Source organism: Paenarthrobacter nitroguajacolicus, assembly GCF_029952445.1.
GTDB lineage: Bacteria > Actinomycetota > Actinomycetes > Actinomycetales > Micrococcaceae > Arthrobacter > Arthrobacter nitroguajacolicus_B.
In genome coordinates this window covers 1-56,518 of the sequence record NZ_JAQPPK010000012.1, presented here as the reverse complement: position 1 = coordinate 56,518, position 56,518 = coordinate 1, and the positions used below count along the sequence as shown (strand labels likewise).

The following is a 56,518-nucleotide window of genomic DNA, read 5'->3' as shown; positions in this document are numbered from 1 at the left end:
GGAGGCCTGGTCCTGGCGTTGCTGGTCATCGCAGTCCGCGCCGCCGCCGGTCAGTTCAATCCCGCAGTGTCCTTCGTTTCAGTTCTCGGAGGCACCCTCAGCGGCTATGTGCTCCGTGATTACGTGCTGGGACAACAAATAAGACGACGTGAGAGGAGAATGCTGTCCGAGTTTCCGAGCCTTGCAGAGCTGATGGCCTTGGCCGTCGCAGCAGGGGAAAGCGCGCTGGGAGCAATGGACCGTGTGAGCCGCAGTTCCCAAGGGGAGCTCTCCAACGAGTTCGCACTGATCCTCGCGGATGCCCGGTCCGGCAGGCCGCTGCCCGAAGCCCTTCAGGCCTTCTCCACTCGTTCGGAGCTACCTCCACTTGTCAGGTTCTTCGATGGTTTGGTGGTTGCCGTAGAACGCGGAACACCACTGGCAGAGGTCCTTCGGGCGCAGGCCGCTGACGTCCGGGACGCCGCCAAACGGGAATTGATGGAATCCGCGGGACGAAAGGAGATAGCCATGATGGTTCCACTCGTTTTTGGGGTGTTGCCCCTGACGGTTCTCTTCGCCGCTTTTCCTGCCGTCGCGGCCCTTCAGATGAGCCTCTGAAGCCGGTCCCGTCTGCCCTCGCCCTCGAGGCCGCGGCATCAACGGCCCAGCCCGCGGCATCACGCCGCGTCACCTTTCACAACATCGCATCAAGATATCGGGGAGAACCATGAAAACAATTGCCATCAAGTGGTCCAATGTGTCAGTACGTGCGCTTGCGTGCCAGAAGGTGCTCATGGAGGGCACGCGCAGGGCAACGCCTCGGCCAGGGGAACAAGAACGCGGTGACGTGCCTGGTTGGGTAATGATCACATTAATGTCCGCGGTCCTCGTAGCAGGACTTCTCGCTCTGGCGACCCCTGCCTTGAACGACTTGTTCAATCAGGCCATGGCCAAGGTGGGCAAGTAGGAGGGATGCCGGGATGGTCCGTATCCTCTGATCTCCTTCACCCGTCGGCAACCGGACGAACCCCCAGGGAAGAAGGGGCGGCTGTGGTCGACTTCGTGATGGTCGGAGCCCTCCTGACGTTGCTTTGTATGTCAATCATCCAGCTCATGCTCGTCGTTCACGTGCGTAATACGCTCATTGACGCGGCGGCCTCGGGAGCACGGTACGGCGCTCTGGCGGATCGAACGTCCTCGGATGCCGAAGCCAGGACGGCAGAGCTGATCAGTACCGCATTGAACGCCGGTTTCGCCCGGGACATCACCACGAGCGAAGTGGAAGTCGATGGCATCCGCACATTGGAGGTCTCCGTCAAGGCGCCCATGCCGGTTCTCGGGTTGGTTGGACCTGACGGACTGATGGAGGTGCACGGCCATGCTGCGCTGCCTGGTTGATTGGGTGCGATCGTCGGCGAAAACGCTTGGGGCGAGGTGCCGCATCGTCGTGTGCTCACCCGAAGTGACGGCGGAAGGTCAGCCCGGCTCCCGAACGCTCCACGGACAAAGGGGGAGCGCCGTTGTCGAGTTCACCTTCCTGGCCGTCTTGCTGATGGTGCCACTGATTTACTTTGTGGTGACTATTGGGCAAATTCAGGGCGCATCGTTTGGCGTGGTCGGGGCGGCTGACCAGGCCGCCAAGGTTTTCGTGGATCAGGGCGATCCTGCAAGCGCGAGGATTGCAGCCGAGCAGTCCGTTGTTGTGGCGTTGGCTGACTATGGGCACACCCCTGATCAGGCGACCGTGAAGATTTCCTGCGATCGCGAAAACTGCCTGGCGGCTGGGGCAAGTGTGACCGTAACCGTGCTTCTTGATGTTCCGCTTCCCTTGGTGCCATTTGGAGACAGCCTCCACCTGAGCGCCAGCAGGCTGACTGCCTCGGCAACACAGATAGTGGGAAGATACCGATGACCACGGCAGGAACCGTAAACCCGGACCGCCCGGGCCAGCCACACCGGGATGATGGGCAAATAACTGTGCTCTTTCTCGGATACGTGGTGTTGGCACTTCTCCTGGCCACGGTTGTCATGGCCGCCTCCGCGATGTACTTGGAGCACAAGAAACTCTTGTCCCTGGCGGACGGAGCTGCGCTCGCTGCTGCGGACTCCTACTTGGTCGATGACCTGCAGGGTGGGACCGTGCCTGCGGTGTCGCTCGTGGATGAACGCGTGCAGGCGGCAACGGAGTCCTATCTTGGAAAAAGCGCGGCCTTCGGTAGCTACGACCATTTGGAGGTCGGGGAGGGAACCGGAAGCGAACCGGGCGGTACGGCGGTTGTGGTCCTCAGGGCCATCGCGCACCCGCCGGTGGTCAGTTTCCTGATACCCGATGGGATCGTTATCGAGGCACGGGCAACCGCGAGGTCGAGGCTTACCCAATAATCTCAAGGCTTACCCAGTAATGAGGGCAGGAACAGATGGCGGACAGACAAGGGAGCCCGATGCATAGCGTACGCTGGGATAACCATGGCTGAAATAGATTTTCCCGCAGAAATCCGCGCACTTCGAGCAACCTACGGCTCCATCGAGAACGTCACTGACGTCGATGCCCTCAAAGCTGAAATCGCTGAATTGAGCGAGCAAGCCGGAGCGCCGGACCTCTGGGATGACCCCGCCTCTGCGCAGGTGGTGACGTCCCGCTTGTCCCACCGGCAATCGGAAGTCGAACGCCTCGAGAAGCTCGCATCAAGGATCGACGACCTCGAAGTCCTGGTGGAACTGGGCCAGGACGAGGGCGACGAAGCCTCGATGGCTGAGGCCGCCAAGGAACTGGCTTCCATCCGCAAGGCGCTCGCTGAGCTTGAAGTCGTTACGTTGCTCTCTGGAGAGTACGACGAACGTGAGGCCGTAGTGACCATCCGGGCTGGAGCGGGAGGTGTGGACGCCGCCGACTTCGCGGAAATGCTGATGCGGATGTATTTGCGATGGGCGGAACGCCATGGCTACCCAACCACAGTGATGGACACGTCCTACGCCGAAGAAGCCGGCTTGAAATCGGCAACATTCGAAGTCAAAGCCCCATATGCCTTCGGCACTTTGAGCGTGGAAGCCGGCACCCACCGCCTTGTCCGCATCAGCCCGTTCGATAACCAGGGGCGCCGGCAGACATCATTTGCTGCTGTCGAGGTCATTCCGTTGATCGAGCAGACAGATTCCATTGAAATTCCCGACAACGAGATCCGGGTCGACGTCTTCCGGTCTTCCGGTCCGGGCGGACAGTCGGTCAACACCACTGACTCGGCAGTGCGGTTGACGCACATTCCCACGGGCATCGTCGTTTCCATGCAGAACGAAAAGTCGCAGCTCCAGAACCGGGCCGCCGCAATGAGGGTGCTGCAGTCCCGATTGCTGCTGGTTAAGAAGGAACAGCAGGACGCCGAGAAAAAGGCCTTGGCCGGGGACGTCAAGGCATCATGGGGCGACCAGATGCGTTCGTACGTTCTCAACCCGTACCAAATGGTCAAGGACCTGCGGACCGAACACGAAGTGGGCAACACCTCGGCAGTGCTTGACGGCGACATCGATGACTTCATCGATGCCGGAATCCGTTGGCGCACAGGTAACCGCAACGCAGCCGCCAGCTCATAAGTAGGGGCCCGTCAGGGGGCTCCCAGACTGGTCCTTTATTCCGCGACACGCCCCTGAAAGCCGCAGAATACTGGCCTTCCCGTGCGTATAGTCGAGTGGCCGGTGCTCTCACTTCCCCCATCGAAAGCCCGCGCTCCGGCTGTTGGACTGGGCGACTAATGTCATGTCCGGCGGGGTACTAAGGGCCATGATCAGATTTGAGAATGTCACCAAGGTCTACGAGCAGAATGCCCGACCGGCGCTCGATTCTGTCAGCCTTGAGATCAACCGCGGCGAATTCACGTTCCTTGTGGGCGCCTCGGGCTCGGGCAAATCCACTTTCCTGCGGCTGATCCTCAAGGAAGACAAAGCCTCCGCCGGATCCGTCTATGTTGCCGGCCAGAACGTTGCCAATATTTCCAGCTGGCGTGTTCCCAAGCTGCGGCGCGGGATTGGGGTGGTGTTCCAGGATTTCCGCCTCCTGCCGCAAAAAAACGTCTTCGCCAACGTAGCCTTCGCAATGCAGGTCATTGGCAAGAGCCGTTCCATCATTCGCGAAACCGTTCCCGAGGTCTTGAAGACCGTCGGCCTTGAAGGCAAGGAACGGCGTATGCCCCATGAACTCTCCGGTGGTGAGCAGCAGCGTGTGGCGATCGCCCGCGCCGTCGTAAATCGTCCCGGGATCCTTCTCGCTGACGAACCGACCGGAAACCTGGACCCCATTACTTCGATGGGGATCATGGGCGTCCTGGACAAGATCAACCAGAATGGCACCACTGTGGTCATGGCCACCCACGACGACGACATCGTGAACGAAATGCGACGCCGCGTGGTGGAACTCAAGAATGGAAAAGTCATTCGCGACGAAGCAAAGGCCCTGTACACGTCCATGATTCCGGTGGTGGGCGAGTCGCGCCGTCTCCGGGACGCCAGTGGCGAGGAACTCGACCGCGCGCAGGGGGCACAGCTGTGAGGCTCCTTTTCATCCTTGGGGAAATCGGCAGTGGCCTGCGCCGAAACTTGTCCATGGTGATTTCCGTCGTCCTGGTGACCTTTGTTTCGCTGACCTTCGTTGGCGCTGCCGGAATGCTGCAGATGCAGATCAACCAGATGAAGGGCTACTGGTACGACAAAGTCCAGGTAGCCGTATTCCTCTGCAATGACGGCTCGACGGCGGTCGGCTGCGCTTCCGGCCCGGCGACGAAGGAACAGCAGGAAAACCTCCAGTCCATGCTTGAGTCACCTGCGGTCAAGCAGTACATCAACGACTTCCAATTTGAATCCCAGGCTGAAGCGTACAAACACTTCAAGGAACAGTTCTCCAATTCCCCAATCGTTGATTCGGTGTCCGAGGACCAGTTGCCCGCCTCTTTCCGCATCAACATGAAGAACCCCGAGAAGTACCAAATCATCAGCGAGACGTTCTCCTCCCAGCCCGGAGTCGAGACCGTCAGTGACCAGAGACAGGTTCTGGAGCGCATCTTCTCCTGGATGAACGGGGCGTCGGTGGCGGCGGTGGGTGTAGCTGCGGTGATGATTTTCTGTGCGGTACTCCTTATCACCACCACCATCCGGTTATCGGCCTTCAGCCGGCGCCGGGAAACCGGAATCATGCGGCTGGTGGGGGCGTCCAAGACCGTCATCCAACTGCCGTTCATCCTCGAAGGCGTCATAGCCGCCGTCGTTGGAGCCGTTTTGGCCTCTGTTACGCTTTGGCTGATGGCCCACTTCTGGCTCAACGGCGACCTCTCAAAGCAATTCCTGAATACTCCCTTTATCTCCTCGACGCAGGTCCTGGTGATTGCGCCAGTGTTGATCGCACTGGGTGCGGGCTTGGCGGGGATCTCATCGCTGTTGACCCTCCGGCGATACCTGAAGGTTTAGCCATGAAGAGCCGGCCCCTCGGATTTACCACTGCTGCAAGCGAAAAGGATTCCTGATGACCACGTTGGACCCGAACTCCCTGCGTCGGCGCTTTGCGTCCGGCCAGGCGCGGATGCTCGGTGCTGTCCTCGCCGTCGGGCTGGCCGTCAGTCTCCTCTCGGGAGCGCCCGCAGCGCATGCGGACAACCTCGAGGACCAGCAAGCGGCGCTGGAAGCAGAAGCTGCCCGCGTTCAGGCTTCCTTGGAATTCGTTGATTCCAATATTGCCAAGGCAGCAGGGGACCTGGTGATCTACCAAGGCCGCCTCCCCGGCGCCCAGCAGGCATTGCTGGAGGCACAGGGCCGGGTTGCCAGTGCCGTCAAGGAAGTCGAGGCCCTGGCAGCCAGGGTCGAACTCGCCCAGCAGAACAAAGCCAAGATCACTGAGCAGCTGGAAAACGACAAGCAGAAAATCACCGATACCAAGAAACTGATTGGGCAGATCGCGTCACAGGCTTATAAGTCCGGTGGTGTGCCGACGAATGTCGCCCTTTTGTTCGGGTCCAGCGAGTCCGGCAACCTGACCGAGTCCATGGATCTTGCCGATCAGGCCATGCGAAGCCAAAACGCGGCCATGACCAAACTGACCCAGCAGAACGCCACCAACGTGAACTCGCAAGCAAGGCTTGTTGCGGTGGAGGAAGAAATCCAGGACCTGAAGGCCAAGGCGGACGCTGCGCTTGAGCGGGAGAAAGCCGCGAGGGACGAGGCCGCCAGCAAGAAGGCCGAAGTGGACAAGCTGATCGAGGACACCACGCGCCTGAACGCACAGCTGCAGGCAGCAAAGCCGGGGATTGAAGCAAACCTCTCCCGGGTGAAGGCAGAGCAGGACACCGTTGCGGCCGAGATCGTGGAGCGTGACCGGAAACTGCGCGAAGCCTGGGAAGCAGAACAGCGCCGGCTCGCCGCGGAGGCAGAAGCCGCAGCCGCTGCAGCAGCAGCTGCCGCCGGAAAGCCGGCCCCTCCTGAAACGCCTTATGTCCCGCCGGCTGCCGGCTCGCCGTCGGCGTTTGGCTTGCGCCATCCCTTCGCCAGTTACGTTCCGATCACCTCTGGTTTCGGATGGCGTGCGACGCCGCCCGGTACCATCGATTTCTACGGAACCGGCGGCTACATGCACACCGGTATCGACTTCGGCGCCGCCTGTGGAACGCCTGTCTACGCGGCCGCGGCGGGCGAGGTCTTCAACTCAGGTTGGAACTCGGCCGACGGCGGCGGGTGGCGCGTCAAGCTTTCGCATGGAGTGGTGCAGGGCAACTCACTGACCACCATTTACTACCACAACAGCAGCATTGTGGTGGCGAACGGGCAGAGGGTCGCGCAAGGCCAGCTCATTGCGTATTCGGGCAGCACCGGTAACTCCACGGGTTGCCACGCCCACTTCGAAACATGGCTGAACGGTACTGCAGTGGATCCCATGACCCTGCTCTAGGGTCCGGCGATGTGCCCGCGCTGGCGTACACTGGTTCAAATCCGCATCTAACAAGGAGTTCTACCGTGCCCAAGGAAAGTGGCCGTAAGGTAGTGGCCACCAATCGGAAGGCCCGGCACAACTACCTCGTCCTTGACACCTACGAAGCCGGCATCGCGCTCATGGGGACAGAAGTGAAGTCCCTTCGCGAAGGTCATGCATCGATGGTTGATGGGTTCTGCACCTTCTACAACGACGAGTTGTGGATGGAAGGTATCCATATTCCCGAGTACAACCAGGGGAGCTGGACCAACCATGCCGCGCGCCGGCGTCGCAAGCTGTTGCTGCACCGTGAAGAACTGGACAAGATTTCGCAGAAGATCCGCGAGTCCGGTTTCACAGTGGTTCCGCTGCAGTTGTATTTCCTGGACGGACGGGCCAAGGTGGAAATCGCCATCGCCCGCGGTAAGAAGGATTACGACAAACGGCAGACCCTGCGCGAGCAGCAGGACAAGCGTGAATCCTTGCGTGAGCTGCGCGAACGCAACCGCCGGTAGGAAAACGCCCGGCGGTAGCGGGAATGACATGGCTGCTGAATGCGTTATGATAGGTAGTCCGACACGAGCTCGAAAAGCCCTTGTCGGGTTTGGTAACAAAATACGGGGATGATCGGTTTCGACGATGTTAGTCGCGACAGGTGAAGCGGGCCGAGGATGCAGAATTATCTCGTAAACGCTGTCTGCAAACCAATAAGTGCCGAATCTAAGCGCACTGACTTCGCTCTCGCTGCCTAAGCAGTAAGACAGTCCGTCAGCCCGGGGTTGCTATCGCCCCGGTTCCTGGCGTCATTTAGATAGCCACTGCTGTTTGCCTTCGTCATCGAGGTAAACGGGACTCTTAGATGACTGGGCCCGGATCAGCTACCTGTTTGCAGGATGGCTGGGGCCGAGAAAATCCGACGCAAACTGCGCCCGGAGAAGCCCTGACAACACGACATCGGACGGGGGTTCAATTCCCCCCATCTCCACCCCATGGAATGGCCCCTGGACCCTCGCGGTCCGGGGGCTTTTCTGTGCCCCGAAGACGATCCGAAGACGATCCGTTCACCGTAGGCGTACTGCGCCAAGGACTACCTGTGCGGCGTCCGCCGTTGAAGTGGGTAGGCGCATTGCCGCATGGACGGCCACAACGCGCTTGTGAGGCAGCGGGAGGCACAAAATGAGCATTGAGCCGGAATTCGTGATGCAGGATCCGGAGGAGGGGCAAGCGCTGGATGCCTACTCGCAGGTGGTTATCCGGGTAGCTGAGTCAGTGACACCGCATGTTGCCGCCATCGAAATGATGAGTACGGGCCGCCGGGGACAGGTCCGCGTTGGCAGTGGCTCGGCGGTGGTTTTCACCGGGGACGGCTACATGTTGACGAACGCCCACGTGGTGGCCGGTCTCCAGTCCGGGCGGGCGGTCTTCGCCGATGGGAAACAGACAGACGTGGAGCTGGTGGGTGCGGATCCACTGTCTGACCTCGCAGTCGTACGAGGCCTTAAATCCACCCCGCCCCCGGCACTGCTGGGCGACGCCGATACCTTGCGCGTAGGCCAACTGGTAATTGCCGTCGGCAATCCGTTGGGACTCGCAGGCTCCGTCACAGCTGGCGTGGTGAGTGGCTTGGGAAGATCCATTCCTGTCCGGGCGGGTGAGCACCGGAGGGTTATCGAGGACGTCATCCAGACCGACGCAGCGTTGAACCCGGGCAACTCGGGAGGCGCACTGGCCGATACCAAGGGCCGCATCGTGGGGATCAATACCGCCGTTGCAGGACTGGGACTGGGACTGGCGGTGCCCATCAATACAACAACGCAACGAATCATCGCGTCCTTGCTGAGGGATGGCCGGGTGCGTCGCGCCTATCTGGGGCTGGTCAGCACGCCAATTCCGCTTGACGCCAGCGCCGTGGTGCGGACAGGCCAGAAGGAAGGACTACGGGTAGTGGAGGTCATCGCGAATTCCCCTGCCGAACAGTCCGGTCTGCAGTCAGGGGACCTGGTGCTCCGCGCGCAGGGCAGGGCGGTGTCCAGCGCGGAAAGCCTGCAGAAGTTGCTGTTCGAGGGGGCCATCGGCCAGCCTTTCCCGCTGACGGTCCTGCGCGAGGGGAAGACCGTTCAGCTTACGGCCTTTCCGTCGGAGATGAGCCAGCAGTGATGCAGGCTAGGCCTGGTTTTCCGGGACGTCCACGACGCCGACAAAGCGGCTGCCCACGCCCTCGTACTCGCTCCTGACCTCGCCAAGGAACAGCTTGGGCAGTTCACTGTTCCGGTGGGATCCGCAGTAGACAAACGAAAACTCCGGCCACCATTTCTTGGGACGGACGGCCTCGGAATAGCCGCACACGGCACATGTAAGGTGCACCCAGACAGGACGCTTGCCGGTCCGGTTCGCCCGGGATTGCACCAGCCACGCAGGAGGATTGTCCTGCAGGTCCCGGAGCTCAGCCTCGGAGAGTCGGGACGGAATGCCGTGGCGTTGGGCCATTTCCATCGGAATATCAAGGGCCAAAGCGGCATCACGTCTGCTGATCACCATTCAACGATACGGGACTTACCGGGCGTAGGCTGTGCACATGACTGACGCCCCTGTCCTGTTGCCCAGCACCCCACTGCAAAAACGGGTGCTTGTGGTGGCAATCGTGGCCTCGTTCATTGCCATCCTGGATGGATTTGTGGTGAATCTCGCACTTCCTGCCATCAACCGGGAACTCGGCGGTGGTCTGGTGATCCAGCAATGGGTTGTGGATGCGTATCTCTTGACGCTGGGTGCGCTGATCCTGGTGGCCGGCTCGTTGTCCGATCATTTCGGACGCGCACGGATCCTTGAGTGGGGCCTGGCTGGCTTCGCAGTGACCTCGATGCTCTGCGGGCTGGCGTGGACCGGCGAAGTCCTGGTGGTTTCCAGGGCACTGCAGGGGATCGCAGGTGCCCTCCTGGTGCCAAGTTCGCTGGCCATGATCATCACTTCATTTTCCGGACCCGCACAGTCCAAGGCCATCGGCCAATGGTCGGGATGGACCAGTGCGGCGGCAATTGTCGGTCCGTTGATCGGTGGCGCCGCCGTGGACCTGTTGTCCTGGCGCGTCATCTTCTTCATCAACGTGATTCCGGCCGTCGCCATCTGGCCTGTGCTGGCCGGTCTTCGCGCCTCGGACGCTGCCAGGGACAGGACAAAGCGGATCGACTATCTTGGCGCCTTCCTGGCAATGGTGGGCCTTGGCGGTCCAGTCTTCGCTTTCATCGAACAAGGCCGCATGGGGTGGGGGAGTCCCCAGGTTTGGCTGCCTCTGATAGTGGGTGTGCTGGCCATGGTCCTCTTCCTGGTCCATGAAGGCCGGGCCGCGGAGCCCATGTTGCCCCTGGGCTTGTTCGCCATCCGCAATTTTGGCTGGGGAAACGTTGCCACCCTGGCAATTTACGCCGGGATATCTCTGGGATTTTTCGTGCTGGGCATCTACCTGCAGCAGGTGGGAGGGCTGGGTGCCACCGTGGCGGGGATGGCTCTGCTTCCGGGAACGGTGATCCTGATGGTAGGGGCCTCCTACTTTGGCGGCCTTGCCGGCAAGTACGGCCCCCGCTGGTTCATGACTTTCGGCCCGGTGCTGTGCGCCATCGGTTTCCTGATGTCCCTGTCAGTGCAGGAGCCGCTCAATTACTGGACGCAGGTCCTGCCGGGCCAAATTGTCTTTGGCGTGGGGTTGGCCACGCTCGTGGCTCCTTTGACGGCCGCCATCCTGGGCGCGGTGCCGCCGTCGGACGCCGGGATCGGCTCCGCCGTCAACAACGCGGTTGCCCGCATCGCCGGTCTTGTTTCCATCGCTTTCGCTGGCGTGATAGTTGGGCCCGTTTTTACCAGGCAGGGTCTCTACAACGCTTTGGTGGTTACAGCGGTCCTGTTCCTGACCGGGGCGGTGGCCTCCGCCGTCGGAATCCGTAACCCGCCGCGCCAAGCGGCCGCGGCCGCCGACCGGGAACCGGGGGAAGTAGCCGACGACGGCGGTGCGGCCGGGCAGTTGGGCTGACCTTGGGTGCCGCGAAGGTCAGCGGGACGGAAGCACGCAGCCTTGGTGGGTTCCGGCGCTCTGGACCCAGAGGGCTGAGGCGACTTCGTCCGCGAGATCGAACTCGCGGCCTTTGGCGCCGCTGCCTATCCGGACCACGAGCGCACCCCCGAAGGGCTTGCGGCCCACCACTTCGACGGGGGCGTCGAGGGCGATGTTTTCCGCAGCGAGGTACCGGAGAAGATCGGGGTTCTCGTCGCTGATGCGGGTAATGCGGCCCGAATGGCCTTGGTCGAGCTCGATCATGCGGTAGGCGTGGGGCAACTCCACGGTCCCGTCAGCCGACGGGATGGGGTCACCGTGCGGGTCTCGTTCGGGATGGCCGAGTTTGGCAGCCATGCGTTCGATGAAGGTGTCGGAAACCGCGTGTTCGAGCATTTCGGCCTCATCGTGGACTTCGTCCCAGCTATACCCAAGCTCTTCCACGAGGTACGTCTCGATGAGGCGGTGCCGGCGGACCATGGAAAGGGCCAGGCGCATCCCTTCCGGGGTCAACCGGATCGCGCTGTACGGCTGGTGGTCCACCAGGCCCTGGTCCTTGAGTTTGCGCACCATTTCGGACACTGAGGAATTGGCTACCCCAAGGCGCAGGGCAAGCTGGGAGGACGTGATCGGCTTGTCCTGCCACTCCGTGTAGGAGTAGATGACCTTGACGTAGTCCTCGATCGAGGAGGAGGGCGTACTGGTCTTCACACCCCAAGCCTACCGTGGCGCGGCGCCGGGACCCTTGAATGCCCGCCAGGTCTGCGTCAGGTAGGGCAGCGGCACAGTCTCGCCTGGCGCATGGCCGAGGTGTTCGTAAAGGTACCACTGGAGGTTGCCCATGACTTTGGTGCGTGTGGCTTGGTTGGCGCGCAGGTAGTAGCTGCGCGACTTGGTCAGTTCCATGATGTCCTCAGGAGTGAGCGGATCCTCCCATGTGGTGAGGTGACGTTCAAGTCCCCGGAACTCCGGGCCGATGACTGGCCGGAATCCAGGCTTGTGGACGTCTCCTGCATGCATGATGCGCGAGAGCCGGTGAACCCAGGGAATGGAGGTGTCCAACTGGTTCCAGATCAGGCCCAGTACACCGTGGGGGCGAAGGATCCGGGCGATCTCGGTGCTCGCGGCATATGGCTCGCACCAGTGCCAGGCCTGGGCAACGCTGACGACGTCGAATGCTGAGTCCGCCAGTCCAGTTGCCTCGGCCGTTCCCTCCAGCGCGGTGATACCCGGATGGGTTTTGCGCAGTTGCTCCAACATGTCGGTGGAAGGGTCGACGGCGGCGACCTCAAGTCCGCGCGCGGCAAGGAGCGCAGTGAATTTGCCCGTACCCGCACCCACGTCCGCCGCTGTCGTTGCACCGCCGGGTACGAGCCACTCCACGGAGTCCACGGGATAGCCGGGCCGCACGCGATCGTAGTGCTCTCCGCCGTCCTGGAAGCTCTGGCCAAGTTCGTGGCGGCGGGAGGCATGGAGTTTCGGGCCGCCGGGGCCGGCCGGACCCGGAATTCCGGGTGCGCCGTTCGGTGAGCGCAGGGACACGCGGAACTCCTTCACAGGGTAGCCAAAGTTACCCTACGAATTTACCGCCTGCGTGCCGCGGCAGGGGTCCGCGGTGCTTAGTCAATCGTGCAGGGAGCCGCTCCGGCCGTCCCGGGGGTGTTGGGTGCCCACTCGGGGTAGCTGCGGTGGTCGTTGGCGGGGACCCAGCGGCCCTCGTCCACTACGTAGTCCCAGCCCAGGCCGTTGCGCTTGAGTTCCTCGATACCGGCCAAAAGCCTGGTGGCGTCCTCCAACCGGGAGCCGACGCCAAAGCTCGCACGCAAGGAACCTGACGGGAGCCCGAGCCGCTTCAACAAGGGGTGGGCGCAGAACCGTCCGTCGCGCAGGCCCACGCCGTGTTCTGCCGCGAGGTAGGCGGCGACCAGGCCGGCGTCGAATCCCTCCACGGAGAAGTTGACCACGCCGATGGTGTCGTCGGAATCGCTGAAGATCCGGTGGACTGTTACGCCGTCGATGGCTTCCAGACCGTCCACGAGATAGCCGCGGATACCCGCTTCGTGGGCGTGCCAGGCATCCTGATCCAGGCCGGCGAGGACTTGGGTGGCGCGGGCGAGTGTCGCCGCACCCAGGACGTTGGGGGAGCCGCCTTCATGCCGTGCCGGACCCGTGGCCCAGCTGACGGAATCCAGGCGGGCTTCGCGGACAGCGCCGCCCCCAGCCAGGTGCGGGACGCCGGCGTCGAGCCAGTCAGGGCGACCCACCACTACGCCTGCACCAAACGGTGCATAGAGCTTGTGACCGGAGAAAACGATGTAATCGACGTCTGCCTCGGTGATGTTGACCCTGCGGTGCGGAGCAAGCTGGGCGGCGTCCACCACAATCCGGGCACCGTACTGGTGCGCCAGGGCGGCAAGCCTGGCTATCGGCAGGATCTCGCCGGTCACGTTCGACGCACCGGTTACCGCAAGCAGGCTGACGCCCCCCTGCGCCAGTTCGGCCTCGATCTTCTCCAGCGTGCCCGTCAGGGTAGGGGCAGCGACGACGCTGCGGTGCGGGACGCCTTGCCACGGCAGGAGGTTCGCGTGATGCTCAATGTCCAGATACAGGACCTCGCCGGCGTACTGGCCATCAACTTGCGGAAGGCAGCCGGCCAACAGGTTCAACGAGTCCGTGGTGTTCCGGGTGAAGATGACGGAGTCATCGGCCCGTCCGCCCACGAATTCGCGGACAATGTTCCGGGAATTTTCGTACACCGAAGTGCTGATTTGCGATGCGAAGCCGGCGCCGCGGTGAACGCTGGCGTAGTACGGCAGGACCTCATTGAGATACGCCGAAACGATGGTCAGGGCAGGAGCCGAGGCACCGTAGTCAAGGTTGGCGTAGCGGACGTGGCCACCCTGGATCAGTGGCGCCTGCAGTTCCGCGCCAGTGACGGCGGCAAGGGGACGGGCAGCCACTGCCGCAGTTTCGTCAACGAAGGACGGAATGATGTTTGAGTTGAACGTGACAGTGCTCATGGGACCTCACTCAAGAGGGACCCCCGCAGGGGGATCCGCGCTTGCCGCATCCGTTCCGGACCGGCCCGGTCGTCACCCGGGGCACCCCACCGCGAATGGAGGGTTGCCGGCCAGCAAACCGGGGTTTAGCGCTGGCACTCGTGACCTGTAAAAAAGGCTAAGGCACGCCCATGGGGCCTTACAAAGCGAAGGAGTTTTGTTAAGCGCTTTGTTACGCGGGATTGCCAATCGCGGTCTTTTGCGAATAAAGAACGGCGGATGCCCGCCAGAGTGGGCATCCGCCGTCGAAAATTCGGCAATCCGGAGTTTTGCCGGGTTCAGGCCTGCGGCTGGAGGAGGTCGTCCAAGCCGGGATTGAGGCGCTTCAGCACTTCCGAATGGAGGATGGAGTTGGTGGCGAGGGCGTTGCCCCCAAAGGGCCCGTCCTCACCTTCCAGGGAAGTGAAGCGTCCGCCCGCTTCGGTGACGATGGGCACGAGTGCAGCCATGTCGTAGAGATTCAGTTCCGGTTCGCAGGCAATATCCACTGCGCCTTCGGCTACAAGGCAGTAGGACCAGAAGTCGCCATAGGCGCGTGTGCGCCAGACGTCTTCGGTGAGGCCCATGAATTCGTCCAGGTTGCCCCGCTCCTTCCAGCCGGACAGGCTCGAGTACGACATCGAAGCATCGGCCAACCGCGAAACGTTGGACACTTTGAGTCGCGTTGCCGAAGCAAGGGACCGACCCATGTAGGCGCCCATGTCTTTGGCCGCCCACCAGCGCTTGCCCAGCGCCGGGGCGCTTACGACGCCGACTACGGGTTCGCCTTCGTCGACGAGGGCGATCAGCGTTGCCCAGACCGGCACGCCGCGAACAAAGTTCTTTGTCCCGTCGATGGGATCGATGATCCAACGGCGCGAACCATGGCCGCTGCTGCCGAATTCTTCCCCCAGGACGGCATCGCGGGGACGCGAGCGTGACAACTGACCGCGGATGGCTTCTTCGGCAGCCTTGTCCGCATCTGTCACAGGGGTGAGGTCGGGCTTGGTTTCGATCTGCAGGTCCAGTGCCTTGAAGCGATCCATGGTCTGGGCGTCGACGGAATCGGCGAGGACATGGGCAAGGCGCAGGTCGTCGTTGTAGGTGGAAGCGGGTTGGGTCATGCCACCAAACTATCCTGAAACACTGGCCACAGCGGGGACGTTAAGGCGGAACCGTCAGTTTTCCAGTGTCCTCAGATAACCGTGCCCAGCTCTTTCGCTTCCTTGGCTTCCAGGCGTGGGTCCGCGCCCAGCAGTCTTCGCAGCGACGCCAGGCGGGCCACCCCTGATGGACCCGCGTGGCCTTCGATGACCCACGCGTCCAATCCGCAATTCACTGCCGTTGCGTCGTGCTTGCAGCCACGCTCGCACGCTTCGGTTCCGGGCTCGAGGTCGGGGAAGGAATGCAGGATCCGGTCCGGATCCACGTGGGCCAAGCCGAAGGAACGGATGCCGGGGGTGTCGATGATCCAGCTTCCGGAAGGAGCATCCGCAAGCTTGAGGGCCAGTGCCGAAGACGATGTGTGCCTGCCGCGGCCGGTTACGGCGTTGACGCCACCCGTAGCCCGCTCAGCGCCGGTCAGGGCGTTGACCATGGTGGACTTGCCAACGCCGGAGTGGCCCAGCATGACGGTCACTTTTCCGCCAAGGTGGGCCCTGAGCTGTGACACGGCCTCCCTGTCCAAGCGGGCCGATAAGCCGTCATCGGAGCGGGCATCAATACCGCCTGCTTCAGAGTCGGCAGTGCGGCTGATAATGACCGGGAAATCCAGGCTGAGGTAGTTCGCCAGCAATTCGCTGGGATCCTTGACGTCGGCTTTGGTGATCAGCAGCAAAGGCTCAATGCCGGCGTCGTACGCCGCAACAAGGGCGCGGTCGATGAATCCGGTCCGCGGTTCCGGATTTGCGGCTGCAACCACCACCACCAACTGGTCGGCGTTGGCCACAACTACACGTTCGATGGGATCGGTGTCATCGGCGCTGCGTCGCAGGAGGGTCCTGCGTTCTTCTACCCGAACCAAGCGTGCCAAGGTGTCCGGAGAGCCGGAGACGTCCCCCACCAGTGCCACGAAGTCGCCAGGCACTACGGGATTTCGGCGTAGCTCCCTGGCGCGGGCGGCGATGATGATGCGCTCGTTGGGGGTGTCTTCGTCCACGATGGCGCGGTAGCGTCCGCGGTCAACGGTGATGATGCGCCCGATGACGGCGTCGTCGTGGCTGGGGCGGTCCTTTGTCCGTGGCCTGGACCCCTTTTTGTTGGGTCGGATCCGGACGTCGGATTCGTCCCAGGAACGTGCGTCTCGGCCCATGGTCAGTTGCTGGTCCCATCCGTGGCGGCGGTCTCAAGCATCCGCGCCCACATGTCCGGGAATTCGGGCATGGTTTTGGAAGTAGTAGCGATGTCTTCCACCTGGACGCCCTGGACAGCGAGGCCGAGGATGGCTCCCGCAGTTGCCATCCTGTGGTCGGCGTAGCTGTGGACCACCCCGCCGTGAAGCGTTGCCGGGCGGATCACCAGGCCGTCAGCGGTCTCTTCCGCATCCCCGCCAAGCCGGTTGATCTCGGCAACAAGGGCCGCAAGGCGGTCGGTTTCGTGTCCGCGCAGGTGGGCGATTCCCGTCAACCGCGACGGTCCCGTGGCCAGTGCGCACAGAGCGGCAACGGTAGGGGCCAGTTCGCTGGTTTCGTCAAAGTCCGCGCCCTTGATCGAGGCTCCGCCGGTTACGGTCAATGTTCCGTCGTGAAGACTGACGGTAGCCCCCATTGCAGCCAGGATACTCCGCCACATATCTCCTACCTGGGTAGTGCCCGCGGGCCAGTTGGGGATTCGGACCGTGCCGCGGGTGGCCAGCGCAGCAGCCAGGAACGGCCCGGCATTGGACAGGTCCTGCTCTATGCGCTGGTCGAAAGCCTTGATGGTCCCCGGAGATACCCGCCAGTGGTTGGGCACGGAGTCATCCACTGTGACACCTACGCTGCGGAGGACCTCCACAGTCATGGTGATGTGGTCAAGGCTGGGTACGGGTTTGCCCACGTGCTCCAAATGGAGGCCCTCCGTGAAGCGGGCACCAACCAACAGCAAGGCTGAAACGAATTGGGACGAAGCGCTGGCATCGATGACCAAGTGGCCGCCGCGTACCTCGCCGGTGCCTTCCACGGTAAATGGAAGGGCCGACGGCGTCCTGCCGCCTTCTGCTGCGACCGGAACTCCCAGGGCAAGCAGTGCTTCGATGATGGTGCCCATGGGGCGGTTGCGTGCATGGGGGTCACCGTCAAAGACGGTGGCTCCGCTGCGCAGCGCGGCCAGCGGAGGAACGAACCTCATGACGGTGCCGGCCAGGCCGCAGTCGATCGAAGTTGTTGAGCTGGAGGCCGAGGGATCCAGGGGAGTGATCTCCAGGTCCGGCCCGTAGTCACCGTCACCGGGTACCTCGGTGACGGTGGCACCCAATTGCCGGAGGGCCTGGATCATCAGGGCCGAATCACGTGAATGCAGGGGAGCCCGAAGCCGGGAGGGACCATCCGCCAAAGCTGCCAGCACCAGGAACCGGTTGGTCAGCGATTTTGAACCGGGCACTGTAACGGTGGCATCCAGCGGTCCCTTGGCATACGGGGCCGGCCACAGCGGGAGGCTGGCGGCTTTGCCTGGTTCGGATGTTGCGGCGGTGGTACCTGTCATGCTTCCTTATGCTCCAACTGCGTTGTCTACGGCCTTGCGGACTGCTTTGTCGGCCTTCTTGATTTGCTTGCCAGTGACCTTCCTGGCGTCGGCCGCAAGGTGCTCGGCCCGCCAGGCAATGCTTGGGCGGCCTTCGGTATCCACGGCGGCCAGCAGCACGCCACCGGTCAGGGAGATGTTCTTCAGCAGCTGGGCCTTCCGCGCGCTGCGCCCTTCCTTGGTGCTGATATCGGCAGAACGCCACTCAACATAGGAATTCAGTGCCGAAGTCAGGGCCAGTACCGTGGCTGCGAACCGGGAAAGTCTGCCCAAACCAAGCAAGGCGCCTGCGCCGAGCTGCGCACCACCCAGAACCCGGGCGAGGGTCTTCTCGTCGGTTTTGAAGGGAAGTGATTCAGAGGCGCGTCGGAGGACCGGCGAAAGTTGCTTCGCGGTGTCGTCCGCGTTCTTCAGCTTGTCCAGGCCTGCTACGACGAAGCTGGACGCGAGCATGGGCCGCGCGAGAAAACGGATAAAAGACATGTCTTGCCTCCTGGATGGCTTGCCACACTGTTCGATGAGTGTTGTGTTCAAGGGGTGCAGTCTGATCTAGTCTTGCACTTTTGCGGAATATTTACCCAGCGGCGGCCGTTGTGAGTTTCAGGTACGGTGACGACCGTACTGCGGCACGGTGTTGCCGCTCGCTGAACGGAGTTGGTTTTTTGACTTTGGTGAAGGACCGCATGGTTCTGCCGGAGACCGGGTACGGTGTGCAGCCGGATTCTCCCAAGCTGACAGTAGACTTGGCAACGATGAGCACCATTGAACCGGCCGCAGCGGCCATGTACGAAGCAGCCGACGCAACGGACGACGACAACGCCCCGGCAGAAGCCGCCGTCGACATTGCGGCGGAGAGCCCGGAGCAGCGGCGCGAGCGTTTCGAGCGTGACGCCATGCAGTACGTGGACCAGTTGTACTCCGCTGCCATGAGGATGGCGCGGAATCCTTCCGACGCGGAAGACCTCGTCCAGGAGGCCTACACCAAGGCGTTTTCGGCTTTCCACCAGTACAAGCCCGGCACCAACCTCAAGGCGTGGCTGTACCGGATCCTGACCAACACCTACATCAACCTCTATCGGAAGCGGCAACGCGAGCCGCTGCAGTCCAACTCGGACACGATCGAGGATTGGCAGCTGGCAAAAGCCGAATCGCATACCTCGGCGGGTTTGCGGTCGGCCGAAGCCGAGGCGCTTGACCACCTGCCCGATTCCGACGTCAAGAACGCGTTGCAGTCAATCCCGGAGGAGTTCCGCTTGGCTGTCTACTTCGCGGACGTTGAGGGATATGCCTACAAGCAAATCTCGGAAATTATGAACACCCCGATCGGCACTGTCATGTCGCGGTTGCACCGCGGCAGGAAGATGCTGCGGGACATGCTGGCGGACTATGCCGCCGAACGGGGCTTCAAGGCCCACACCGATGATCAGGCCGCGGCCGGAAGCAACAATCAGGAGAAAGAGAAATGAGCGACTGCCAGGGATTGGGCGATTGCGACGATACGCGAATGCAGCGGATCTATGAGTACCTCGATGGTGCGTTGACCCGTGAGGACCTCACGGAGATCAAGCAGCACCTGGATACGTGTGAAGAGTGTGCCGAGCAGTATGACCTTGAATGCCTCATCCGAACCATGGTCAAGCGCTCGTGTACCGAATCCGCTCCCGAGAACCTCAAGAATTCCATCCTGGACAGGATCCATTCCATCAAGCCCGTTGATGCCTGATCCAAGTACTGGTTCGGCACAACCTGGACTTGGGCGGACTTAACGCCAAGGGCCCCGGAAACCGCATGGTTTCCGGGGCCCTCGCTCTTAAGCCTTTGACGCTAAGCCGTTGGCTTAGGTGTTGGGACGCTTGCCGTGGTTCGCGCCGCCGCGCTTACGGTCACGACGCTTACGTGCACGCTTGCTCATAGCTGGCCTCCTTCAATGATTGATACTCAATAGAGCTGCCCTCCAGTTTCGCACATCCGGGTGCCGCGCCGCGAACCGGGAGGCGCCTGCGCAGCAGGTCAGGGTGCCGCGGCGCAATTGTTCACTCAATTCCCGGCTCAACTGTTCAGTGAATTCCTGATGGAGATGCGGGCCTGGTCCAGGACCGCGCGGACGGTCTCCAACGCTACCGGCGTCAGGGGACTGGAAGCTCCGTGCTGGCGCAACTCCACGCGGATGTCGTCGCGGAAGGCCTGAACCATCAATTCAGCTTCCTTCAGGATGCGCTGGCCTTCCGGTGTGTAGCCCGCTGTGCGGCTGCGAAAAGCGGCCGAGGCGGCGTTGGTGCGGGCCGCTTCGGCAGTGGCAGCCAGATCGGCGCGAAGGCCGCGCATGTTGCTGCGGATGTCCTCCCGCAGGTTATCCGCAAGCCGCCTGACGGAAGCAGAGATGGTATCTTCCACGTCCGCCAGTTCCTCCCTGCGGCTGTCCAGTTCGGCACGTCCCGCTGCGGTGATGGAATACTTGGTGCGGCGGCCCTCGGTCTCGGTAGCTACGAGGCCTTCTTCTTCCAGTTTGCCAAGGCGGGGATAAATGGTGCCGGCGCTGGGGGAGTAGGTTCCACCGAAGCGTTCACCGAGGGCTTTAATCAGTTCGTAGCCGTGCTTGGGACCGCTTTCCAGCAAGGCAAGCAAATACAGGCGCAAGGCACCGTGGGCGAAAACGGGAGGCATCAGAGACCCGCTTCCCCTGGCGACTGCTGGCTGCCGTCCGATGCCGGCGCTGATCCGTGGATGATGTACGTCTTTCCCGACACGGTGTTGGTGCGGACCAGCATGAGCCGCTCGTCAGGACCCACGATGGTGTGGACGTTGCTGCCGGGCTGGGCGTACATCTGGTCATCGATCACCACCGTTCCGCTGGCCGATTTCGCCACGATGTCCAAACCGACATTGTGGGGGAGCCGAATGGTGAGGTCGCCGGAAACGGAGTTGGCACCAAGATCGTTCGTGTAATCCTGGAGGTCGAAACTGAGGTCGCCGCTGACGGTGCTGGCACGGACGCTTTTGAACGTGCCCGAGGCCGTGACTTCGCCCGAGACGCTCTTGGCGGTCAGGACGCCGTCGTGGTTCCTGGCGATGACCTCGCCGCTGACGGTGTTCACATGCAGTTGGCCGGTGGTGCCGTCCGCCAGGACCGAACCGGAGACTGTGTTGAGGCGGGTGCGGCCGCTGATACCGGACACCATGCCGTCGCCGCTCACGGTTCCAGCCTCGACGTCGACGCCGGGCGGGAGCGCGATTCCGACCACCACCGAGTTGGAACTTGTGTTGTTGACGGTTCCCATCAGGTTGCGGAACCAGCCCTGCGGGCCCTGAAGCTGGTGGCGTACTTCAAGGCGTCCGTCAACGAGCGTCACCGTCAGGGGGTCGCCGGTGATTTCGCTGATTTCGATGCGTACAAAGGGTTCGTCGTGGGTGACGACGTCGAAGCGGCCCTTGACGATGCCCAGCTTCAGGGAGCGGACGTTGTCCACTTCAATTGTTTGCGGGCCCGTCACGGTCCAGAGTTCGTCTGACATGATCCCTCCAAGTTGCGATATATCGCGTTGATGGAATCACGATATATCGCGTCTCGCCGAAAGGCAATGGTCATCGCCGGATCAGGCTGATGCGCGGTAGACCTTGGCGATCAGCGAACGGGCGATGATCACCGCGGGATCGCGGCCGTCCGCGGCGGGCGCAAGGTTGGTCCAGACAACCAGCGTGACCTGGTTGCCCGGGTCGCTGCCCATGAAGGTGTTGAATCCAGGCAACTCGCCCGTGTGGCCGTAGAGGTTTCCGAACTTGGCAATCCCCAGGCCGTACAAGGCCCCGTCTGGCTTGTCGGGGTTGGTAGGAGTGACGCTGTCGAGCCGTTTCTGCTGAAGTTCAGGATTGAGCAGCTTTCCGTTGGCAAGGGCTTCGCCCAGGATCTTCAGGTCCTCTGCCGTGGAGATCCCCGAGCCGGCAGCCCAGGCCCAGGATGGGTTGACGTCGGTGACATCGTTGGGTGCCAGCGTGCCGGCCGTCGCCTCTTTCTGCATGTCCTCCGGAAGGGCAGGGTTCGACATGGTCAGCACGTTATCGCCGTAGAAATACCCCCGGGGGTGTGGATCAGGGATGCTGCTGGAAGACGCGTCCGGAAAGATGGTTCCCTTCAAGCCCAGGGGGTCAAAGATGCGTTCCTTGAACAAGTCGCCAAGTGGCTTTCCCTCGACCTTTTCGGCAATCAGGCCCAGAAGCACTGTGTTGGTGTTGGAGTAGTGGAAGCCTTGCCCCGGTGCAAAGTAGGGCGGATGCGCAAAGGCAAGGGTGAGCAGCTCTTCGGGGTTCCACGCCTTTTGCGGTTGAGTGTCCATAGCCGAGTTGAGCTCAAGCGTTTCGGTGTAGTTGAACAGACCGCTTCGCATGGTCAGCAACTGGTCCATGGTGATGGCCCCGCCGTTGGGGACATCCGGGCGGTACTTGGACACGGGGTCGGCCAAGGCCAGCTTGCCCTCCTGCACCAATTGCAGGATCACAGTCGTGGTCCAGGTCTTGGTGACGGAACCTACCCGGATGTGGTCCTCCGTCGAGACCGGCTGGTCGCTGCCGCGCACACCCGTGCCATACGAAGCCGAGAGGTTGCCGTCAGGGGTCTGCAAAAGGACCACGGCGCCGGGCACCATGACCTCTTTGGCGGCCCGTTCGAACTCCGAGCGCAACATCCCGGCGTCGAAGGTCTGCAGGGCAGCGGACGCCGAGATGGAGGCGCCGGCAGAAGTACTTGACGACGCCGGAGGTGCCGGTGGAGGGGAACTGCAGGAAGTTGTGGCTGCTACGGCGGCAATAACAGCTGCTGCCAGCGGTGCTCTGACAAAATCCTGCACGTTCCGCGTCATGGCTACTCCGGTTGGGCGATGTTAAGCCACTGGAACCAGCCGCGGTGCAGGACCAGCCACGCAATTAATCCGTAGCCTGCCTGGCCCGGTGTTCCCCCATTGGCTGCGAGGTCCGTCCTCCACTGCTCATGATTGAGCAACGGGGAGAACGTGTCAACGTAGTGATGGTTCCGTCGTGTGGTGACATCGGCAAAGGCCGTGTTGAGCTCGGCCAGCCGCTTGTTGCGTACTGGGTCCAGCGTTGGCGGTGGCCCCACCACGAAAACCTCGACGCTGCTGTGGGATGCACCATCAAGGATGTTGGCCAGATTCAACCGGCTCCGCGCCGTCGACAAGCCAAACTCAAGGTCACGTCCCGAAAGGCCGATCACCAATCTGTTCTCGTGGGTATCGCTGAAACGCCTGCCGGCTTCGTCCTGCCAGCGGGCGGCCAGGCCCTCCGTACCTTCCATGGGGCAGGGGAGCGGAAAGCTTTCCACCACGACGGAGTCCTGGGGTGTGCGGGCCAGGACTCGTCCGAGCCAGCCCAGGGCGCGGGGATCCCCCAGGCCCGCGAGCAGTTCATCTCCTACAGCTGCAATACGCAGCTTCCTGTCTTCCACGGTTACCTCTTCACACTCGTTACGGTCCTTGCACACTTTTTCGGATCATCGGCCGGTTTTAGGGACCGGGTACCTGTCCCATTAAACAGAACTGCCCGGCCTGAGGCGTGCTTATCGCTCCTCAGGCCGGGCAGTTTCGTTTTACTTACGCTCGAAAGCCTGCTTGATCAGGGCATCCTGTTCAGCGGCGTGGCGCTTCATGGAACCGGCAGCCGTGGAGGCCGAAGCCGGACGCGACACCAAGCGGAGCTTGCGGTCGAGCTCCGGTGCCAGGTTCAGGCCCATGAACGGCCACGGACCCTGGTTGGCGGGCTCGTCCTGGGCCCAGACGACGTCCGCGTTGGGGTACTTGGCGAGTTCGGCGTCGATGTCCGCCTTCGGCAGCGGGTACAGCTGCTCCACGCGGATGATGGCCGTGGAGGTATCACCGGACTTCTGGCGGTTGGACAGGAGGTCGTAGTACAAGCGTCCCGAGACCAGGATGACCCGGTCCACGTTTGCCGGCTGGACTTCCGGATCCCCAATAACCGGCCTGAAACCGCCCGTGGTGAAATCTTCGACGGCGGAAGCGGCACCCTTGAGGCGCAGCAACTGCTTGGGTGTGAAGATGATCAGCGGCTTGCGCGGACGGCTGTAGGCCTGGCGGCGCAGCAGGTGGAAGTGCGACGCAGCGGTGGTGGGGTTGGCCACGATCATGTTGTCTTCGGCGCACATCTGCAGGAAGCGCTCGATGCGTGCCGAGGAGTGGTCCGGGCCCTGGCCTTCGTAGCCGTGCGGGAGCATGAGCACCAGCGAGGAGCGCTGGCCCCACTTCTGCTCAGCCGAGGAGATGAACTCGTCGATGATGGTCTGTGCACCATTGACGAAGTCACCGAACTGGGCTTCCCAGAGGACCAGTGCATCCGGTCGTTCCACCGAGTATCCGTATTCGAAGCCCATGGCTGCGTATTCGGACAGCAGGGAGTCGTAGATCCAGAGCTTGGCCTGGTTGTCGGAGAGGTTGCCAAGGGGCAGCCATTCGTTGCCGTTGGCGCGGTCGTGGAACACAGCGTGGCGCTGGACGAACGTGCCACGCCGGGAGTCCTGCCCCGCCAGGCGCACGGGTACGCCTTCCATGATCAGCGAACCGAATGCTGCGATCTCGCCGAAGCCCCAGTCGATGCCGCCTTCGCGGGACATCTGCTCGCGCTTCTCCAGGAGTTGCTTGAGTTTGGAGTGAACCGTGAAGCCCTCGGGGATTTCCAGGTGTGCCTTGCCGATGCGGGCAAGGGTCTCCGTGGAAATCGCCGTGGACGTGGGGGCGTTGGTACCGAAATCTGCCTGCTGGGCAATGGGACGCTCGATGTCCGAGACGGCCGCGGAGTCCGCAGTGATGATCGGGATCGGGGAGGTCTGGGCCGCGTGCGTCTCGGCGAAGACACGCTCCAGGCGTTCCTGGTAGTCGCGGAGCAACTGCTCTGCTTCTTCCTCGGTGATGTCGCCACGGCCAATCAGCGACTCCGTGTACAGCTTGCGGACGGAGCGCTTGGCTTCGATCAGGTTGTACATGAGCGGCTGGGTCATCGAGGGGTCATCGCCCTCGTTGTGGCCACGACGGCGGTAGCAGACCATGTCGATGACGACGTCCTTGTGGAAACGCTGACGGAACTCGTAGGCGAGCTGCGCAACGCGCACCACGGCCTCGGGGTCGTCGCCGTTCACGTGGAACACCGGTGCCTGGATCATCTTGGCAACGTCCGTGGAGTACGTGGACGAACGCGAAGAGGACGGTGCAGTGGTGAAGCCAACCTGGTTGTTGACGATCACGTGGATGGTGCCGCCGGTGCGGTAGCCACGCAGCTGCGAAAGGTTCAGGGTTTCTGCCACCACGCCCTGGCCCGCGAAGGCGGCATCGCCGTGGACCATGATGGGCAGGACCGGGAAGGACTCGCCCTGGTCCAGGCGGTCCTGCTTGGCGCGGACGATGCCCTCAAGCACGGAGTCCACGGCTTCCAGGTGCGACGGGTTCGCGGCGAGGTAGACCTTGGTCTGCTTGCCGTTGTCCGAGGTGAAGGTGCCTTCGGTGCCCAGGTGGTACTTGACGTCACCGGAGCCCTGGACTGAACGGGGGTCCTGCGTGCCTTCGAACTCGCGGAAGACCTGTGCGTAGGTCTTGCCGGCGATGTTGGTCAGCACGTTGAGGCGGCCGCGGTGGGCCATGCCGATGGCGACCTCGTCCAGGCCATCGTCGGCAGCGTCGGAGATGACGGCGTCAAGCAGCGGAATGAGCGACTCGCCACCTTCGAGGGAGAAGCGCTTCTGCCCCACGAACTTGGTCTGCAGGAAGGTCTCGAAAGCTTCTGCGGCGTTGAGCTTGGAGACGATGCGCAACTGCTCTTCGCGGCTCGGCTTGGAGTAGGGGTGCTCCAGCTGGTCCTGGAACCACTTGCGTTCGGCAGGCTCCTGGATGTGCATGTACTCGATGCCCGTAGTGCGGCAGTAGGCGTCGCGGAGCACGCCGAGGATGTCGCGGAACTTGAGCTGGGGCTTTCCGCCGAAGCCACCGGTCGGCCACTCGCGGTCGAGGTCCCACAGGGTGAGGCCGTACGTGAGGACATCGAGGTCCGGGTGCTTGCGCTGGACGTACTCCAGGGGATCGGTGTCAGCCATGAGGTGGCCGCGCACGCGGTAGGAGTGGATCAGCTGCTGGATGCGGGCAACCTTGTTGATCTCGTCGGCAGGATCCACCTGCAGGTCCGGGCTCCAGCGAACGGGCTCGTACGGAATGCGGAGGGCTTCGAAGATCTCGTCGTAGAAGTTCTGCGCGCCGAGCAGGAGCTGGTGGACTAGCTTGAGGAATTCACCGCTGCCCGCACCCTGGATGACCCGGTGGTCGTAGGTGGAGGTCAAGGTGAGGATCTTGCTGATGGCGTTCTGGGCGATGATCTTTTCGCTTGCGCCCTGGAACTCCGCCGGGTAGTCAAGGGCGCCGACGCCGATGATGGCGGCCTGGCCCTTGGAAAGGCGCGGAACCGAGTGAACGGTGCCGATGCCACCCGGGTTGGTCAGCGAAACCGTGGTGCCGGCGTGGTCGTCAGCTGTGAGCTTGCCGTTGCGGGCACGCTTGATCAGGTCCTCGTAGGTGTGCCAGAACTCCGCGAAGTCCATGGTCTCGGCCTTCTTGATGTTGGGAACCATCAGCAGGCGGGTGCCATCGGGCTTGGGCATGTCGATTGCGATGCCGAAGTTGACGTGCGCGGGCTGCACGGCGCTCGGCTTGCCGTCGATTTCGTCGTAGTAGACGTTCATGGACGGGAACTGGGACAGCGCACGGACAACGGCGTAACCGATGAGGTGGGTGAAGGACACCTTGCCACCGCGGGCACGGGCAAGGTTGGAGTTGATGACAACGCGGTTGTCAATGAGCAACTTGGCCGGAACTGCCCGGACGCTGGTTGCGGTGGGCACTTCGAGGCTGGTGACCATGTTGGTGGCAATGGCCTTGGCCGGACCGCGGAGGACGGAAACGACGTCCTCTTCCGGCGCCGTCGGGGCCTTGTTGCTCTTGGGCAGCTGTGCAGGGATCGGCTGTGCAGTGGTGCCGGCGGCGGGCTTCTTTGCACCGTCCCTGGCGACTGTTGCAGGTTCTTTCTTCGCCGGAGCGGGGGCTGCAGGAGCCGCAGGAGCTGCGGCCGGTGCTGCTGCAGGGGCCGCCGGCGCCGGTGCCGGTGCCGCTGCAGCCGGGGCTACGACGGGAAGTACTTGGGTAGGGGGATTGGCAGCTGCTGGAGCTGCAGAGGTTCCGTTGGAAGAAGTGCCGTCAGCGGAAGCAAAGGATTCGAAGAGCGGCCACCACTTGGTGTCCACCGAATTCTTGTCCTGTTGGTACCGCTCGTACAGTTCGTCAACGAGCCACTCGTTTCCGCCAAATTCCTCTGGTAGACGGTGGCTGGGCTGCTCTGGCACTTGAAATACGCCTCTTCCATGAGTGTTGTTTTCCCGCTGGCCAAAGTTGCTTTTCCGCAACAATGGGACAGGGTCCGGGTCCCGCGAACTCAGACCCCTGACAGTCTAGTTAGGATCGTTGGTTAACTGCCAATAGTGGTGACCTAAATCATGCTGCTGCTGTCTTAGTGGCCAGACTCTTCCTTTTATGGCGAACTTCTTCTCCCTGAGGTGGATCATGGGTGCCGGACTGTAGACTGAACTCCTTATGGACAGTAAATCTAGGTGCCGGCCTGGGATCTGTCGGGGGAGCCAACCTGGCAACTCCGCACAGCGTGCCCGTCGAGCCGGCAACACCCGTTCACATGCCCATCACGCGCCGGCGTTCAGTGCCGGTGGTGCCGCAGACCATGCGTCCGCGGCGCCCGACCAGCCTCCGCCGGGGCGAATCCCCGCCCCTGAGGCAATAACCCCATTGCACGCGCCTGCCCTAGGAGGGATGCGCTAAGTGGAATGGATTCTTCTCCTCGCCGGTTTTGCCCTGATCCTTGGGACCGGCTTCTTTGTAGCGGTCGAGTTTTCCCTGGTTGCCCTGGACCAGGCAAGCGTCCAGCGCGCTGTCGACAACGGCGACCACGCTGCGGCCCCACTGCTGAAGTGCCTCAAATCGCTCTCCACCCAGCTTTCCAGTTGCCAGCTTGGCATCACGTTGACCACGTTGTTGACTGGTTTCGTCATGGAGCCCTCTGTTGGTCAGTTGCTCCTCGGGCCGCTCGGCTTGCTGGGCCTGCCAAGCGAGGCAGTGCACTCCATTGCACTGATCGTGGCCATGGCCTTCGCTACGCTCTTGTCGATGCTTCTCGGCGAACTGGTCCCCAAGAACATGGCCATCGCCCTCGCCTTCCCCTTGGGAAAGCGTCTTGCCCGCCCCCAACTGATGTTCACTGCCGTCTTCAAGCCGGCCATCGTGGTGCTGAACGGCTTCTCCAACAAGGTCCTGAACCTGTTCGGCCTGGAGGCCAAGGAAGAGATCTCGGGGGCACGGACCCCCGCTGAGCTGGCCTCCTTGGTACGCCGATCCGCAGAGCTTGGCACCTTGGATGCGGGGACAGCGAATTTCGTTGCCCGTACTTTGAACTTCTCCGGGCGGACGGCGGCTGATGTCATGACGCCCAGGATCCGCATGGAGACAATCGACGCCGACCAGACGGTGGCCGATATCCTGGACGCTGCACGGCGTACCGGGTATTCGCGCTTTCCGATCATTGGCGATTCCACGGACGATATCCGCGGAGTGGTGCATGTCAAGAAGGCCGTGGCTGTTCCCGCCGAGCGTCGTGCCAAACTCCAGGCCGGCGCCATCATGACCGATGTCCTGCAGGTCCCGGAGACCATCCACCTTGACGCCCTCTTGGCTGAACTGCGCGAAGGCAACCTTCAACTCGCCGTCGTGCTTGACGAATACGGCGGCACTGCGGGCATAGCTACGCTCGAGGACCTGGTTGAAGAGATCGTCGGAGAGGTTGCGGACGAGCACGACAAAGTCCGCCCCGGAGTGCTGCAGAGCGCTACCGGCGACTGGTATTTCCCGGGCTTGCTCCGGCCGGACGAAGTCTCGGAACAGATTCCGAACCTCACCGTTCCCGACGAATCCGCCTATGAAACCGTGGGCGGTTACGTCATGAGCCAGCTTGGCCGGATTGCAAAGGTGGGGGACCTCGTGGAGACGCCGGGCGGCACGCTGACCGTCACCAGGATGGATGGCCGCAGGATCGACAGGATCTGCTTCCACCACGTTGCCCAGGATGATGGTCAGTCCGACGCCGGAAACACCCACCACGAGGCAGGTGCCCGATGAGTGACTGGGTAGGAATCGTCTGGCTTGTCATTCTCCTGATCGGCAATGCCTTCTTTGTCGGTGCCGAATTCGCCGTCATGTCCGCGCGTCGCAGCCAGATAGAGCCCCTGGCTGAAGCCGGCTCCAAACGTGCGCAGACAACTCTGCGTGCCATGGAGAACGTGTCGCTGATGCTGGCCTGTGCCCAACTGGGCATCACCGTCTGCTCGCTGCTGATCCTTCAGGTAGCCGAGCCGGCCATCCACCATTTGCTGGCCGAGCCTCTTGAGCTGGTTGGCGTCCCTGTTGAGTTGGCCGACATCACCGCCTTCGTGATTGCGCTGCTGTTTGTCACCTTCCTCCATGTCACCTTTGGCGAGATGGTCCCCAAGAACATCTCTGTGTCGGTGGCGGACAAGGCGGCCCTTTTGCTGGCGCCGCCGTTGATGTTCATTGCCCGCGTGGTCAACCCCGTCATTTGGAGCCTGAACTGGTTGGCGAACCACATCCTGAGGTTGATGAAAATCGAGCCGAAGGATGAAGTGTCGTCCTCCTTCACCCTTGAGGAAGTGCAGTCGATCGTCCAGGAGTCCACGAGGCATGGCCTTGTGGACGACGAGACCGGATTGTTGAGCGGCGCATTGGAGTTCTCGGAGCACACGGCTTCGCACATCATGGTTCCCTTGGACAAGCTGGTGGTGCTCAAGACGGCGTCCTCGCCGGTGGATCTGGAGAAGGCGGTCAGCCGCACGGGATTCTCCCGCTTCCCGATGGTGGACGACGACGGCGAACTCGCCGGTTACCTCCACGTCAAGGACATCCTGTCCATCCCGGAGGAAGGCCGCAAGCACCCGATTGCCGAAGGACGAATCCGTTCGCTGGCCAACTTGTCCCCTGACGATGAGATTGAGCAGGCGATGTCTGTCATGCAGCGGACGGGTTCACACCTGGCCCGCGTTGTTGGAGCCGGGGGTGAGACCCATGGTGTCTTGTTCCTCGAGGACGTCATCGAGCAATTGGTGGGTGAAATCCGCGACGCGACGCAAGCGACGGGTATCCGGCGCTATGGCGGCCAGCAGGCCTAGCGTGCGCCTAACGTAACCGACGAAAAGGCGGGCACTGATCATTCAGATCGGCGCCCGCCTTTTTCGCTAAATAGGAATCATTCCCAATTAGGGTTACACTGGGACCTGCCAGTAATTGTGTTTGATTCTCATTTTGAGTAGATCCGAGGTCTTCGTGCGTCGTTACGCCGCCCGCCTGTCCGTAGCCGCTACAGCAGGAATTGCCGCCCTCCTGCTGTCCTCATGTGCTGGAACCGCCGGGGCAAACAGTCCTTCGTCTTCCGGGGCCATCGAGGTGGTTACCTCCACCAACGTCTACGGCGACATCGTGAAGGCGATCGGCGGAGACAAGGTGGATGTCAAGGCCATCATCACCAAGACCAGCCAGGATCCGCATTCCTACGAGGCCAGTGCCCAGGACAAACTGGTGATCTCCAAGGCAAAGCTGGTGGTCGAAAACGGCGGCGGCTACGACGAGTTCCTGCACAAGATCGCCGACGACACCAAGATCGGCCACGAGAACATGATCAGCGCCGTCGAGGTTTCCGGTTTGGCTCCGGAAGGGGAAGCCCACAGCGACGAGGCCCATTCCGAAGATGGCCACACGCACGACCACGGCGACTTCAATGAGCACGTTTGGTACAACCTGGACACCATGGGCAAGCTCGCCGATGCCGTGGCCGGCAAGCTCGGCAGCCTCGACGCCGGCTCAGCCTCAACATTCACAGGCAACGCCGCTGCCTTCAAAGCCAAGCTCGCGGAACTGACAGCCAAACTGGACGCCGTGAAGTCCACGGAAGCGCAGGCTCCCGTAGCCATCACCGAGCCCGTCCCGCTGTACCTCCTGGAAGCAGCGGGCCTGGAGAACAAAACGCCCGAGGCCTACAGCGCCGCCGTTGAAGAAGGGACGGACGTTCCCCCTGCCGTGATGAAGGAAACCACCGACCTCCTCAGCGCAGGTTCAGTCCGCTTCCTGGCATACAACGAGCAGACTGCCGGCCCACAGACAGAGGCCGTGAAGCGGGCTGCCGAAGCTGCCCGGGTGCCGGTCCTGAACTTCACCGAAACGCTGCCCGAGGGCAAGGACTACATCCAGTGGATGACCGATAACGTGGACTCCGTTTCGTCCGCCCTCAAGAAGTAGGCATTCCCACCAACGCAATGCGGTGAAGGGCCCCGTCGCCGTCCTAAGATGTTCAGGATGGCTGGGGCCTTTTCCCTGCCACCAGCCGCTCCCTGAACTTCCGTGTCCGGATGCCCGCAGGGACGGCCCAACAACTGCGTTCGCTGCAACGTATGGATCGAGGACAACTTTTGACACCCGTAGTGAGCCTCCGTGGAGCCAGCCTGCAATTCGGCAAGAGGACACTCTGGCGGGACCTCGACCTCGACATCAACCCCGGTGAGTTCTTTGCGGTCCTGGGGCCGAACGGCAGCGGCAAAACCAGTTTCCTGAAAGTCCTGCTCGGATTGCAGGAGCTGCACTCGGGGACTGTCTCGCTGGGCGGCCACCCCGTGGAACGCGGAAGCAAAAGGATCGGTTACATACCCCAGCAAAAATCGTTTGCGCCGGATACCCCCATGCGGGCTCGCGACCTGGTTGGCCTGGGCATCGACGGACACCGGTGGGGGATCCGCTTGTCGGGCGGAAAGGTCAACCAGCGGATCGACGAACTGCTGGAGTTGGTGGGGGCCTCGGACTACGCAAAAGTGCCGGTTGGCCAGCTTTCCGGTGGTGAGCAGCAGCGGCTCAGGGTAGCCCAAGCGTTGGCCACCGAACCGCAGGTCCTGCTCTGTGACGAGCCGCTCCTGTCCCTGGATCTCCATCACCAACAGGGCGTCAGCTCCTTGATCAACGAGCAGTGCCATGAACGAAACAGCGCCGTTGTTTTTGTCACGCACGAAATCAATCCCGTGATCGACTACGTGGACCGGGTCCTCTATCTGGCCGGTGGGCAGTTCAGGGTGGGAACTCCGCAGGAAGTCATGACCACGGAGGTCTTGTCCGAACTGTACGACAGCCATGTGGAGGTCATCCACACCAACGGGAGGATCGTCGTCGTCGGTCTTCCCGACGCCACCACGCACTTCCATGACGATGCCCACGCGACTGCCGGGGAGGAGCTCTAAGTGGACCTGGCCAACATTCTGCAGACCATTTTCAACTTCGAGAACTACGGCGAACTGCTGGTGCTCGTCCAGAACTCGCTGTGGGCCGGCGCGGTGCTTGGACTGCTCGGCGGGCTCGTTGGCACTTTCGTGATGAAACGGGACCTGGCGTTCGCCGTCCACGGCATCTCCGAGTTGTCCTTCGCAGGCGCCGCCTTCGCGCTGTTGATCGGGGCGGATATCATTTTCGGTTCCCTGATCGGGTCGGTGGCCGCAGCGGTGCTGCTGGGCTTCATGGGTGTCAGGGCACGCGACAAGAACTCGATCATTGGCGTCATCATGCCCTTTGGGCTCGGTCTGGGAATCCTGTTCCTGGCGCTCTACGAAGGCCGCGCTGCTAACAAATTCGGCCTGTTGACCGGCCAGATCGTCTCCGTGGACACCGTGCAGCTGCAGGCGCTGGCAGGAACCGCGGTAGTGGTGATGATTGCCTTGGTGGCCATCTGGCGTCCCTTGAGTTTCGCCAGTGTGGACCCCGAAATGGCAGAAGCCCGTGGTGTTCCCGTGCGCGGCCTGGCGATCGGCTTCATGGTGCTGCTGGGCGTCAGTGTGGCCCTGTCCATCCAGATTGTCGGTGCACTGCTGGTGCTCGCCTTGCTGATTACGCCGGCAGCTGCGGCGTTGCGGGTGACAACCTCGCCCAGGCTGGTAGTGGTCTTGAGCGTGGTCTTCGCCCTGACCGCAACGGTGGGAGGGATCCTTCTTGCCTTGGGCAGCCGAATTCCCATCAGCCCGTATGTAACGACGCTGTCATTCCTGATCTACGTGGTGTGCCGGGTTATCGGTCGGCTGCGGAGCAACCGTGGCTTGAACGGCCGGGTGACACGGGACCAGCCGGCCCGGGCCCTCTAGAGCTTCCCGGCAGCTTTTTTGGCGGTGCATTCAGCACACAGGCCAAAGATCTCCACCGTGTGCGCCACTTCGGTGAAGCCGTGTTCAGAGGCCGTGCGTGCAGCCCAGGTCTCGACGGCGGGTGCCTCCACTTCTACTGCCTTGCCACAGTTCCGGCACAGCAGGTGGTGGTGGTGGCCAGTGACAGCACAGCGACGGTAAACAGCTTCGCCCTCGCCGTTGCGGAGCACATCGATGAGGCCGTCATCGGCCAGCGACTGGAGAATGCGGTAAGCCGTGGCCAGGGAAACTGAAATGCCCTTGTTCTGCAGCAAGCGGTACAACTCCTGGGTGCTGACGAAGTCGTCCAATTCGTCCAAGGCGGCGCTGACTGCCAAGCGCTGCTTGGTGACCCGCTGCTCCTTGACGCCGCTGGTGGCTGGCGTGGTGGGGCCGGTCGTGGCGGAATTGGTGCCGTGTGGCATGGAAAGGCTCACTTCCGTGGGGATGCTGGCAAACTTTGATTTTACCAGTAGGGGGAACCTTGGAAACTCCCAGCGGGCGCCCATAGGCTGTCCCCATGAAGCTCATCAAGTACACCCACGCCTGCGTCCGTTTGGAGAAGGAAGGAAAAGTCCTGGTGATCGATCCCGGGGCTTTTTCCGAGTCGGAAGAAGCGTTGAACGGTGCGCATGCCGTGCTTGTCACCCACGAGCACAATGACCACATCGACCAGCCGGCCGTCCTAGCGGCCCTGCGCCAGGACCCGAAGCTTCAGATTCATGCACCGGCTGGAGTTGCAGCGGCCTTGAAGGAAAACGGCGACGTCGCCGGGCAGGTGCACTCCGTTGAACCGGGCTCGGCGTTCGACGCTGCCGGTTTCAGCATCCGGACGTTCGGAGGCCAGCACGCCGTGATCCACCCGCAGATTCCCGTGGTGGCCAATATCGGGTATCTGGTGGATGACAATGTGTTCCACCCTGGCGACTCATTCGTGGTGCCGGACGGGATAAGTGTCCAAACGCTCCTTGTCCCCATTAACGCTCCGTGGTCGAAGGTGGGAGAGGTAGTGGACTTCGTTATCTCCGTGCGTGCACCAAAAGCCTTCCCGGTGCACGACGGCTTGCTCAATGAGCTGGGTCGGGGCGTCGTCGAAGGGCACGTGACACGGATCGGCGCCCGCTATGGCACCACCTATTCCAAGCTCGCCCCCAGGGACTCCGTGGAGGTTTAGCCCGTCCACACTCCGGTGTCGTGGAACCGGTCCAGCACGTCCTCGTGGGGGGCCGGATCCAGGCCGTGTGCCGCCAGCCACCCGGCGTCGTAGTAGCTGCCCTCATAACGGTCGCCGCCGTCGCACATGAGCGAAACAATGCTGCCCTTTTTGCCCTCGGCCACCATCTGCGCCACCAGTTGCCAGACACCCCACAGGTTTGTGCCCGTCGAGGGCCCTGCATGGAGTCCTGTCAGCTTGCGGAGGTGGCGCATGGCGGCAACGGATGCGGCGTCGGGCACCTGGATCATGTGGTCGATCACTGCCGGAACGAAACTCGGTTCGGAGCGGGGCCGGCCAATGCCCTCGATGCGGGAGGGCAGCCCGGATGCTGCCGCGGCGTTGCCATCCCGCCAGGCGGGGTAGAAGGCTGAGTTTTCCGGGTCCACGACTGCCAGGCGAGTGTTGTACCGGTTGTAGCGAAGGTACCGGCCTATGGTTGCGCTGGTGCCTCCGGTCCCGGCTCCCACCACGATCCATTCGGGCACCGAGTGCTCTTCGAGGGCGAGTTGTTCGAAGATGGATTCCGCGATGTTGTTGTTGCCGCGCCAGTCCGTTGCCCGCTCTGCATAGGTGAACTGGTCCATGTAGTGCCCGCCGGATGTCCGGGCGGTTTCTTCGGCAACGGCGTAGACCTCCGATGCATGGTCCACAAGCAAGCATGAGCCGCCAAAGTTTTCAATGAGGGCGATCTTCTCCGGGCTGGTGGTCTTGGTCATGACAGCGATGAACGGCAACCCGATCAACCGGGCAAAGTAGGCCTCCGAGACGGCCGTGCTGCCGCTGGAAGCTTCCACGATAGTGGTGCCCTCAGTGATCCAACCGTTGACAAGTCCGTAGAGGAACAGGGACCTCGCCAATCGGTGCTTCAGGCTCCCTGACCTGTGGGTGGACTCGTCTTTCAGGTACAGCTCCACACCCCAGTGCAGGGGGAGGGGGACCGCGTAGAGATGTGTGTCCGCCGAACGGTTGTTTTCGGCCTCGATGGTGCGGATGGCCTCATTGGCCCAGGTCCTGTCCTGAATACACGAATTGCTCACCGGATAAGCCTAGGCTGGAAACGTGGTTCCGGCAGCAAAGGGGCCAGCACCCCGGATGAAGGAGAACCCATGGCCACCCTGATCAGTGTCCCTGAATTGCACCAGCGCCTCGAAGTTGGCCGGCGGACAGTACTGCTGGACGTTCGGTGGGTCCTTGGCCGGACCGACGGACATGAACAATATTTGGCCGGGCACCTGCCCGGGGCGGTGTACGTGGATCTTCCGACGAAGCTTGCAGACCACGCCCGACCGGAGCTCGGCCGCCACCCCCTGCCTTCGCTCGAGCGCTTCCAGGCCGCTGCCCGCCAGTGGGGGATTAACGACGGCGACACCATCGTGGCGTACGACGACAGCGGCTGCATGGCCGCCGCACGGGCCTGGTGGATGCTGCGGAACGCAGGCGTTGAGTCGGTCTACCTGCTCGACGGCGGCCTGGCCGCCTGGCGTGCCGCTGGTTACCGGCTCGAGGCAGGCGAGGTGTCCACCGGCGTCGGCAATGTTTCTCTGGGGGATGGCCAGATGCCGTCCATCACCGAGCAGGAGGCGGCGCAGTGGAGCCGCGGGGGAGTGTTGTTGGATGCCCGGGCCGGGGAACGATACAGGGGCGAGATGGAACCAATTGATCCCAGGGCCGGGCATATCCCAGGTGCAGTGAGCGCCCCGACAACGGAGAACATCTCCCCGGCGGGCACCTTCCTTCCCGTCGGCCAGCTGCGGCGCCGTTTCGAGGCATTGGACCTGGACACGTCCGCCAAGGTTGCGGTCTATTGCGGCTCCGGGGTGACCGCCTCGCACGAAATTGCCGCACTGGAGATCGCCGGCTACAGTGCGGCGCTGTTCCCGGGCTCGTTCTCGCAATGGTCGAACAACCCAGCCAATGACGTCGCTGTGGGAAACGCTCCCTTCGAAGACGGCGCTCCTTTCGAAGACGGCGCTCCTTTCGAAGACAGCGCTGTTGCCCCAAGTAGCATGAGCCGCGTCGACGGGAGTAGCGTCGAAGCATGAATCCTGGACGACCTGTGCCCCCACCCCTCGCAAAAACCATCTCCTTGGACACCTCCGGCTTTGAGCCTTCCGCCGGGCTGCTGGCTGCTGCATATGGAGCCACGTCGCCGGAAAGCGGACTGGTGCCTTTGACTGTGGCCCGCCGTGAGCCGGGTGGGGACGACGTGGAAATTGCGATCGAATTCTGCGGCCTGTGCCACTCGGACGTGCACGCGACACGGGGCGAGTGGCGGGTTCCTCCGTATCCGCTTGTCCCCGGCCACGAGATTGTTGGCCACGTGACACGGGTGGGACCCGCTGTGGAGGACTTCTCTGTCGGTGACCGGGTGGGCGTTGGTTGCATGGTGGATTCGTGCCGGGAATGCGACAGCTGCCTCGAGGGCCTGGAGCAGTACTGCGAGCGTGGCAACGTGGGCACTTACGGCGCCGCCGATCCCCGCCACGCAGACGCCATCACCCAAGGCGGATACTCGACGTCGGTGGTGGTGGACAAGCGCTTCGTGCTCCGTGTGCCCGAGTCCTTGGACGCGGCCGCCGCAGCCCCTTTGCTGTGCGCCGGGATCACAACGTACTCGCCCCTGAGGTACTTCGACGTTGAAGAAGGCGATTCCGTAGGCGTGGTTGGCCTGGGCGGACTGGGCCACATGGCTGTCAAAATTGCCAAGGCCATGGGAGCCGAAGTTACGGTCTTCACTACTTCCACGTCCAAGTTTGATGCCGCCCGCGAACTCGGAGCCGACCACGTGGTGCTGTCCAAGGACGCCGAAGCGATGGAGGCAGCCAACCGCAGCATCGATGTCATCATCGATACCGTTGCCGCTCCGCACGACCTCAACCCGTACTTCCGTACGCTCCGTCTGGACGGCGCGCTGTTCCAGCTGGGTCTTCCCGCAGACGACATGCCTCCCGTCAGTCCGGGCCTTCTCATCCGGCGTCGCCTTGCCTACGCGGGGTCACTGATCGGTGGCATCGAGGAAACGCAGGAAATGTTGGATTTCTGTGCCGAACACGGAGTTGTCAGTGACATCGAACTTGTCGGAGCAGAACAGCTCAACGAGGCCTATGACCGCATGGTGGCCGGCGACGTGAAGTACCGTTTTGTGCTGGACACCGCAACGCTCCAGGAACCAGCCGAAAGGGCAGACGCATGAGCACACTCTTCACCAGGATCATCAACGGGGAGATCCCCGGCCGCTTCGTCTGGAAGGACGATGAAGTAGTGGCGTTCCTGACCATTGCCCCGATTACCCAAGGCCACGTGCTGGTGGTCCCGCGTGAGGAAGTCGACTCCTGGACCCACGCCACTACGGAGTTGCTGGGCAAGGTCATGAATGTTGCCCAAGACATTGGAAAGGTGCAGGAAAGCCTCTTCGACGCCAAGCGCGTTGGTGTGCTGATGGAGGGCTTCGAGGTTGACCACCTGCATGTCCATGTATGGCCCGCGTATTCCACCGCGGATTTTGAGATCCATAATGTCGACCACAACCCGGATCCCGCGGTCATGGATGCGACGGCCGTGAAGCTCCGAGCGGCGCTCCGGACGGCAGGGCATGGGGACGCTGTCCCTGAAGACTGATGGGCAACGTTTTAGATCCTGCTGACTTAACCCGGCGGTGCTGTTTAGGCGCCGCCGGGTTTTCCATATCCTGGCCGGCTATGCCGGGGCCAGGGCCTGGTTCAGCACGGTGCGGATGCGTTTCTCGGAAACTGAATAGGCCGTCCCGAGTTCCACCGCGAAGAGACTGACCCGCAGTTCCTCGATCATCCAGCGCACCCGGGTTAACTCCGCACCGGCCCGTCGTCCCGGGAGCAAAGCGGACACGGCGTCGTCGTAGTCGTCCTCCAATGCCTGCACTATTGCCATGTTGAGGCTGTCCCGCTGCACGTTGCCGGGCAGCTTTTCCAGTCGCTTCTCCATGGCCTGCAGGTACCTTGGCAACTGGCTGAGCTGGGCGTAGCCCGTTTGTGCCACAAAACCCGGGAAGACCAATTGCTCCAACTGGCTCTTGATGTCATTGAGCGCACTGATCAGCGGCAGGCTGGCGTTGGACTTCAGCGCTTTCTGGATGCGCCGCGTACTGGCCAGGATACGTTCAACGACGGCTGTCACCGTGAAGACGGTATCTATCAGTTCCGCCCTGACTACTTCATAAAGGGCATCGAAGGACTGCTGGTCCCACGGCAATTCCTGGGGAACAAGTTTGTCGATGGCCGCCAGCGCGCAGTCAGCGATGAGGGCACTGACCGAACCGTGGGGGTTCTGGCTGAAGGTCAGTTTTTCGGTGTTGCTCAGGTGTTCCAGCACGTAGCGGTCCGGGGATGGAATACGCAGGGCCAACAGCCGTATGACGCCGCTTCGCATGGCGACTTCCTGTTCGGCCCGGGTCTGGAACACCCGCAGTGCCACGGATTTGCCCTCGTCCACCAGTGCGGGAAAGCCAGTGACCGCGTGGCCCTTGACTGTCCGGCTGACCTGGCGTTCCACAGTGCCAAAGTCCCACGCGGTGATTCCGGTACGTTCGGCCACCGACCCCACGCCCGAGGTGGAGGCGGTGGCTGTCGGCGTCGCTTGGCTGCCCGGAGCCCCGGTTCCATTGCCCCCCTTGGCACGTGTCGTCGTCGCCGGCGTGGCGCCGAGTGATTCGGCGATGGCGCGGCGTGTGGCCGGGGCCAGCTTTTCCTGGAGCTCGGCAAGGTCCTTGCCTTCGTCCAGCACCTTGCCCTTGCTGTCCACCACTTTGAAGCTGACCCGCAAGTGGGGCGGAACGGCATCCCAGTTCCAGGAGCCCGGCGGAATAATGTGCCCACGAAGCCGGCGCAGGACAAGCTCCAAGGAAGGCTCCAGCTCGTCCACAGCGGGATCGAAGTCAGCTTCCAGCGCGGCGGTGGCCTGCCTGGCGACATCCGGTGCGGGCACGAAGTTCTTACGCACCTGTTTGGGCAGCGACTTGATGAGGGCGGTGACCAGCTCCACCCGTTGGCCCGGGATCTGCCAGCGGAACGGGGCGTCGTCCAGCTGGTTCAGGAACAGCACCGGAACCTCAGCGGTCACGCCATCGGAGGGGTTGGGAGCAGACCCGGGTGCCACCGGGTGGAATTCGTAGCTCAGGGGCAGTTCGAAGCCCTTATGAAGCCACGTCTTCGGGTACGCGGAGTCGTCAAGGGCCTCGGCCTCTTCGCTCATCAGCAGCGATTGGTCGAAGTCCAGCAGGTGGGGGTCCGAGTGGCGGGCATCCTTCCACCACTTGTCGAAGTGCCGCTCGGAGACAACGTCCTTGCCCACCCGTGCGTCATAGAACTCGAACAGGGTCTGGTCGTCCACCAGGATGTCTCGCCGCCGCATGCGGGTTTCGAGTTCTTCGATCTCCTGCAGCAGGGCCCTGTTGCGATGGAAGAACTTGTGGTGGGTTTTCCACTCGCCCTCCACCAGCGCGTGGCGGATGAACAGCTCACGGGACAGCTCGGGATCGATGCGCCCGTAATTGATCCGGCGGTTGGGAATGATGGGCACGCCATAGAGCGTGACCTTCTCATGGGCCATGACAGCGCCCTGGCGGGATGACCAGTGCGGCTCACTGTAGGAGCGCTTCACCAAATCCGGGGCTACTTGCTCGGCCCAGAGGGGATCGAACTTGGCGGCAACCCGTGCCCACAGCCTGCTGGTCTCCACCAACTCCGCGGCCATGACGAAAGTGGGCGACTTCTTGAACAGCGCCGAACCAGGGAAGATCGCGAAACGGCTTCCACGGGCGCCGGCATATTCACGCTTGCGCTCATCGAGCAGGCCAATGTGGCTCAGCAGCCCGGACAGCAAGCTGATGTGGATGCCTTCATAGTTGCCCACGGGATCGGCAACCCGATTGTTGTCCAAAGCGATGCCCAAGGGCTTGGCCAGTTGCCGGAGCTGGGTGAACAGGTCCTGCCACTCGCGCACGCGCAGGTAGTTGATGAACTCATTGCGGCACAGCCTGCGGAATTGCGTGGAGGACAGCTCGCGCTGCTTCTCCTGGATGTAGTTCCAGAGGTTGAGGAAACCGGTGAAGTCAGAGATCTCGTCGCGGAAACGTGCATGCTTTTCCGAGGCAAGCTGCTGCTTGTCGGTCGGCCTTTCCCGGGGGTCCTGGATGGTCAGGGCCGCGGCGAGGATCATGACTTCGCGGACGCATCCGCGTTTGCCTGCCTCCACGATCATCCTGCCGAGTCGGGGATCGACGGGAAGCTGGGCAAGTTTCTGTCCGACGGCGGTCAGGCCACCGCCGCTGCGGCCGTTGCCGCGGGCGTCGGGGGACTTCGGCGCGCTCAAGGCGCCGAGTTCGCGCAGGAGCGTCACGCCGTCGTTGATGGCCCGGGTCTCCGGAGGTTCCACAAACGGGAAGTTCTCCACATCCTTGGGCCCGCGGGCAACTCCCATGGCGGTCATCTGCAGGATGACCGCGGCGAGGTTTGTCCGGAGGATTTCAGGATCGGTGAACTGCGGGCGTGAGTCGAAGTCCTCTTCCGAGTACAATCGGATCGCGATGCCCTCGGACACGCGGCCGCAACGTCCTGAACGCTGGTTGGCCGATGCCTGCGAAACGCGCTCGATGGGCAGGCGCTGGACCTTGGTCCGGTGCGAATAGCGCGAGATGCGGGCTGTGCCGGTGTCGATCACATACTTGATGCCCGGAACAGTGAGTGAGGTCTCCGCTACGTTGGTGGCCAGGATGATGCGCCGCTTCCCTCCGGGGTTAAAGACGCGGTGCTGCTCCTGGAGGCTCAATCGGGCAAAGAGGGGAAGGACTTCGGTGCCCGCAAGGCGCCGGTTGCCTTGGATACGGCCGTTGATGGCCTCGGCGGCGTCACGGATTTCGCGCTCGCCGGAGAAGAAAATGAGGATGTCGCCCGGCGCTTCCTTGGCGAGCTCGTCCACGGCATCGCAGACGGCGTCGAGGGGATCGCGGTCCTCCTCAAGTTCGTCGTCGGAGGTATCATCGTCCGCGTTCGCGGGTTGTGAAAGCGGGCGGTAACGAATTTCCACTGGGTACGTCCGGCCGGAGACCTCGATGATGGGCGCAGGCTCATCGTCGCTGCCGAAATGCCTGGCGAAGCGCTGGGGGTCGATGGTCGCGGAGGTAATGATGATCTTCAGGTCCGGACGCTGCGGCAGGATGCGCTTGAGATAGCCCAGGATGAAGTCGATGTTGAGGCTTCGCTCGTGGGCCTCGTCAATGATGATGGTGCTGTATTTCCTGAGCAATTTGTCCCGCTGGATTTCCGCGAGCAGGATGCCGTCCGTCATCAGCTTGATCTTGGTGGACGCGCTGACCTCGCCGGTGAAGCGGACTTGGAAGCCCACCTCCTGGCCAATCTCCACATCGAGTTCAGAGGCGATGCGTTCGGCCACCGTGCGCGCTGCAAGGCGGCGCGGCTGGGTATGCCCGATCAGTCCCTTGTCTCCAAGGCCAAGTTCGAGGCACATTTTCGGGATCTGGGTGGTCTTGCCGGAGCCGGTCTCCCCGGCGATGATGGTCACCTGGTTTGCGGCAATGGCTGCCATCAGATCCTCGCGGCGCTCGGATACGGGCAGCTCTGCGGGGTAGGAAATATGAAGTGTCATGGCTGCTGCCAGTCTACTGTGGCTGGGGTTCGACGTCCGCAGGCCCTGTTGCCGGACTCGCAGGAGGACCGGCGGCGGCGTTGAGCCGGTGTGAAAGGTGCCGTGCGAACGATCTGAATTCCTCCGGCTCGAGGATGTCGAAGTCCAGGTCCAGCGCAGCCAGGTAGGCTGCCGGGGCTGCCAGGTTGTCCCAGCCGGATCGCAGCAATGTCGCTGCCGGTCCGTCGGCGGTCAACGTCACGTACTGCGAACTGACGACGGCGGCTGCCTCGGCGAGCGGGGCACGGAGCCGCACAACGACGTCGTACCTGTAGGGCGAACGGGTTATGGACTGCTGGACGTACGCTGCCAGATCCTCTGCGGGCAACGGCCGGGGCGTAAATTTCCTGCGTTCGCTCGGCAAGGAAGCAAGCCTGTCGGCCCTGAACGTCCGCCAGTCCTCACGATCGAGGTCATAGGCGACCAGGTACCAGCGGCGGCCGGTGTCCACCAGCCTGTACGGTTCCACCAGCCGGCGTGAGGCCTCGCCGTCGGACTTGACGTACTCGAAGGAAATCTGGCGCCGGTCCGATATTGCGGCCGAGACCACGGTCAGTTGTTGGGGATCGACGCTGGCGGCGTTGCTGGGAAGCGTCGTGACAGCAGCCTTGAGCATGGCGAACCTGGGGCGGAGGCGGGAGGGGAGAACCTGCTCCACTTTGGCCAGGGCGCGGACGGATGCTTCGCCGATTCCCGCAACTGGCCCGGCGGCCACCGAGTTCAGCCCCAAGGCAACTGCCAGGGCTTCGTTGTCGTCCAGGAGCAGCGGCGGCAATTGCGCGCCCGCGCCCAGTTGGTAACCGCCGGCAATCCCGGGGGAGGCGTGGATGGGATATCCCAGGTGCCGCAGCTTGTGAATGTCCCGGCGCACCGTCCGCTCGGTTACTCCCATGCGGTCCGCGAGGGCCGGCCCGGTCCATTCCCGGCGCATCTGCAACAGGGACAACAGTTGCAGGAGCCGGGCCGAGGTTTGAATCATGCATGTGAATCTAGCCCATGGGCCACTCCGGGGAGACCGGCGCATGGAAGGGCGCCCGTCGGTTCGGGGATTCCTGCAGTAACCCCTGAACCAGCGGACGCCGGTTGGATGTGGCGCGCAAACCTGGCAGTCAGCCGGCATGCCCTAGTAGATGCGTGGGTTCCAGTAAGGACCGCTGGGTGCTTCGAACGCGCTCCAAGGTTCTTTCGAAGTGACGGGCGGGTTGTGGCCACGCCCATCCTTCAACAGTGCTGAGATAGTAGCTGCGACGGCGGTGATGAGGACCAAGAAGAGGATGATTCCGAAGATTTCCATGTCTCTAGATTGCTCCCCGGCCAGCGCAAGAAACAGTGGCAGAAATGCCCCATTTAGACAATTTTCTGCCACACTGGAGATATGTTGAAATCAGTGGCAGTGATCGTTGTCCCGGACTTCTCCGTCTTCGAATTCGGAACGGCATTCGAGGTCTTTGGGATCGACCGATCGGACCGCGGAGCGGGCGTTCCAGCCTTCGACTTCCGGGTTGTTGCCCCGGAACCGGGAGACATCCGCATGAAGTCAGGCCTCTCCCTCCACGTCAACCTTGGGCTTGAGGCGGCATCCGATGCCGACCTCGTGATCATGGCCCCCTTTGGCCGTGACAAAGAAGTTCCCGAATCCGTCCTGGACGCCTTGCGGGCAGCCCATGCCAGGGGAGCGTGGGTGATGTCGATTTGTTCAGGAGCTTATGCACTGGCCCGCGCTGGATTGCTGGATGGGCGCCGCTGTACCACGCACTGGCACTACTCCCAGGACCTCGCGAGCCGGTATCCATCGGCCATCGTGGACGAGAACGTCCTCTATGTGCAGGACGGGACCATCATCACCAGTGCCGGCACAGCGGCGGGAATCGATGCGTGCCTGCACCTTGTCCGTGTGGAGCTCGGCGCCAATGTGGCCGCAGCCATTGCCCGCGACATGGTGGTTCCGCCGCATCGCGATGGTGGCCAGGCCCAGTTCATTGACCGGCCCATGCCCACGTGCGGATCCGCGCCCATGGAGGCGCTGCTGCGCTGGATGGTTGAACATCTGGACGAAGAGCACAGCGTCAACGAATTGGCGGCGCGGCTACACATGTCGCCGCGCACCTTCGCCCGGCGTTTCCGGGCCGAAACCGGAACTACTCCGGCGGCTTGGCTGAATTCCCAGCGGGTACTCCGGGCGCAGGAGCTGTTGGAAACCACTGAATTGAACATCGACGAAATCGCCCGCGAGGCCGGATTCGGACATTCGGTCCTGCTGCGGCACCATTTTGCAAAAGTGCTCGATACCAGTCCCCAAAGCTACAGGCGGGCGTTTCGGGGGCAACTTGCAGAGGCCATGTGAGCCCTCGGTGCTGGTGCCTGGGCTAGCGCCGTCCGCCGATGGTGCCACGGGACTCTGATCCTTCGGCTTTGGCACACTCGATCAATTCCTGCCAAGGGCCGGTGACCGCGCGGTCCGGCAGGGTGGCGCGGCGTTGGCCCGCGCGGATGGAGTACATGAAGCTGTCTGGTTCGTTGAGCGTCCGAGGCTGGCCCTTGGCTTCATCCCAAGGGCAGGCCTCGACGATCGGGAGCCATCGTTCCTTCTCATCAGGAGATACGGCTTCCACGCTCCAGATACGTGTCATCGCGGCGATTCCCCCACTGCGTTGAACCGTGATTTTCATGAGCGGCTGCTTCTCGTCCTACCCCTGCTTTGTCAGTCAGTTGGCGGTCCGGACCCGGGTGTCCGGTCCCGCCATGTGACTAAACCTTGACCTTCACAGTGTCCCACGCCTTCCGGACGGCGTCATGCTCTGCTGAGCCGCTGCCGAAGAGTTCTTCAGCGGTGGCGAGCGTGGTCCTGGCAAACTTGCCGAAGGTGCACGTTGCAGGGAGTGCCCCACTGGTCAGGGTCCCGTACCAGATCTGCCCGGGTGCCTCCCAGGCCTTGCCGCCGAGCTCGCTGGCCACCACGTAGAAAGCCTTGTTGGGAATGCCGGAGTTGATGTGCACGCCGCCGTTGTCCGCACTGGTCCGGACGTAGGTATCCATGGAATCCGGCTGCGGGTCTTTGCCCAGGATGTCGTCGTCGTAAGCAGTGCCGGGAGCCTTCATGGACCGCAGGGCATCCCCCTGGACCTGGTCGGTGAACAAGCCCTGCCCAATCAGCCAGCTGGCTTGCTCCACGGACTCCTGCTTGACGTACTGCTCCACAAGGACGCCAAAAACATCGGACATCGACTCGTTCAACGCGCCAGCCTGGTTGCGGTAGGCCAGGTTGGCCGTGTACTGGGTAACGCCGTGAGCCAGTTCGTGGCCAATGACGCTGACGGATTTGGTGAACCGCTGGAAGATTTGTCCGTCCCCGTCACCGAAGACCATCTGGCTTCCGTTCCAGAAGGCATTGTCATAGAGCTTTCCGTAATGGACGCTTGCATCCAACGGCAGTCCGGCGTCGTCAATTGAATCCCGCCCAAAGACTTCGCCATACAAGCGGTGGGTGCCGCCGAGCCCTTCATATGCTTCGTCGGCAGCGGTATCACCCACCGGTGCCGCGCCTTCCTTGCGAACCACGCGGCCGGGAAGATCTTCCAAGGAACCGGCGTCGAAGATGGTTCCCTTGGGCGGCCCCGGCTTGGCCTGGCGTGCACTCGGAGGCGCTGCGGGAATAGGGGCCGTGCGGATGGCCTGCAAGCTTTTGATGTGCAGGAGGGACTCCTTGGCTGCGCGGGCGACTGCCCGGAGCCGGGGTTCATCCTGGGCAGCAATTTTGCGAAGCATGTACGGCGGGACGATCGAACACATCACGGCAAGACCCCTTTGCTCGGAAAAACCAACTGGAATCAGCCTAGGAGCAAGGGCAGACAATTTTGCGGTGCAGTCCCGGCAAGCCCGTAAGTGATAGTCGGTAGCCGGCATGCAAAGAACCCCGCCAGCAGCGCTGACGGGGTTCTTCTTGTGTGCCCTCGATAGGATTCGAACCTACGGCCTTCTGCTCCGGAGGCAGACGCTCTATCCCCTGAGCTACGAGGGCATCCAGGGTATCCCTCCGTTGCCGGTGGGACGTCCTAGAGCTTAGCAGCCACGGCGCCGCATGTGAAAACCGTGTTGATTCAGTACCCGGCGAAGGAGTCGACGTGGACCCGCCGGGCGCCTGCGCCGCGCGCCGCGGACCGCAGGGAATCAACGCTCGCTGGCGAACCGGAGACGTACACCTCCCTGTCCGCGACGTCCGGGACCAGTTCCTCAAGGCGCGCCGCATCGATTCTGGAAGTGCCGGCGTCGACCATGAACTCCGGGGGAGTGGAACCGTCGGCAAGCCGGGCAATCACCCTCGCGCCGGAGGCTTCGAGCTGCTCAACCCAGGCCATATCGTCACGGCTCTTTGCCAGGTACAGCACCACGGTGTCCCGTGCGGTGCCGTCGGCTGCCAGCTGCGACAAGAAAGGCGTGATGCCGATTCCGGCGGCAATCAGCAGAACCGGTTTGCCGGCGTCGTGCGGCAGCAGGAAATCCCCACCCACGGCGGTCGCTGAAACGGTATCGCCGGGCCGAAGCGCGAGCAGGGCCTTCTTGGCCGTAGACAACGGCTCTGCCGTGCCCACGCCAAAAGTCACGACGTCAGCGCCCGGGGGGCTGGTGATGCTGAAGATCCGGCGACGACCCTTTCCATCCGAACCCGAATGCGGCAGGTTGAGCTCCATGAACTGGCCCGCAGCAAAACGGACCGGCCGCAAAGGCTCGAAACTGAATTCCGTACTCGCCGGCGTCAGGGTCCGCGAGCCCTTGAAGGTCAGTTCCACCCCGCCGCGCTGGCCGAGGAAGAATGCGAGGAGGTTCCCCAGCAGCAGGGCCAGTTCCGGCGAATTTGCCACGAAGCCGAAGTTGTAGGGAATGGCAAAGACAAAACCAACGACGGCGGCAAGCGCCAGCTGCTGCCGGCGGCGGGGAGGGAGGGTCAGCGGCTCGGACAGCATGAACCCCACGAAGAACAGAAGGGGACGTTGGGCCAGGGCCTGCCACAATGCCTGCCCCATGGTCATGCTCCGGCCCAGCAGTTCGACGGTGATGATGCTGGTGGCAACCACCAGGAAAACCGTGGCCATCATCAACTTCCGGGTGCGGTAGAGCACCAGCAGCACGCCCGGGACCAGCAACCACAGCATCGCGGGAGTGGCAGCCCACCACGTGGCAATGTTCAGTCCGGTCAGGCCGGTGATGAACGCCCCCGCCGCGGCCGGATTGAAGATGTGCCTTCCACGGAAAGCCAGTGCATACTTCGACGCACTCGCCAGGACGCAAGCCAACGCCACTCCTGCCATGTCGGTAAGCCCGAAAGCCGGCCAGAACAGGAAATACAGCAGCAAAGCGGTGATGAGAGAGGACTCGGTGTGCGGCTTGACGCTGAACACGGCCGCAAGCAATCGGTTCGAGCCATACGTGACCGCAAGGCAGAGGAGCAGATGGACCAACATCTCCGGGAGGCCGAACGTCAGCCAGCCCAGGACGTTGAGGACCATGCTGTAGACCACCAGCACCCCAAGCACCCACAGGATCAAGCGGTACATGGTGAAGCGGCCCAACCAGGTGTCAACTCGGGACTTAGCGGCAATCATGTGAACAGTCTCCCCTCAAAACCGGCTGAAAACGTGGCAGCGCCCGCAGAGGAGACTTTGAGCCACTCGACATCGAACTCCTGCTCCAGCGCTGCTGCTTCCATCATGAACAGCGCCGTGGCCAAGCCATCGGCCACCATGGCGCTGCCGGCCATTGTCCAGGTTGCCACTGTTGTGTTCACCGGCTTGCCGGTGGTGCCGTCCAGGACGTGGTGCAGCCCGTCATCCCACGCGCGGCGGTTGGACGCCGAAGCGCACAGGGCTTGGTTATCCAGCTCAACGGTCCCAATGGCCTGCCGGGGGTTGTACGGGTGCTCCAGTGCGACTGTCACGGGGTGATTGCCCGCGTGCAACATGTCGCCGCTGCCGTCCACCAGGAAGTCCCGGTGCCCGGCTTGCCGCAGAACCTCCGCCAGAAGGTCAACGAGTTGGCCTTTGCCTGCAGCTCCGATGTCCAGCACGAGAGGTTCCTTCGCGGTCATTGCCGAGCCGGTCCATTCCAGGACGTCCTCCCAACGGGGCGGTGCTTGGGGCGGTCCGGAAGGGATCAGGGTGTAGCCGGCGTCATATCCCAGCGTTTCAAGACTGCTGCCGATGAGGGGAGTCATTGCCCCGTCACTGAGCCGGTACAGCGCCGAGTAGAGTGCCTGAAGCGCAGGGGCATGCGGTGGCAAAGTGATGGTGCCCCGAGCTCGGGAGAGGGCGGATACCGAGGAATCCGGCCTGAAGCGCGACCACGCCTTGTCGTAGCCTTCCACGGCACCGAGCAACTCCCCGGTGAGAGCGGGAGCCAGTTGGTCCGGCGTCGAAATTTCCCACCGCGTGCCGATGCCGTCGAAGCTGAAAGTGCTCCAGCCCGGATGCGGCATGACGGCTACTTGGCCTGGGACTTGATTTGTTCCAGGGCGTCGTTGAACCCTCCGGACGTGAGGGAAGAACCAGAGACCTTGGAGACCTTGAGTTCGTCCACATCCTTTCCGACGATTTGAGCCGCGATGCCGCTGGCGAACTCACCCTGGAACTTCTTGGTGTTGGGGTTCGACGGGTGGACTGTGATGTTCACCGCTGAAACCTTGTCTGCGGCAAGGGTCAGTTCCACGCCTACCGTCTCCTGACCATTGGGCGAGGTGTAGGTTCCGTCGGCGCTGTAGGTGCCGTCCTTGTACGTGGTGGCCCCGCTGGAAGCGATGGGGGCAGACGAAGTGGTGCTGCCAGGTGATGGGCTGCCCGTTGATGCCTGGCCACCCTCCTGGGTGGCCGGGGCCTGGGTGGCAGGCGCTTGGGTACTGGGCGCACACCCGGCGGCAGTTCCTGCGATGGACAGGCCGGCAATGCCAACGTAGATGCTCTTGCGGAGTGGCGTAGTCATGATTCTGCTCGTTTCAACTGGACAAGTTCAACCGGGAGTAATTCGTCAAGGGGCTCGTTCGTCATGGAGGCTGGCAGGTCCGGATGAGGGTCCAGGCCACCGTCCATGTCCTTCACAACGTTGAAATCAGCTTAATGGTTCAGTCTGTGGAGGCTGCCAGCTGTTCCTGTGTCCCAGCTGTGGTCAAACTATCCACATACGGGTCCTCCAATTCCGCGACTTTGCGGGCCACCGGTAGGCTAGATCCGTGACTCCCGAAGAACTCTCTGCTGCCATATCCGCCTGCCTTAAGGACGCTGTCTCCACGGGCGAAATCGCCTTGACGGAATCTGCCGTGCCCGACGCCGTGCGCGTGGAGCGACCCAAGAACCGGGACCATGGTGATTGGGCCACCAACATTGCCCTGCAACTGTCCAAGCAGGCCGGGATGAATCCGCGCGAATTCGCCGGCATCCTGAGCAACCACCTTCAGGGCATCCCGGGGGTAACAGGCGTGGAAATCGCTGGGCCGGGCTTCCTGAACATCACGGTGGATGCCGCGACGGCCGGCACGCTTGCGAAGACCATCGTCGAGGCCGGAACCGCGTACGGTACCAACCAGGCGCTCGCAGGGCGCGTGGTCAACATGGAATTCGTTTCCGCGAACCCCACGGGCCCGTTGCACATCGGCCACACCCGCTGGGCGGCCCTGGGCGACGCCATTGCCCGCGTGCTTCGTGCGTCCGGCGCCGATGTCACCGCCGAGTACTACATCAACGACGCCGGCTCGCAGATGAACGTCTTCGCGAATTCAGTACTCTCCCGCCTTCACGGCAGGGGCGTTCCCGAGGGCGGCTACCCGGGTGAATACATTCGTGAGCTTGGCGATGAAGTCCTGAAGGCGCACCCGGACATCCGGGAGCTCACCGACGAAGCAGCCCTGCCGGTTATCCGGGCCGCTGCCTATGAGGCCCAGATGGCCGACATCAAAACCACGTTGTCTGAGTTTGGCGTGGAGTTCGATGTCTTCTTCTCCGAGAAGGAGCTGCACGACGCCGGTGCAATCGAATCTGCTGTTGCACGCCTTCGCGAGCAGGGGCACGTCTTTGACGACGGCGGCGCGGTCTGGCTGCGCACCACCGACTTCGGCGACGACAAAGACCGCGTCATGATCCGCGCCAACGGCGAACCTACCTACTTCGCCGCAGACGCCGCTTACTACCTTTCCAAGAAGGACCGCGGGTTTACGGAAAAGATCTACCTTCTGGGTGCGGACCACCACGGATACATCAACCGCCTCAAGGCCATTGCCGCTTGCGCCGGCGATGACCCCGAGGTCAATATCGAGGTCCTGATTGGTCAACTTGTGTCCGTGAACGGTGCCAAGCTCTCCAAGCGCGCAGGCAACATCATCGAGCTCAAGGACCTTATTTCCTGGCTCGGCAAGGACGCTGTCCGTTACTCGCTCGCACGCTTCCCGGCCGACTCGCCGCTGACCCTGGACCCGGAACTGCTCAAGAAGAACAGCAACGAGAACCCGGTGTTTTACGTCCAATACGCCCACGCCCGCTCACGTGGCACCGCCCGGAACGCAGCCGAGGCCGGCGTCGACCGTTCCGTGTTCGATGCAGCGCTCCTGGACCACGCTACCGAGAACGAGCTCCTCTCCTACCTGGGCAGTTACCCGTCCATCGTGGCGAAGGCCGCCGAGCTGCGCGAACCGCACCGCGTGGCACGCCACCTCGAAGTCATCGCCGGCGCCTACCACCGCTGGTACGACGCCTGCCGTGTTTCGCCTCAGGGCGATGACCCTGTCCAGGACGTCAACCGGACACGCTTGTGGCTGAACGATGCCACCAGCCAGGTACTTGCCAACGGACTCGAATTGCTGGGCGTTTCCGCGCCGGAACGGATGTAGGGAAATGACCACAGACTCCAGCCACGTTTCCCCCCTTGCGCCGGAATGGTTGGCGCTGCCGGAAGACCTGAACGCCCTGCAGCCTCCCATGTGGGCAGCCGGGGTGGAGAAGAACGACGCAGGTGTTGTCACCATCGACGGTATTGCGGTCAAAGAACTCAAGGAACAGTTTGGTACTCCGCTGTTTGTCATGAGCGAGTCGGACTTCCGTGCGCGTGCCAGGGAATTCAAGGACTCCTTCGATGCCGCCTTCGCCGACATTTGCGGGGGAGTGGATGTCTACTACGCCGGCAAATCGTTCCTGTGCACCGCAGTGGCAAGCTGGGTGGCAGAAGAAGGCCTCCGACTGGACACCTGCTCCGGCGGTGAGTTGGCCGTCGCTGCCCGCGCCGGGATTCCGGGGGCCAACCTTGGACTGCACGGAAACAACAAGTCGGACGCCGAGATCAATCGTGCGCTTGATATGCAGGTGGGCAGGATCGTGGTGGACAGCCTCGACGAACTCGAGCGCGTCGCCAAGATTGCCTCCGGCCGCGGTGAAACCGCCAAGGTCATGCTCCGCCTGACCCCTGGTGTCCATGCCCACACGCATGAGTTCATTGCCACCGCCCACGAGGACCAGAAGTTTGGCCTCTCCATGGCCGAGGACTCCACTGAGGAAGCCGGCCTGTCCGCTGCTGAGGAAGCCGTTGCAGCAGCGACGTCCTATTCGAGCATTGAGCTCCTGGGCCTGCACTGCCACATCGGCTCGCAGATCTTCGAGCCTGACGGCTTTGCCGTGGCGGGGGAGAAGCTGCTGCGGTTCCTCGCCTCCATGCAGAGCAAGTACTCCATCGTGCTGCCCGAGCTCGATCTCGGCGGAGGCTACGGTATCGCCTACACCCCGGTGGACACCCCCCGTCCGCCGGCCGAAATCGCGCAGGCGATGGCCGCCGTCGTGCGTTCCACCTGCGCCGAACTGGGCATAACGGCGCCGCGCATTTCCATCGAACCCGGGCGCGCGATCGTAGGCAGCACCACGTTTACGTTGTACGAAGTCGGCACCCTCAAAACAGTCAGGGTGGACGCTCCTGGCGATGCAGCAGGGCAGGGGAACGTTACGTATCCGCGCCGCTATGTGTCGGTGGATGGTGGAATGAGCGATAACGCCCGTCCGGTGCTGTACGACGCGGATTATTCGGCAATTTTGGCTTCCCGCGACTCCGCCGCGGCCCCGCAGTTGTCCCGAGTAGTGGGCAAACATTGCGAGAGCGGCGACATAGTTGTTAGAGATGTATATCTGCCCGCGGACGTGGCAGCCGGTGATTTGCTCGCAGTACCGGGTACCGGCGCCTACTGCTGGGCCCTTTCCAGCAACTACAACTACCTGGCCCGGCCTGGCGTTGTCGCTGTACGCGACGGAGCCGCCCGGCTGATTGTCCGCGGGGAAACCGAAGAAGATCTCTTGAACCGCGACATGGGAGTGGCGAATGTCTGAAGTGCGAACCTTGAAAGTGGCCCTGCTGGGCTGTGGCAACGTTGGGGCCCAGGTCGCGCGGATTCTGATTGACGACGCCGAGGCACTGGCCGCCCGCAGCGGCGCCCGGCTGGAGCTGTCCGGCATCGCTGTTCGCAACGTCGACACCCCGCGCGACGTTGAACTGCCGCGTGAACTGTTCACGACCGACGCCGACACCCTGGTCAAGGACGCGGACCTCGTCATCGAATTGATGGGCGGCATTGAACCTGCGCGTTCGTTGATCCTTACCGCGATCCAGAACGGCGCCTGCGTCGTCACAGGCAACAAGGCCCTGCTGGCCCAGGATGGACCCACACTGTACGAAGAGGCCGACAAGGCCGGAGTGCAGCTTTCCTACGAGGCCGCCGTGGCCGGTGCCATTCCCATCCTGCGGCCGATCCGCGACAGCCTTTCCGGGGACAGGATCACCCGTGTGCTGGGCATCGTCAACGGAACCACCAACTTCATCCTTGACCAGATGGACAGCACAGGGGCCCAGTTTGCTGACGCCCTGGCGGAGGCCCAGCGATTGGGTTACGCCGAAGCCGACCCGACGGCCGACGTCGAAGGTCATGACGCCGCGGCGAAGGCCGCAATCCTGGCTTCGCTTTCCTTCCACACCCGGTTCTCCCTGGACGACGTCTACTGCGAGGGCATCACCAAAGTCAGTGCCGAAGACATCGCCTCCGCGAAGGAAGCCGGATTCGTCATCAAGCTGCTCGCGATCGCCGAGAAGATCGACTCCTCGGATCTCGGCAGCGGAATCTCGGTGCGGGTGCACCCCACGTTGCTTCCGCGCGAACACCCCTTGGCTGCCGTTCGCGGTGCCTTCAATGCTGTGTTCATCGAGGCGGAGAACGCCGGTGAACTGATGTTCTATGGCCAGGGTGCCGGTGGAACGCCTACGGCATCAGCAGTGCTTGGCGACCTCGTCTCCGCGGCCCGGCGCCTGGTCCTTGGCGGTCCGGGGCGAACCGAGACCACCACGGGCCACGTTCCCGCACTCACCATCGACGCTTCCAACACGAGCTACTACATCGGTTTGGATGTCGCTGACCAGGCGGGCGTGCTTGCCCGGATTGCCCACATCTTTGCGGAAAACGGTGTTTCCATCGAAATCATGCGTCAAACGATCCACCGCGACTCTGCCTCCAAGGTTGAGTCGGCGGAACTGAAGATCGTGACGCACCGTGCATCCGAAGCTGCACTCGCAGCAACCGTTGAGGCCGTGAAGGGCCTCGACGTCATCAATTCCGTCACATCCGTACTGCGGGTAGAAGGGGTCTAAGTGGCTCACCAATGGCGCGGAGTAATCCGCGAATACGCTGATCGTTTGCCTGTAACGGAAGCCACCAAGGTCATCACTCTCGGCGAGGGCGGCACTCCTCTGGTCCACGCGCAAAAGCTGTCCGAGCTGACCGGCTCAGAGGTTTACCTCAAGGTTGAAGGCATGAACCCCACTGGTTCCTTCAAGGACCGTGGCATGACCATGGCCATGACGGCAGCAGTCGAGGCCGGCGCGAAGGCCGTCGTTTGCGCCTCCACGGGAAACACCTCTGCGTCGGCAGCGGCCTACGCAACGGCCGCGGGCCTGAAGTGCGCCGTACTGGTCCCCGAGGGCAAGATCTCCATGGGCAAGCTGAGCCAGGCCATTGCCCACGGCGCCACCTTGCTGCAGGTCGATGGCAACTTCGACAACTGCCTGGACATCGCCCGCAAGCTCGGCGAGTCCTACCCCGTGTTCCTGGTGAACTCGGTCAACCCCGCGCGTATCCAGGGCCAGAAGACCGGCGCCTTTGAAGTTGTGGATTCTTTGGGCGATGCCCCGGACATTCACGTCCTGCCGGTAGGAAACGCTGGCAACATCAGCGCCTACTGGAAGGGCTACAAAGAGTACGCAGCGCCTTTTGAGTCGGCCAACGGTACTCTTCCGGCCGTTTCCACCAAGACTCCGATCATGTGGGGCTTCCAGGCTGCCGGTGCTGCGCCGTTCGTTGCCGGTCACCCCATCACGGAACCGGACACGATCGCCACGGCTATCCGCATCGGCAACCCGGCTTCCTGGGACACCGCTGTTGCCGCGCGCGACGAATCGGGTGGACTCATCGAAGCTGTCACGGACGACGAGATCCTGGACGCCCACCGCTGGTTGTCGTCCAAGGAAGGCGTCTTCGTAGAGCCAGGTTCTGCTGCCGGCGTCGCCGGTTTGATCAAGAAGCACGCTGCGGGTGAAGCTCCGTCGGGCAAGACCATCGTCATTACTGTCACTGGCCACGGGCTCAAGGATCCCCAGTGGGCCCTCCGGACCGAAGACGGCAGCGATGTCCAGCCCGTCAAGGTGCCGAACGACGTCGTCACCGTTGCAGCAGAACTGGGACTGGAAGAAAACTAAGAGTGGAATCAACACAGCCCACCGCGACTGATCGTGTCATCGTCGCGGCAGGCCAACGGCTGACCGTCAAGGTCCCTGGGACCAGCGCCAATCTGGGCCCAGGCTACGACAGCCTGGGCCTGGCCCTGTCCATCTACGACACCTTGACGGTGGAAACCCTCACCACCGGAGAGCTTGAGTTCGAGCTCTCCGGTGAGGGCGCCGATACCCTTCCACGCGATGCTACCCACCTGGTGGTGCGTGCCATCGACCTTGCCTTGGAGCGCCTTGGCTTCCAGCACAGCGGTTTGCGGATCACGGCCGACAACGTCAATCCCCATGGACGGGGATTGGGTTCCTCAGCATCGGCAGTGGTGGCCGCCGTTACGGTTGCCAACGCCATGGTGCCTCCGGAAGCACAGCGTGACCGCCAGTGGATCCTGCAGCTGACCAGCGAGATGGAAGGGCACCCGGACAACGTCGCACCCGCGATTTTCGGCGGGCTGGCGCTCTCGTGGCAGGACAGCGAGCAGTACAGCAGTACGCGCGCCGAGGTATCACCGTCCGTGATTCCGGTGGTGGCAGTGCCGGATTACGAGCTGTCCACCGAGACCGCCCGCGGGTTGCTTCCGGCTTCAGTCGGCCACCACGCGGCGGCAATGAATTCCGGCCGGGCTGCGTTGCTGATCCACGCGCTGACAGCGGAACCTGGATTGTTGCTGCCAGGCACCGAGGACTATTTGCACCAGAGCTATCGGGCCCAGGCCATGCGGCCCAGCGCGGACCTCATAACTGCCCTTCGGGGTGCAGGGCATGCGGCCGTCGTTTCCGGTGCGGGCCCCACGGTGCTGGTACTCGCCAACGGCGATCAGGAAGCTGCCGCGGCAGCGGATTTCATCAAGACGTTTACCTCGGCCAACACACCGGACGTTGGTTGGCGTGTGATGACGCTGGCTGTGGACGTTCAAGGTGCTAGAGTGGAAGTGCACCGCCGGTAAAGCCGCGGGCAGTTCCCTGATTTTGGACTTCGGTTTTTCGCCGTACCCTTTCGTCAACTGTGCCAACGTTGGTGGTGTCGTCTCTTTCCGGCCTGCATCAGGTGCCGCAGAACTCTCTCTGTTTCCTGAATTTCAGGCTGGCTGTCCGGGTAACCGGATCCAGTGAAGGCGATCAGTATCCGGCCCTGTTGGCCACAATCCATCAGGCACGGCCGAAATCACCGGCTGCAGATCTGAACTGCAGCCCAGAACAAATCATCGCGTCCAGCTCTCGCTCTGGACGCCGTCGAGGGGGAAGGATCCTTCGTGACAGAAACCACTGAGCTGGCTTCAGCTGTGGACACAACATCTTCTGCTGCTGAGTCAACGGCAGCAACCAAGAGCAGCGGCCTTGCAGGCCTTAAGCTCGCCCAGCTTCAGGCTCTCGCGAGCCAGTTGGGTATCTCGGGGGGATCCCGTATGCGCAAGGGGGATTTGGTCACGGCCATTTCTGCCCACCGTGCGGGCACTTCCACTACCAAGGCTCCTGCCAAGGCCACTGCGGCCAAGGCTCCTGCCGTGGCCAAGGAAGCCCCGGTTGCTCAGGTCAAGGCCACGGAAAAGAGCGCACCCGTTGAGGCAGCTCCCGAGGCTCCGGCCCAGGAAGCACCCCGCGGACGTGGACGTGGACGTAGCCGCCGCGCCACGAGCGATGGTGTGGTTGCAGCTGCTGAAGCCGCTGCGGACACAGCTGTCGCCGCCTCGGAGCCTGCAGCAGCTCCCGCCGTCGAAGCCCCGGCAGCAGCCGAGACCGCCGACGCCGGCACCGAACGTCGCCAGCCGCGTAC

The 56,518-nt window shown here is 62.6% G+C and carries 54 protein-coding genes, 1 tRNA gene, 1 other RNA gene and 1 riboswitch (1 of these 57 cut by a window edge); of the genes, 31 read left to right on the top strand and 25 right to left on the bottom strand.

The window, feature by feature from the left end; translation table 11 throughout:
* The 12 genes from PJL15_RS10670 to PJL15_RS10615 all read left to right on the top strand — a co-directional run.
* Positions 1-597, top strand: the 3' portion of a protein-coding gene (locus PJL15_RS10670; protein WP_281451117.1) for a type II secretion system F family protein. Its footprint begins 345 nt before the window's first position; only the last 597 of its 942 coding nucleotides appear in the window; the start codon falls outside the window, past its left edge; its stop codon occupies positions 595-597.
* A 109-nt stretch (positions 598-706) separates the two neighbouring features.
* Positions 707-946, top strand: coding sequence for a hypothetical protein (locus PJL15_RS10665; RefSeq protein WP_281451191.1), 240 nt, complete (start codon positions 707-709; stop codon positions 944-946).
* A 5-nt stretch (positions 947-951) separates the two neighbouring features.
* Positions 952-1,377 carry a TadE family protein gene (locus PJL15_RS10660; RefSeq protein WP_281451116.1) on the top strand — a complete coding sequence of 142 codons (426 nt, stop codon included), beginning with the start codon at positions 952-954 and terminating at the stop codon, positions 1,375-1,377.
* Positions 1,358-1,891, top strand: a complete 534-nt coding sequence (locus PJL15_RS10655; RefSeq protein WP_281451115.1) for a hypothetical protein — start codon at positions 1,358-1,360, stop codon at positions 1,889-1,891. Before PJL15_RS10660 ends, PJL15_RS10655 begins: the two co-directional genes overlap by 20 nt.
* Positions 1,888-2,361, top strand: coding sequence for a pilus assembly protein TadG-related protein (locus tag PJL15_RS10650; RefSeq protein ID WP_281451114.1), 474 nt, complete (start codon positions 1,888-1,890; stop codon positions 2,359-2,361). Before PJL15_RS10655 ends, PJL15_RS10650 begins: the two co-directional genes overlap by 4 nt.
* 84 nt (positions 2,362-2,445) lie before the next feature.
* The gene (gene prfB, locus PJL15_RS10645) at positions 2,446-3,567 is read left to right on the top strand and encodes a peptide chain release factor 2 (RefSeq protein WP_281451113.1); all 1,122 of its coding nucleotides are present in this window, start codon (positions 2,446-2,448) and stop codon (positions 3,565-3,567) included.
* 187 nt (positions 3,568-3,754) lie between these two features.
* Positions 3,755-4,519 carry a cell division ATP-binding protein FtsE gene (ftsE, locus tag PJL15_RS10640; protein ID WP_018776402.1) on the top strand — a complete coding sequence of 255 codons (765 nt, stop codon included), beginning with the start codon at positions 3,755-3,757 and terminating at the stop codon, positions 4,517-4,519.
* The gene (gene ftsX, locus PJL15_RS10635; RefSeq protein WP_281451112.1) at positions 4,516-5,430 is read left to right on the top strand and encodes a permease-like cell division protein FtsX; all 915 of its coding nucleotides are present in this window, start codon (positions 4,516-4,518) and stop codon (positions 5,428-5,430) included. The genes ftsE and ftsX overlap by 4 nt, the downstream gene beginning before the upstream one ends.
* A 55-nt stretch (positions 5,431-5,485) precedes the next feature.
* A complete protein-coding gene (locus PJL15_RS10630; protein WP_281451111.1) occupies positions 5,486-6,901 on the top strand; it encodes a peptidoglycan DD-metalloendopeptidase family protein in 1,416 nt (471 codons plus the stop codon).
* 65 nt (positions 6,902-6,966) lie between these two features.
* A complete protein-coding gene (gene smpB, locus PJL15_RS10625) occupies positions 6,967-7,437 on the top strand; it encodes an SsrA-binding protein SmpB (protein WP_281451110.1) in 471 nt (156 codons plus the stop codon).
* A gap of 104 nt (positions 7,438-7,541) precedes the next feature.
* Positions 7,542-7,910, top strand: a transfer-messenger RNA (tmRNA) gene (gene ssrA, locus PJL15_RS10620).
* Between the two features lie 188 nt (positions 7,911-8,098).
* On the top strand, positions 8,099-9,079 hold the full coding sequence (locus PJL15_RS10615; RefSeq protein WP_281451109.1) for a S1C family serine protease: 981 nt from the start codon (positions 8,099-8,101) through the stop codon (positions 9,077-9,079).
* A gap of 6 nt (positions 9,080-9,085) precedes the next feature.
* On the opposite strand, the gene PJL15_RS10610 is transcribed toward PJL15_RS10615, so the two are convergent.
* Positions 9,086-9,460: a hypothetical protein gene (locus tag PJL15_RS10610; RefSeq protein ID WP_281451108.1), complete on the bottom strand. Its 375-nt coding sequence runs from the start codon at positions 9,458-9,460 to the stop codon at positions 9,086-9,088.
* A gap of 31 nt (positions 9,461-9,491) precedes the next feature.
* Between PJL15_RS10610 and PJL15_RS10605 the strand changes: the two genes are divergently transcribed.
* The gene (locus PJL15_RS10605) at positions 9,492-10,946 is read left to right on the top strand and encodes an MFS transporter (protein WP_281451107.1); all 1,455 of its coding nucleotides are present in this window, start codon (positions 9,492-9,494) and stop codon (positions 10,944-10,946) included.
* Positions 10,947-10,964: 18 nt separating this feature from the next.
* Here PJL15_RS10605 and PJL15_RS10600 read toward each other — a convergent pair whose 3' ends face one another.
* The 7 genes from PJL15_RS10600 to PJL15_RS10570 all read right to left on the bottom strand — a co-directional run bounded on the left by PJL15_RS10600 (position 10,965) and on the right by PJL15_RS10570 (position 18,208).
* Positions 10,965-11,678, bottom strand: a complete 714-nt coding sequence (locus tag PJL15_RS10600; protein WP_281451106.1) for a metal-dependent transcriptional regulator — start codon at positions 11,676-11,678, stop codon at positions 10,965-10,967.
* 9 nt (positions 11,679-11,687) lie between these two features.
* A complete protein-coding gene (locus tag PJL15_RS10595; protein ID WP_281451105.1) occupies positions 11,688-12,509 on the bottom strand; it encodes a class I SAM-dependent methyltransferase in 822 nt (273 codons plus the stop codon).
* 77 nt (positions 12,510-12,586) lie between these two features.
* On the bottom strand, positions 12,587-13,987 hold the full coding sequence (locus PJL15_RS10590; RefSeq protein WP_281451104.1) for an aminotransferase class V-fold PLP-dependent enzyme: 1,401 nt from the start codon (positions 13,985-13,987) through the stop codon (positions 12,587-12,589).
* 32 nt (positions 13,988-14,019) lie between these two features.
* A riboswitch (SAM riboswitch) is annotated at positions 14,020-14,133 on the bottom strand.
* 171 nt (positions 14,134-14,304) lie between these two features.
* Positions 14,305-15,129, bottom strand: coding sequence for a histidinol-phosphatase (hisN, locus tag PJL15_RS10585; RefSeq protein WP_281451103.1), 825 nt, complete (start codon positions 15,127-15,129; stop codon positions 14,305-14,307).
* Positions 15,130-15,200: 71 nt separating this feature from the next.
* Positions 15,201-16,316 carry a ribosome small subunit-dependent GTPase A gene (gene rsgA / locus PJL15_RS10580; protein WP_281451102.1) on the bottom strand — a complete coding sequence of 372 codons (1,116 nt, stop codon included), beginning with the start codon at positions 16,314-16,316 and terminating at the stop codon, positions 15,201-15,203.
* A 2-nt stretch (positions 16,317-16,318) separates the two neighbouring features.
* On the bottom strand, positions 16,319-17,686 hold the full coding sequence (gene aroA, locus PJL15_RS10575) for a 3-phosphoshikimate 1-carboxyvinyltransferase (protein WP_281451101.1): 1,368 nt from the start codon (positions 17,684-17,686) through the stop codon (positions 16,319-16,321).
* Between the two features lie 6 nt (positions 17,687-17,692).
* Positions 17,693-18,208: a DoxX family membrane protein gene (locus tag PJL15_RS10570; protein WP_281451100.1), complete on the bottom strand. Its 516-nt coding sequence runs from the start codon at positions 18,206-18,208 to the stop codon at positions 17,693-17,695.
* Between the two features lie 179 nt (positions 18,209-18,387).
* Here PJL15_RS10570 and PJL15_RS10565 point away from each other — a divergent pair, with 179 nt between their 5' ends.
* Complete coding sequence (locus PJL15_RS10565) at positions 18,388-19,191, top strand: sigma-70 family RNA polymerase sigma factor (RefSeq protein WP_348651485.1); 804 nt, start codon at positions 18,388-18,390, stop codon at positions 19,189-19,191.
* Complete coding sequence (gene rsrA / locus PJL15_RS10560; RefSeq protein ID WP_018776387.1) at positions 19,188-19,448, top strand: mycothiol system anti-sigma-R factor; 261 nt, start codon at positions 19,188-19,190, stop codon at positions 19,446-19,448. The genes PJL15_RS10565 and rsrA overlap by 4 nt, the downstream gene beginning before the upstream one ends.
* 114 nt (positions 19,449-19,562) lie before the next feature.
* Here the strand turns inward: rsrA and PJL15_RS22710 are convergent, their stop codons facing one another.
* From PJL15_RS22710 to PJL15_RS10535, 6 genes are all read right to left on the bottom strand, one after another.
* A complete protein-coding gene (locus PJL15_RS22710; RefSeq protein ID WP_369299106.1) occupies positions 19,563-19,637 on the bottom strand; it encodes a 50S ribosomal protein bL37 in 75 nt (24 codons plus the stop codon).
* Positions 19,638-19,774: 137 nt separating this feature from the next.
* Positions 19,775-20,389 (bottom strand): PadR family transcriptional regulator, encoded by a 615-nt coding sequence (locus tag PJL15_RS10555; RefSeq protein WP_281451099.1) that lies wholly within the window; start codon positions 20,387-20,389, stop codon positions 19,775-19,777.
* Positions 20,389-21,237: a DUF4097 family beta strand repeat-containing protein gene (locus tag PJL15_RS10550; protein WP_281451098.1), complete on the bottom strand. Its 849-nt coding sequence runs from the start codon at positions 21,235-21,237 to the stop codon at positions 20,389-20,391. Before PJL15_RS10550 ends, PJL15_RS10555 begins: the two co-directional genes overlap by 1 nt.
* 81 nt (positions 21,238-21,318) lie before the next feature.
* Positions 21,319-22,578 carry a serine hydrolase domain-containing protein gene (locus PJL15_RS10545; RefSeq protein ID WP_281451097.1) on the bottom strand — a complete coding sequence of 420 codons (1,260 nt, stop codon included), beginning with the start codon at positions 22,576-22,578 and terminating at the stop codon, positions 21,319-21,321.
* A gap of 2 nt (positions 22,579-22,580) precedes the next feature.
* A complete protein-coding gene (locus PJL15_RS10540) occupies positions 22,581-23,180 on the bottom strand; it encodes a GDSL-type esterase/lipase family protein (protein WP_026540104.1) in 600 nt (199 codons plus the stop codon).
* Positions 23,181-23,321: 141 nt separating this feature from the next.
* Positions 23,322-27,125, bottom strand: a complete 3,804-nt coding sequence (locus PJL15_RS10535) for a multifunctional oxoglutarate decarboxylase/oxoglutarate dehydrogenase thiamine pyrophosphate-binding subunit/dihydrolipoyllysine-residue succinyltransferase subunit (RefSeq protein WP_281451096.1) — start codon at positions 27,123-27,125, stop codon at positions 23,322-23,324.
* A 487-nt stretch (positions 27,126-27,612) separates the two neighbouring features.
* Between PJL15_RS10535 and PJL15_RS10530 the strand changes: the two genes are divergently transcribed.
* The 5 genes from PJL15_RS10530 (at position 27,613) to PJL15_RS10510 (ending at position 33,026) form a co-directional block, all read left to right on the top strand.
* Entirely contained in the window at positions 27,613-28,962 is a 1,350-nt protein-coding gene (locus PJL15_RS10530) for a hemolysin family protein (RefSeq protein WP_281451095.1), read from the top strand.
* Positions 28,959-30,026 carry a hemolysin family protein gene (locus PJL15_RS10525; protein WP_281451094.1) on the top strand — a complete coding sequence of 356 codons (1,068 nt, stop codon included), beginning with the start codon at positions 28,959-28,961 and terminating at the stop codon, positions 30,024-30,026. Before PJL15_RS10530 ends, PJL15_RS10525 begins: the two co-directional genes overlap by 4 nt.
* A 121-nt stretch (positions 30,027-30,147) precedes the next feature.
* Positions 30,148-31,149, top strand: a complete 1,002-nt coding sequence (locus PJL15_RS10520) for a metal ABC transporter solute-binding protein, Zn/Mn family (protein WP_281451093.1) — start codon at positions 30,148-30,150, stop codon at positions 31,147-31,149.
* A gap of 152 nt (positions 31,150-31,301) precedes the next feature.
* Positions 31,302-32,135 carry a metal ABC transporter ATP-binding protein gene (locus PJL15_RS10515; protein ID WP_281451092.1) on the top strand — a complete coding sequence of 278 codons (834 nt, stop codon included), beginning with the start codon at positions 31,302-31,304 and terminating at the stop codon, positions 32,133-32,135.
* Positions 32,136-33,026 (top strand): metal ABC transporter permease, encoded by an 891-nt coding sequence (locus PJL15_RS10510; protein ID WP_281451091.1) that lies wholly within the window; start codon positions 32,136-32,138, stop codon positions 33,024-33,026. It abuts the gene before it with no gap.
* Here PJL15_RS10510 and PJL15_RS10505 read toward each other — a convergent pair.
* Positions 33,023-33,490 (bottom strand): Fur family transcriptional regulator, encoded by a 468-nt coding sequence (locus PJL15_RS10505; RefSeq protein ID WP_281451186.1) that lies wholly within the window; start codon positions 33,488-33,490, stop codon positions 33,023-33,025. The two genes, PJL15_RS10510 and PJL15_RS10505, sit on opposite strands and share 4 nt — an antisense overlap.
* A gap of 95 nt (positions 33,491-33,585) precedes the next feature.
* Here PJL15_RS10505 and PJL15_RS10500 point away from each other — a divergent pair, with 95 nt between their 5' ends.
* Entirely contained in the window at positions 33,586-34,239 is a 654-nt protein-coding gene (locus PJL15_RS10500; protein WP_281451090.1) for an MBL fold metallo-hydrolase, read from the top strand.
* On the opposite strand, the gene PJL15_RS10495 is transcribed toward PJL15_RS10500, so the two are convergent.
* A complete protein-coding gene (locus tag PJL15_RS10495) occupies positions 34,236-35,318 on the bottom strand; it encodes a PLP-dependent cysteine synthase family protein (protein ID WP_281451089.1) in 1,083 nt (360 codons plus the stop codon). The two genes, PJL15_RS10500 and PJL15_RS10495, sit on opposite strands and share 4 nt — an antisense overlap.
* A gap of 69 nt (positions 35,319-35,387) precedes the next feature.
* Between PJL15_RS10495 and PJL15_RS10490 the strand changes: the two genes are divergently transcribed.
* Genes PJL15_RS10490 through PJL15_RS10480 form a run of 3 tightly spaced genes read left to right on the top strand, consistent with a single transcriptional unit; the run spans position 35,388 to position 37,899 of the window.
* Complete coding sequence (locus tag PJL15_RS10490) at positions 35,388-36,323, top strand: sulfurtransferase (RefSeq protein WP_281451088.1); 936 nt, start codon at positions 35,388-35,390, stop codon at positions 36,321-36,323.
* A complete protein-coding gene (locus PJL15_RS10485) occupies positions 36,320-37,474 on the top strand; it encodes an NAD(P)-dependent alcohol dehydrogenase (RefSeq protein WP_281451087.1) in 1,155 nt (384 codons plus the stop codon). The genes PJL15_RS10490 and PJL15_RS10485 overlap by 4 nt, the downstream gene beginning before the upstream one ends.
* Positions 37,471-37,899 carry an HIT family protein gene (locus PJL15_RS10480; protein ID WP_281451086.1) on the top strand — a complete coding sequence of 143 codons (429 nt, stop codon included), beginning with the start codon at positions 37,471-37,473 and terminating at the stop codon, positions 37,897-37,899. The genes PJL15_RS10485 and PJL15_RS10480 overlap by 4 nt, the downstream gene beginning before the upstream one ends.
* A 78-nt stretch (positions 37,900-37,977) precedes the next feature.
* On the opposite strand, the gene hrpA is transcribed toward PJL15_RS10480, so the two are convergent.
* The 3 genes from hrpA to PJL15_RS10465 all read right to left on the bottom strand — a co-directional run bounded on the left by hrpA (position 37,978) and on the right by PJL15_RS10465 (position 43,252).
* Entirely contained in the window at positions 37,978-41,919 is a 3,942-nt protein-coding gene (gene hrpA, locus PJL15_RS10475; RefSeq protein ID WP_281451085.1) for an ATP-dependent RNA helicase HrpA, read from the bottom strand.
* Positions 41,920-41,932: 13 nt separating this feature from the next.
* The gene (locus PJL15_RS10470) at positions 41,933-42,937 is read right to left on the bottom strand and encodes a helix-turn-helix transcriptional regulator (protein WP_281451084.1); all 1,005 of its coding nucleotides are present in this window, start codon (positions 42,935-42,937) and stop codon (positions 41,933-41,935) included.
* 144 nt (positions 42,938-43,081) lie between these two features.
* On the bottom strand, positions 43,082-43,252 hold the full coding sequence (locus PJL15_RS10465; RefSeq protein WP_281451083.1) for a hypothetical protein: 171 nt from the start codon (positions 43,250-43,252) through the stop codon (positions 43,082-43,084).
* An 81-nt stretch (positions 43,253-43,333) separates the two neighbouring features.
* Between PJL15_RS10465 and PJL15_RS10460 the strand changes: the two genes are divergently transcribed.
* On the top strand, positions 43,334-44,302 hold the full coding sequence (locus PJL15_RS10460; protein ID WP_281451082.1) for a GlxA family transcriptional regulator: 969 nt from the start codon (positions 43,334-43,336) through the stop codon (positions 44,300-44,302).
* Positions 44,303-44,324: 22 nt separating this feature from the next.
* Here the strand turns inward: PJL15_RS10460 and PJL15_RS10455 are convergent, their stop codons facing one another.
* The 6 genes from PJL15_RS10455 to PJL15_RS10430 all read right to left on the bottom strand — a co-directional run bounded on the left by PJL15_RS10455 (position 44,325) and on the right by PJL15_RS10430 (position 48,927).
* Positions 44,325-44,627 (bottom strand): protealysin inhibitor emfourin, encoded by a 303-nt coding sequence (locus PJL15_RS10455; RefSeq protein WP_281451081.1) that lies wholly within the window; start codon positions 44,625-44,627, stop codon positions 44,325-44,327.
* A 79-nt stretch (positions 44,628-44,706) separates the two neighbouring features.
* Complete coding sequence (locus tag PJL15_RS10450) at positions 44,707-45,747, bottom strand: M4 family metallopeptidase (RefSeq protein WP_281451185.1); 1,041 nt, start codon at positions 45,745-45,747, stop codon at positions 44,707-44,709.
* A gap of 156 nt (positions 45,748-45,903) precedes the next feature.
* A tRNA-Arg gene (locus PJL15_RS10445) sits at positions 45,904-45,976 on the bottom strand.
* Positions 45,977-46,055: 79 nt separating this feature from the next.
* Positions 46,056-47,558, bottom strand: coding sequence for an FAD-dependent oxidoreductase (locus PJL15_RS10440; RefSeq protein WP_281451080.1), 1,503 nt, complete (start codon positions 47,556-47,558; stop codon positions 46,056-46,058).
* Complete coding sequence (locus tag PJL15_RS10435) at positions 47,555-48,427, bottom strand: FAD:protein FMN transferase (protein WP_281451079.1); 873 nt, start codon at positions 48,425-48,427, stop codon at positions 47,555-47,557. Before PJL15_RS10435 ends, PJL15_RS10440 begins: the two co-directional genes overlap by 4 nt.
* Positions 48,428-48,432: 5 nt before the next feature.
* A complete protein-coding gene (locus tag PJL15_RS10430; RefSeq protein WP_281451078.1) occupies positions 48,433-48,927 on the bottom strand; it encodes an FMN-binding protein in 495 nt (164 codons plus the stop codon).
* A gap of 247 nt (positions 48,928-49,174) precedes the next feature.
* On the opposite strand from PJL15_RS10430, the gene argS reads away from it, so the two are divergent.
* The 6 genes from argS to PJL15_RS10400 form a co-directional block, all read left to right on the top strand.
* A complete protein-coding gene (gene argS / locus PJL15_RS10425) occupies positions 49,175-50,824 on the top strand; it encodes an arginine--tRNA ligase (RefSeq protein WP_281451077.1) in 1,650 nt (549 codons plus the stop codon).
* 4 nt (positions 50,825-50,828) lie between these two features.
* Complete coding sequence (gene lysA, locus PJL15_RS10420) at positions 50,829-52,301, top strand: diaminopimelate decarboxylase (protein ID WP_281451076.1); 1,473 nt, start codon at positions 50,829-50,831, stop codon at positions 52,299-52,301.
* Positions 52,294-53,610: a homoserine dehydrogenase gene (locus PJL15_RS10415; RefSeq protein ID WP_281451075.1), complete on the top strand. Its 1,317-nt coding sequence runs from the start codon at positions 52,294-52,296 to the stop codon at positions 53,608-53,610. The genes lysA and PJL15_RS10415 overlap by 8 nt, the downstream gene beginning before the upstream one ends.
* Entirely contained in the window at positions 53,611-54,714 is a 1,104-nt protein-coding gene (thrC, locus tag PJL15_RS10410; RefSeq protein WP_281451074.1) for a threonine synthase, read from the top strand.
* Between the two features lie 2 nt (positions 54,715-54,716).
* Positions 54,717-55,691, top strand: a complete 975-nt coding sequence (gene thrB / locus PJL15_RS10405) for a homoserine kinase (protein ID WP_281451073.1) — start codon at positions 54,717-54,719, stop codon at positions 55,689-55,691.
* A 306-nt stretch (positions 55,692-55,997) separates the two neighbouring features.
* On the top strand, positions 55,998-56,518 hold a 521-nt coding region (locus tag PJL15_RS10400; RefSeq protein WP_281451072.1), incomplete at its 3' end, for a Rho termination factor N-terminal domain-containing protein.

What these genes read in the sequence shown, in the direction of transcription:
- PJL15_RS10505 (WP_281451186.1), bottom strand. Translation starts at nt 33,490, where the DNA reads ATGCCACACGGCACCAATTCCGCCACGACCGGCCCCACCACGCCAGCC.
- PJL15_RS10500 (WP_281451090.1), top strand. Translation starts at nt 33,586, where the DNA reads ATGAAGCTCATCAAGTACACCCACGCCTGCGTCCGTTTGGAGAAGGAA.
- PJL15_RS10545 (WP_281451097.1), bottom strand. Translation starts at nt 22,578, where the DNA reads ATGACGCGGAACGTGCAGGATTTTGTCAGAGCACCGCTGGCAGCAGCT.
- PJL15_RS10460 (WP_281451082.1), top strand. Translation starts at nt 43,334, where the DNA reads ATGTTGAAATCAGTGGCAGTGATCGTTGTCCCGGACTTCTCCGTCTTC.
- hisN (WP_281451103.1), bottom strand. Translation starts at nt 15,129, where the DNA reads ATGACCCAACCCGCTTCCACCTACAACGACGACCTGCGCCTTGCCCAT.
- PJL15_RS10470 (WP_281451084.1), bottom strand. Translation starts at nt 42,937, where the DNA reads ATGATTCAAACCTCGGCCCGGCTCCTGCAACTGTTGTCCCTGTTGCAG.
- ftsE (WP_018776402.1), top strand. Translation starts at nt 3,755, where the DNA reads ATGATCAGATTTGAGAATGTCACCAAGGTCTACGAGCAGAATGCCCGA.
- PJL15_RS10480 (WP_281451086.1), top strand. Translation starts at nt 37,471, where the DNA reads ATGAGCACACTCTTCACCAGGATCATCAACGGGGAGATCCCCGGCCGC.
- PJL15_RS10660 (WP_281451116.1), top strand. Translation starts at nt 952, where the DNA reads ATGCCGGGATGGTCCGTATCCTCTGATCTCCTTCACCCGTCGGCAACC.
- PJL15_RS10515 (WP_281451092.1), top strand. Translation starts at nt 31,302, where the DNA reads ATGGATCGAGGACAACTTTTGACACCCGTAGTGAGCCTCCGTGGAGCC.
- rsrA (WP_018776387.1), top strand. Translation starts at nt 19,188, where the DNA reads ATGAGCGACTGCCAGGGATTGGGCGATTGCGACGATACGCGAATGCAG.
- PJL15_RS10440 (WP_281451080.1), bottom strand. Translation starts at nt 47,558, where the DNA reads ATGATTGCCGCTAAGTCCCGAGTTGACACCTGGTTGGGCCGCTTCACC.
- PJL15_RS10415 (WP_281451075.1), top strand. Translation starts at nt 52,294, where the DNA reads ATGTCTGAAGTGCGAACCTTGAAAGTGGCCCTGCTGGGCTGTGGCAAC.
- PJL15_RS10630 (WP_281451111.1), top strand. Translation starts at nt 5,486, where the DNA reads ATGACCACGTTGGACCCGAACTCCCTGCGTCGGCGCTTTGCGTCCGGC.
- lysA (WP_281451076.1), top strand. Translation starts at nt 50,829, where the DNA reads ATGACCACAGACTCCAGCCACGTTTCCCCCCTTGCGCCGGAATGGTTG.
- prfB (WP_281451113.1), top strand. Translation starts at nt 2,446, where the DNA reads ATGGCTGAAATAGATTTTCCCGCAGAAATCCGCGCACTTCGAGCAACC.
- hrpA (WP_281451085.1), bottom strand. Translation starts at nt 41,919, where the DNA reads ATGACACTTCATATTTCCTACCCCGCAGAGCTGCCCGTATCCGAGCGC.
- PJL15_RS10650 (WP_281451114.1), top strand. Translation starts at nt 1,888, where the DNA reads ATGACCACGGCAGGAACCGTAAACCCGGACCGCCCGGGCCAGCCACAC.
- PJL15_RS10615 (WP_281451109.1), top strand. Translation starts at nt 8,099, where the DNA reads ATGAGCATTGAGCCGGAATTCGTGATGCAGGATCCGGAGGAGGGGCAA.
- PJL15_RS10550 (WP_281451098.1), bottom strand. Translation starts at nt 21,237, where the DNA reads ATGTCAGACGAACTCTGGACCGTGACGGGCCCGCAAACAATTGAAGTG.
- PJL15_RS10430 (WP_281451078.1), bottom strand. Translation starts at nt 48,927, where the DNA reads ATGACTACGCCACTCCGCAAGAGCATCTACGTTGGCATTGCCGGCCTG.
- PJL15_RS10555 (WP_281451099.1), bottom strand. Translation starts at nt 20,389, where the DNA reads ATGCCTCCCGTTTTCGCCCACGGTGCCTTGCGCCTGTATTTGCTTGCC.
- PJL15_RS10435 (WP_281451079.1), bottom strand. Translation starts at nt 48,427, where the DNA reads ATGCCGCATCCGGGCTGGAGCACTTTCAGCTTCGACGGCATCGGCACG.
- PJL15_RS10610 (WP_281451108.1), bottom strand. Translation starts at nt 9,460, where the DNA reads ATGGTGATCAGCAGACGTGATGCCGCTTTGGCCCTTGATATTCCGATG.
- PJL15_RS10490 (WP_281451088.1), top strand. Translation starts at nt 35,388, where the DNA reads ATGGCCACCCTGATCAGTGTCCCTGAATTGCACCAGCGCCTCGAAGTT.
- rsgA (WP_281451102.1), bottom strand. Translation starts at nt 16,316, where the DNA reads ATGGGCCGAGACGCACGTTCCTGGGACGAATCCGACGTCCGGATCCGA.
- PJL15_RS10570 (WP_281451100.1), bottom strand. Translation starts at nt 18,208, where the DNA reads ATGTCTTTTATCCGTTTTCTCGCGCGGCCCATGCTCGCGTCCAGCTTC.
- PJL15_RS10525 (WP_281451094.1), top strand. Translation starts at nt 28,959, where the DNA reads ATGAGTGACTGGGTAGGAATCGTCTGGCTTGTCATTCTCCTGATCGGC.
- aroA (WP_281451101.1), bottom strand. Translation starts at nt 17,686, where the DNA reads ATGACAGGTACCACCGCCGCAACATCCGAACCAGGCAAAGCCGCCAGC.
- PJL15_RS10485 (WP_281451087.1), top strand. Translation starts at nt 36,320, where the DNA reads ATGAATCCTGGACGACCTGTGCCCCCACCCCTCGCAAAAACCATCTCC.
- PJL15_RS10655 (WP_281451115.1), top strand. Translation starts at nt 1,358, where the DNA reads ATGCTGCGCTGCCTGGTTGATTGGGTGCGATCGTCGGCGAAAACGCTT.
- PJL15_RS10465 (WP_281451083.1), bottom strand. Translation starts at nt 43,252, where the DNA reads ATGGAAATCTTCGGAATCATCCTCTTCTTGGTCCTCATCACCGCCGTC.
- PJL15_RS10665 (WP_281451191.1), top strand. Translation starts at nt 707, where the DNA reads ATGAAAACAATTGCCATCAAGTGGTCCAATGTGTCAGTACGTGCGCTT.
- PJL15_RS10450 (WP_281451185.1), bottom strand. Translation starts at nt 45,747, where the DNA reads ATGTGTTCGATCGTCCCGCCGTACATGCTTCGCAAAATTGCTGCCCAG.
- PJL15_RS10590 (WP_281451104.1), bottom strand. Translation starts at nt 13,987, where the DNA reads ATGAGCACTGTCACGTTCAACTCAAACATCATTCCGTCCTTCGTTGAC.
- PJL15_RS10455 (WP_281451081.1), bottom strand. Translation starts at nt 44,627, where the DNA reads ATGAAAATCACGGTTCAACGCAGTGGGGGAATCGCCGCGATGACACGT.